The 55,419-nt window shown below is 71.3% G+C and carries 55 protein-coding genes (2 of these 55 cut by a window edge); 34 read left to right on the top strand and 21 right to left on the bottom strand.

Going from position 1 to position 55,419, the window contains the following annotated elements:
- From ACXNSR_RS26425 to ACXNSR_RS26475, 11 genes are all read left to right on the top strand, one after another.
- Nucleotides 1-543: the 3' end of an MraY family glycosyltransferase gene (locus tag ACXNSR_RS26425; RefSeq protein ID WP_458637916.1), read on the top strand. It extends 792 nt beyond the left edge of the window; only the last 543 of its 1,335 coding nucleotides appear in the window; the start codon falls outside the window, past its left edge; it ends in the stop codon at nt 541-543.
- Nucleotides 544-818: 275 nt separating this feature from the next.
- On the top strand, nt 819-1,265 hold the full coding sequence (locus tag ACXNSR_RS26430) for a hypothetical protein (protein WP_458637917.1): 447 nt from the start codon (nt 819-821) through the stop codon (nt 1,263-1,265).
- Between the two features lie 210 nt (nt 1,266-1,475).
- Entirely contained in the window at nt 1,476-2,312 is an 837-nt protein-coding gene (gene atpB, locus ACXNSR_RS26435) for a F0F1 ATP synthase subunit A (RefSeq protein WP_458643397.1), read from the top strand.
- Between the two features lie 74 nt (nt 2,313-2,386).
- Nucleotides 2,387-2,635: an ATP synthase subunit c family protein gene (locus tag ACXNSR_RS26440; RefSeq protein ID WP_030008695.1), complete on the top strand. Its 249-nt coding sequence runs from the start codon at nt 2,387-2,389 to the stop codon at nt 2,633-2,635.
- Between the two features lie 40 nt (nt 2,636-2,675).
- On the top strand, nt 2,676-3,221 hold the full coding sequence (locus ACXNSR_RS26445) for a F0F1 ATP synthase subunit B (RefSeq protein WP_030008696.1): 546 nt from the start codon (nt 2,676-2,678) through the stop codon (nt 3,219-3,221).
- A complete protein-coding gene (locus ACXNSR_RS26450; RefSeq protein WP_458637918.1) occupies nt 3,218-4,033 on the top strand; it encodes a F0F1 ATP synthase subunit delta in 816 nt (271 codons plus the stop codon). The genes ACXNSR_RS26445 and ACXNSR_RS26450 overlap by 4 nt, the downstream gene beginning before the upstream one ends.
- A gap of 130 nt (nt 4,034-4,163) precedes the next feature.
- Nucleotides 4,164-5,759 (top strand): F0F1 ATP synthase subunit alpha, encoded by a 1,596-nt coding sequence (gene atpA, locus ACXNSR_RS26455; RefSeq protein WP_458637919.1) that lies wholly within the window; start codon nt 4,164-4,166, stop codon nt 5,757-5,759.
- Nucleotides 5,760-5,779: 20 nt separating this feature from the next.
- On the top strand, nt 5,780-6,697 hold the full coding sequence (locus ACXNSR_RS26460; protein WP_458637920.1) for a F0F1 ATP synthase subunit gamma: 918 nt from the start codon (nt 5,780-5,782) through the stop codon (nt 6,695-6,697).
- Nucleotides 6,697-8,139: a F0F1 ATP synthase subunit beta gene (gene atpD, locus ACXNSR_RS26465; RefSeq protein ID WP_376112411.1), complete on the top strand. Its 1,443-nt coding sequence runs from the start codon at nt 6,697-6,699 to the stop codon at nt 8,137-8,139. Before ACXNSR_RS26460 ends, atpD begins: the two co-directional genes overlap by 1 nt.
- 140 nt (nt 8,140-8,279) lie before the next feature.
- On the top strand, nt 8,280-8,651 hold the full coding sequence (locus ACXNSR_RS26470) for a F0F1 ATP synthase subunit epsilon (RefSeq protein WP_030008701.1): 372 nt from the start codon (nt 8,280-8,282) through the stop codon (nt 8,649-8,651).
- Nucleotides 8,652-8,841: 190 nt separating this feature from the next.
- Nucleotides 8,842-9,288 (top strand): DUF2550 domain-containing protein, encoded by a 447-nt coding sequence (locus ACXNSR_RS26475; protein WP_030008702.1) that lies wholly within the window; start codon nt 8,842-8,844, stop codon nt 9,286-9,288.
- Between the two features lie 73 nt (nt 9,289-9,361).
- On the opposite strand, the gene ACXNSR_RS26480 is transcribed toward ACXNSR_RS26475, so the two are convergent.
- The 3 genes from ACXNSR_RS26480 to ACXNSR_RS26490 form a co-directional block, all read right to left on the bottom strand.
- Nucleotides 9,362-11,215 (bottom strand): glycosyl hydrolase family 18 protein, encoded by a 1,854-nt coding sequence (locus tag ACXNSR_RS26480; protein ID WP_458637921.1) that lies wholly within the window; start codon nt 11,213-11,215, stop codon nt 9,362-9,364.
- Nucleotides 11,216-11,387: 172 nt separating this feature from the next.
- Nucleotides 11,388-12,035: a response regulator gene (locus tag ACXNSR_RS26485; RefSeq protein ID WP_458637922.1), complete on the bottom strand. Its 648-nt coding sequence runs from the start codon at nt 12,033-12,035 to the stop codon at nt 11,388-11,390.
- Nucleotides 12,032-13,216, bottom strand: coding sequence for a sensor histidine kinase (locus ACXNSR_RS26490; protein ID WP_458637923.1), 1,185 nt, complete (start codon nt 13,214-13,216; stop codon nt 12,032-12,034). Before ACXNSR_RS26490 ends, ACXNSR_RS26485 begins: the two co-directional genes overlap by 4 nt.
- A 163-nt stretch (nt 13,217-13,379) precedes the next feature.
- On the opposite strand from ACXNSR_RS26490, the gene ACXNSR_RS26495 reads away from it, so the two are divergent.
- Entirely contained in the window at nt 13,380-13,928 is a 549-nt protein-coding gene (locus tag ACXNSR_RS26495; protein WP_458637924.1) for a hypothetical protein, read from the top strand.
- On the opposite strand, the gene ACXNSR_RS26500 is transcribed toward ACXNSR_RS26495, so the two are convergent.
- Nucleotides 13,925-14,497, bottom strand: a complete 573-nt coding sequence (locus tag ACXNSR_RS26500; protein WP_150259391.1) for a cob(I)yrinic acid a,c-diamide adenosyltransferase — start codon at nt 14,495-14,497, stop codon at nt 13,925-13,927. The genes ACXNSR_RS26495 and ACXNSR_RS26500 overlap by 4 nt on opposite strands.
- Nucleotides 14,498-14,603: 106 nt before the next feature.
- Here ACXNSR_RS26500 and ACXNSR_RS26505 point away from each other — a divergent pair, with 106 nt between their 5' ends.
- The 4 genes from ACXNSR_RS26505 (at nt 14,604) to ACXNSR_RS26520 (ending at nt 19,317) form a co-directional block, all read left to right on the top strand.
- On the top strand, nt 14,604-15,146 hold the full coding sequence (locus ACXNSR_RS26505; RefSeq protein ID WP_458637925.1) for a hypothetical protein: 543 nt from the start codon (nt 14,604-14,606) through the stop codon (nt 15,144-15,146).
- Between the two features lie 156 nt (nt 15,147-15,302).
- Nucleotides 15,303-16,151, top strand: coding sequence for a 3-hydroxyacyl-CoA dehydrogenase family protein (locus ACXNSR_RS26510; protein ID WP_458637926.1), 849 nt, complete (start codon nt 15,303-15,305; stop codon nt 16,149-16,151).
- A gap of 175 nt (nt 16,152-16,326) precedes the next feature.
- Nucleotides 16,327-16,650: an STAS domain-containing protein gene (locus ACXNSR_RS26515; protein ID WP_458637927.1), complete on the top strand. Its 324-nt coding sequence runs from the start codon at nt 16,327-16,329 to the stop codon at nt 16,648-16,650.
- A gap of 192 nt (nt 16,651-16,842) precedes the next feature.
- Complete coding sequence (locus tag ACXNSR_RS26520; protein WP_458637928.1) at nt 16,843-19,317, top strand: ATP-binding protein; 2,475 nt, start codon at nt 16,843-16,845, stop codon at nt 19,315-19,317.
- 55 nt (nt 19,318-19,372) lie between these two features.
- On the opposite strand, the gene nucS is transcribed toward ACXNSR_RS26520, so the two are convergent.
- On the bottom strand, nt 19,373-20,044 hold the full coding sequence (gene nucS, locus ACXNSR_RS26525; protein ID WP_458637929.1) for an endonuclease NucS: 672 nt from the start codon (nt 20,042-20,044) through the stop codon (nt 19,373-19,375).
- Between the two features lie 220 nt (nt 20,045-20,264).
- Here nucS and ACXNSR_RS26530 point away from each other — a divergent pair, with 220 nt between their 5' ends.
- On the top strand, nt 20,265-20,657 hold the full coding sequence (locus ACXNSR_RS26530; RefSeq protein ID WP_030009605.1) for an SCO5389 family protein: 393 nt from the start codon (nt 20,265-20,267) through the stop codon (nt 20,655-20,657).
- A 97-nt stretch (nt 20,658-20,754) separates the two neighbouring features.
- Here the strand turns inward: ACXNSR_RS26530 and ACXNSR_RS26535 are convergent, their stop codons facing one another.
- Nucleotides 20,755-21,786: an LLM class flavin-dependent oxidoreductase gene (locus ACXNSR_RS26535; RefSeq protein ID WP_458637930.1), complete on the bottom strand. Its 1,032-nt coding sequence runs from the start codon at nt 21,784-21,786 to the stop codon at nt 20,755-20,757.
- Nucleotides 21,787-22,015: 229 nt separating this feature from the next.
- Between ACXNSR_RS26535 and ACXNSR_RS26540 the strand changes: the two genes are divergently transcribed.
- The gene (locus tag ACXNSR_RS26540; protein WP_030009607.1) at nt 22,016-22,342 is read left to right on the top strand and encodes a hypothetical protein; all 327 of its coding nucleotides are present in this window, start codon (nt 22,016-22,018) and stop codon (nt 22,340-22,342) included.
- Nucleotides 22,343-22,345: 3 nt separating this feature from the next.
- Here ACXNSR_RS26540 and ACXNSR_RS26545 read toward each other — a convergent pair whose 3' ends face one another.
- The 7 genes from ACXNSR_RS26545 to mce all read right to left on the bottom strand — a co-directional run bounded on the left by ACXNSR_RS26545 (nt 22,346) and on the right by mce (nt 32,660).
- The gene (locus tag ACXNSR_RS26545; RefSeq protein WP_458637931.1) at nt 22,346-23,182 is read right to left on the bottom strand and encodes an ABC transporter permease; all 837 of its coding nucleotides are present in this window, start codon (nt 23,180-23,182) and stop codon (nt 22,346-22,348) included.
- On the bottom strand, nt 23,179-24,318 hold the full coding sequence (locus ACXNSR_RS26550; RefSeq protein ID WP_458637932.1) for an ABC transporter ATP-binding protein: 1,140 nt from the start codon (nt 24,316-24,318) through the stop codon (nt 23,179-23,181). Before ACXNSR_RS26550 ends, ACXNSR_RS26545 begins: the two co-directional genes overlap by 4 nt.
- 152 nt (nt 24,319-24,470) lie before the next feature.
- Nucleotides 24,471-25,247 carry an ABC transporter permease subunit gene (locus tag ACXNSR_RS26555; protein ID WP_458637933.1) on the bottom strand — a complete coding sequence of 259 codons (777 nt, stop codon included), beginning with the start codon at nt 25,245-25,247 and terminating at the stop codon, nt 24,471-24,473.
- A gap of 2 nt (nt 25,248-25,249) precedes the next feature.
- Nucleotides 25,250-26,245, bottom strand: a complete 996-nt coding sequence (locus ACXNSR_RS26560) for an ABC transporter ATP-binding protein (protein ID WP_266605027.1) — start codon at nt 26,243-26,245, stop codon at nt 25,250-25,252.
- Between the two features lie 102 nt (nt 26,246-26,347).
- Complete coding sequence (locus ACXNSR_RS26565; RefSeq protein WP_266605029.1) at nt 26,348-27,286, bottom strand: coiled-coil domain-containing protein; 939 nt, start codon at nt 27,284-27,286, stop codon at nt 26,348-26,350.
- A 196-nt stretch (nt 27,287-27,482) separates the two neighbouring features.
- Nucleotides 27,483-32,039, bottom strand: a complete 4,557-nt coding sequence (gene scy, locus ACXNSR_RS26570) for a polarized growth protein Scy (protein ID WP_458637934.1) — start codon at nt 32,037-32,039, stop codon at nt 27,483-27,485.
- Nucleotides 32,040-32,231: 192 nt separating this feature from the next.
- Nucleotides 32,232-32,660, bottom strand: a complete 429-nt coding sequence (gene mce, locus ACXNSR_RS26575) for a methylmalonyl-CoA epimerase (protein WP_008738238.1) — start codon at nt 32,658-32,660, stop codon at nt 32,232-32,234.
- 135 nt (nt 32,661-32,795) lie between these two features.
- On the opposite strand from mce, the gene ACXNSR_RS26580 reads away from it, so the two are divergent.
- Together ACXNSR_RS26580 and meaB are read left to right on the top strand one after the other, a co-directional pair.
- The gene (locus ACXNSR_RS26580) at nt 32,796-33,995 is read left to right on the top strand and encodes an acetyl-CoA C-acetyltransferase (RefSeq protein WP_458637935.1); all 1,200 of its coding nucleotides are present in this window, start codon (nt 32,796-32,798) and stop codon (nt 33,993-33,995) included.
- 77 nt (nt 33,996-34,072) lie between these two features.
- Nucleotides 34,073-35,035, top strand: coding sequence for a methylmalonyl Co-A mutase-associated GTPase MeaB (gene meaB, locus ACXNSR_RS26585; protein WP_458637936.1), 963 nt, complete (start codon nt 34,073-34,075; stop codon nt 35,033-35,035).
- A 60-nt stretch (nt 35,036-35,095) separates the two neighbouring features.
- Here the strand turns inward: meaB and ACXNSR_RS26590 are convergent, their stop codons facing one another.
- From ACXNSR_RS26590 to ACXNSR_RS26610, 5 genes are all read right to left on the bottom strand, one after another.
- Nucleotides 35,096-35,680 (bottom strand): PepSY domain-containing protein, encoded by a 585-nt coding sequence (locus tag ACXNSR_RS26590; protein ID WP_458637937.1) that lies wholly within the window; start codon nt 35,678-35,680, stop codon nt 35,096-35,098.
- Nucleotides 35,681-35,808: 128 nt separating this feature from the next.
- Nucleotides 35,809-36,312 carry a MarR family winged helix-turn-helix transcriptional regulator gene (locus ACXNSR_RS26595; RefSeq protein WP_458643398.1) on the bottom strand — a complete coding sequence of 168 codons (504 nt, stop codon included), beginning with the start codon at nt 36,310-36,312 and terminating at the stop codon, nt 35,809-35,811.
- A gap of 64 nt (nt 36,313-36,376) precedes the next feature.
- Nucleotides 36,377-37,180 (bottom strand): AIM24 family protein, encoded by an 804-nt coding sequence (locus tag ACXNSR_RS26600; protein ID WP_458643399.1) that lies wholly within the window; start codon nt 37,178-37,180, stop codon nt 36,377-36,379.
- 11 nt (nt 37,181-37,191) lie between these two features.
- Entirely contained in the window at nt 37,192-37,842 is a 651-nt protein-coding gene (locus tag ACXNSR_RS26605; RefSeq protein WP_030009699.1) for an AIM24 family protein, read from the bottom strand.
- Nucleotides 37,842-38,480 (bottom strand): AIM24 family protein, encoded by a 639-nt coding sequence (locus ACXNSR_RS26610; protein WP_030009698.1) that lies wholly within the window; start codon nt 38,478-38,480, stop codon nt 37,842-37,844. Before ACXNSR_RS26610 ends, ACXNSR_RS26605 begins: the two co-directional genes overlap by 1 nt.
- Before the next feature lie 199 nt (nt 38,481-38,679).
- Between ACXNSR_RS26610 and ACXNSR_RS26615 the strand changes: the two genes are divergently transcribed.
- The 7 genes from ACXNSR_RS26615 to glxA all read left to right on the top strand — a co-directional run bounded on the left by ACXNSR_RS26615 (nt 38,680) and on the right by glxA (nt 45,393).
- Nucleotides 38,680-39,024: a DUF3817 domain-containing protein gene (locus ACXNSR_RS26615; protein ID WP_458637938.1), complete on the top strand. Its 345-nt coding sequence runs from the start codon at nt 38,680-38,682 to the stop codon at nt 39,022-39,024.
- A complete protein-coding gene (locus ACXNSR_RS26620; RefSeq protein WP_451662857.1) occupies nt 39,021-39,317 on the top strand; it encodes an MTH1187 family thiamine-binding protein in 297 nt (98 codons plus the stop codon). Before ACXNSR_RS26615 ends, ACXNSR_RS26620 begins: the two co-directional genes overlap by 4 nt.
- Before the next feature lie 176 nt (nt 39,318-39,493).
- Nucleotides 39,494-40,192 carry a hypothetical protein gene (locus tag ACXNSR_RS26625; RefSeq protein ID WP_458637939.1) on the top strand — a complete coding sequence of 233 codons (699 nt, stop codon included), beginning with the start codon at nt 39,494-39,496 and terminating at the stop codon, nt 40,190-40,192.
- Nucleotides 40,189-40,878 carry a DUF4166 domain-containing protein gene (locus tag ACXNSR_RS26630; protein WP_458637940.1) on the top strand — a complete coding sequence of 230 codons (690 nt, stop codon included), beginning with the start codon at nt 40,189-40,191 and terminating at the stop codon, nt 40,876-40,878. Before ACXNSR_RS26625 ends, ACXNSR_RS26630 begins: the two co-directional genes overlap by 4 nt.
- The gene (locus tag ACXNSR_RS26635) at nt 40,875-41,504 is read left to right on the top strand and encodes a TetR/AcrR family transcriptional regulator (protein ID WP_458637941.1); all 630 of its coding nucleotides are present in this window, start codon (nt 40,875-40,877) and stop codon (nt 41,502-41,504) included. The genes ACXNSR_RS26630 and ACXNSR_RS26635 overlap by 4 nt, the downstream gene beginning before the upstream one ends.
- 149 nt (nt 41,505-41,653) lie before the next feature.
- Nucleotides 41,654-43,414, top strand: a complete 1,761-nt coding sequence (locus ACXNSR_RS26640) for a glycosyltransferase family 2 protein (RefSeq protein WP_458637942.1) — start codon at nt 41,654-41,656, stop codon at nt 43,412-43,414.
- A 2-nt stretch (nt 43,415-43,416) separates the two neighbouring features.
- Complete coding sequence (gene glxA / locus ACXNSR_RS26645) at nt 43,417-45,393, top strand: radical copper oxidase GlxA (RefSeq protein ID WP_458637943.1); 1,977 nt, start codon at nt 43,417-43,419, stop codon at nt 45,391-45,393.
- 11 nt (nt 45,394-45,404) lie between these two features.
- On the opposite strand, the gene ACXNSR_RS26650 is transcribed toward glxA, so the two are convergent.
- Nucleotides 45,405-46,445 carry a glycoside hydrolase family 6 protein gene (locus ACXNSR_RS26650; RefSeq protein WP_458637944.1) on the bottom strand — a complete coding sequence of 347 codons (1,041 nt, stop codon included), beginning with the start codon at nt 46,443-46,445 and terminating at the stop codon, nt 45,405-45,407.
- A 157-nt stretch (nt 46,446-46,602) separates the two neighbouring features.
- Nucleotides 46,603-47,601 carry an ArsR/SmtB family transcription factor gene (locus ACXNSR_RS26655; RefSeq protein ID WP_458637945.1) on the bottom strand — a complete coding sequence of 333 codons (999 nt, stop codon included), beginning with the start codon at nt 47,599-47,601 and terminating at the stop codon, nt 46,603-46,605.
- Between the two features lie 114 nt (nt 47,602-47,715).
- On the opposite strand from ACXNSR_RS26655, the gene ACXNSR_RS26660 reads away from it, so the two are divergent.
- The 5 genes from ACXNSR_RS26660 to ACXNSR_RS26680 all read left to right on the top strand — a co-directional run bounded on the left by ACXNSR_RS26660 (nt 47,716) and on the right by ACXNSR_RS26680 (nt 52,247).
- Nucleotides 47,716-48,972: an MFS transporter gene (locus ACXNSR_RS26660; RefSeq protein WP_458637946.1), complete on the top strand. Its 1,257-nt coding sequence runs from the start codon at nt 47,716-47,718 to the stop codon at nt 48,970-48,972.
- 21 nt (nt 48,973-48,993) lie between these two features.
- The gene (locus tag ACXNSR_RS26665; RefSeq protein ID WP_030011146.1) at nt 48,994-49,500 is read left to right on the top strand and encodes a MarR family winged helix-turn-helix transcriptional regulator; all 507 of its coding nucleotides are present in this window, start codon (nt 48,994-48,996) and stop codon (nt 49,498-49,500) included.
- A 92-nt stretch (nt 49,501-49,592) separates the two neighbouring features.
- On the top strand, nt 49,593-49,922 hold the full coding sequence (locus ACXNSR_RS26670) for a DUF3817 domain-containing protein (protein WP_329098976.1): 330 nt from the start codon (nt 49,593-49,595) through the stop codon (nt 49,920-49,922).
- Between the two features lie 98 nt (nt 49,923-50,020).
- On the top strand, nt 50,021-51,721 hold the full coding sequence (locus ACXNSR_RS26675) for an acyl-CoA mutase large subunit family protein (protein ID WP_458637947.1): 1,701 nt from the start codon (nt 50,021-50,023) through the stop codon (nt 51,719-51,721).
- A 55-nt stretch (nt 51,722-51,776) separates the two neighbouring features.
- Nucleotides 51,777-52,247 carry a hypothetical protein gene (locus tag ACXNSR_RS26680; protein WP_458637948.1) on the top strand — a complete coding sequence of 157 codons (471 nt, stop codon included), beginning with the start codon at nt 51,777-51,779 and terminating at the stop codon, nt 52,245-52,247.
- A gap of 72 nt (nt 52,248-52,319) precedes the next feature.
- Here the strand turns inward: ACXNSR_RS26680 and ACXNSR_RS26685 are convergent, their stop codons facing one another.
- On the bottom strand, nt 52,320-52,940 hold the full coding sequence (locus ACXNSR_RS26685) for a TetR/AcrR family transcriptional regulator (protein ID WP_030014167.1): 621 nt from the start codon (nt 52,938-52,940) through the stop codon (nt 52,320-52,322).
- Between the two features lie 249 nt (nt 52,941-53,189).
- On the opposite strand from ACXNSR_RS26685, the gene ACXNSR_RS26690 reads away from it, so the two are divergent.
- A complete protein-coding gene (locus ACXNSR_RS26690) occupies nt 53,190-54,194 on the top strand; it encodes a tetratricopeptide repeat protein (RefSeq protein WP_458637949.1) in 1,005 nt (334 codons plus the stop codon).
- A 628-nt stretch (nt 54,195-54,822) separates the two neighbouring features.
- Nucleotides 54,823-55,419, top strand: partial view of a DUF6230 family protein gene (locus tag ACXNSR_RS26695; RefSeq protein ID WP_458637950.1) — the 5' portion only. It continues 45 nt past the right edge of the window; 597 of the gene's 642 nt are visible here — the first part of the coding sequence; it begins with the start codon at nt 54,823-54,825; its stop codon lies beyond the right edge, outside the window.

Raw genomic sequence — 55,419 nt, forward strand, 5'->3', positions numbered from 1 at the left:
GCGATGCTCCCCGCCTACATCCCGCTGATCCTGCCGCTGACGGTCATCGCGATCCCGATGGCGGACCTGGTCCTGGCAATCGTCCGGCGTACGTGGAAGGGCCAGTCGCCCTTCGCCGCCGACCGCGGGCACCTCCACCACCGGCTGCTGGAACTCGGGCACTCGCACAGCCGTGCGGTCATGATCATGTACTTCTGGTCGGGACTGATCGCCTTCGGCACGGTGGCCTATTCCGTGCATTCCTCCACGATGTGGATCGTGCTGGCGATCGTCGTGCTGAGCGCGGTCGGCCTGATCCTGCTGCTCCTGCCGCGCTTCACCCCGCGCGCCCCGCGCTGGGCGGAGGGTCTGGTTCCGCCGCGCTACCGCCATGCCGAACGTGCGGCCGAAGCTGCCGCGGAGGCGGCCGCGCGGGATGCCTCGGGCGCGGAGCCGGAACCGGCGCGGCCGATCGCCGCCGGTGTCTCCGGCGTCAACGGAGCGACTGCCGTGGGCCCCCGTTCGCGCTTTCCCGACCGGCGTAAGGCTGAATCCGCCCGCTGACGGCTGATTCGCATGTCGGACATGGATGGCCTTTACCAGACAAGCCGTCCCCCTGTCGCGCACACACGGGCAGGGTCACTCTCATGTGTGACAGTCGGCACACCCGACAGGTAAAGCTCTCATCAAATAGTTTGTGATACCGTTCACTAAACCCGGCGACAGAGCCGAAGGACCGTAGTGCGACGGTCCCTTGGCCCGAGGTCCTCTCTCGGACCGGGCTTACGCTCGTCCCGTACGAGTCCCGTTACCCCCACCATCACGCGGAGCCATGCGCCATGCTGTCCGATGACGCCCGAACCCTTCTGCACACCGCCGTACCCACCGCTGCCGTCGGCGTCGTCGCCGCCGTCATCTGCGGCGTGGTCGCGGGCGGTAAGGGAGCGATCGGGGCGCTCGCGGCCACGGTCGTCGTGATTCTGTTCATGGGTATCGGATTCGTCATCCTGCAGCGCACGGCACGATCGCTGCCGCATCTGTTCCAGATGATGGGTCTGGCGCTCTACACGACCCAGATCCTGCTGCTCTTCGTCTTCGTCGCCGTGTTCAAGAACACGACGCTGTTCAATCCCAGGGCATTCGCGATCACCATCGTCGCGGCGACCCTTGCTTGGATCGCCGCGCAGACGCGCGCGCACATGAAGGCCAAGATCCTTTACGTCGAGCCCGAGTCCACCAAGCGTGGCAAGGGTGAGAAGCCTGAAAACACGGGGCCCTCGTCGTGAACGGTAGGGGCGGAATAAGTGCTCGTTCGAGATGCTGCTATCGTCCGGTGCCATATGCGGCATCGCGGGCGCAGGCATCTGAGCTGACGCCTGCTCAATCGCGAGGCTCACTGCCTGCAAGCCGCCCCCACATCCGTAAGACCAGTCCCGTGCCGAACCGCGGCTGTGCGCCGCGCCGACACAACGAGGTTGCCGTACCTATGCGCCACGCTGAAGGAGCCCGCGGTGAGTGCTGACCCGACGCAGGTGCTCGCCTTCGAGACCGATTGCCACATCTTCGACGGCTGTGGTTTCCCGGCTCCTGGCCTGCACTCGTTCCTGTTCGAGCCGATCTTCGGCGACATGGACGGAGCCGTCTACTTCAACAAGACGATGCTCCTGGCCCTGCTCGGGTCCATCATCATCGTCGGATTCTTCTGGGCCGCCTTCGCCAAGCCGAAGCTGGTTCCGGGGAAGCTCCAGATGGTTGCCGAAGCCGGCTACGACTTCGTCCGCCGCGGGATCGTCTACGAGACGATGGGCAAGAAGGAGGGCGAGAAGTACGTCCCCTTCATGGTCGCGACGTTCTTCTTCGTCTGGATCCTGAACCTCTGGTCGATCATTCCGGTCGCCCAGTTCCCGGTGACCGCGGTCATCGCGTACCCGGCCGGTATGGCCCTGGTCATCTACTTCATGTGGATGTCGGTCACCTTCAAGCGCCACGGTTTCGTCGGCGGCCTGAAGAACCTCACGGGCTACGACAAGTCGCTCGGTGGCATCCTGCCGCTGGTCATGCTGATCGAGTTCTTCTCGAATGTGATCGTCCGCCCCTTCACCCACGCGGTCCGTCTCTTCGCGAACATGTTCGCCGGTCACACCCTGCTGCTGCTCTTCACGATCGCCAGCTGGTACCTGCTGAACGGCATCGGCATCGCCTACGCGGGCGTGTCCTTCGTGATGGTCATCGTGATGACCGCGTTCGAGCTCTTCATCCAGGCTGTCCAGGCCTACGTCTTCGTGCTGCTGGCCTGCAGCTTCCTCCAGGGCGCCGTCGCCGAGCACCACTGACCGCCCCACCCCCAAACCACCAGTCGTCCGGTGGCCAACCCCCACCGGTCCATGAAAGAGAAGGAAGAACCGGCATGTCCGCTCTCCAGACCCTCGCTGCTGGCGTCGAAATCAAGGGCAACCTCGGCTCCATCGGTTACGGCCTCGCGGCCATCGGCCCCGGCGTCGGCGTCGGCATCATCTTCGGTAACGGCACCCAGGCCCTGGCCCGCCAGCCCGAGGCCGCCGGCCTGATCCGCGCCAACCAGATCCTCGGCTTCGCCTTCTGTGAGGCGCTCGCCCTCATCGGTCTGGTCATGCCGTTCGTCTACCCGACCTCCTGATCCCGGTAGCGAACAGACCCTTTAGTCGGAAGGCACTGATGTGAACCCTCTGGTTCAGCTCGCGGCCGAAGAGGCGGAAAACCCCCTCATCCCGCCGATCCCCGAGCTCGTCATCGGTCTGATCGCCTTCGTCATCGTCTTCGGTTTCCTCGCGAAGAAGCTCCTCCCGAACATCAACAAGGTTCTGGACGAGCGTCGCGAGGCCATCGAAGGCGGTATCGAGAAGGCTGAGGCCGCTCAGACCGAGGCCCAGAGCGTGCTGGAGCAGTACAAGGCCCAGCTCGCCGAAGCCCGGCACGAGGCCGCGCGCCTGCGCCAGGAAGCGCTGGAGCAGGGCACTGCGCTCAAGGAAGAACTGCGCGCAGAGGGCCAGCGGCAGCGTGAGGAGATCATCGCTGCCGGCCACGCCCAGATCGCGGCGGACCGTAAGGCCGCCTCTCAGGCGCTGCGTCAGGACGTTGGCAAGCTCGCCACCGACCTGGCCGGAAAGCTCGTCGGCGAGTCCCTCGAGGACCACGCCCGGCAGAGCCGCACCATCGACCGCTTCCTCAGCGAGCTTGAGGAGAAGGCCGAGGCGGCCCGATGAACGGAGCGAGCCGCGAGGCGCTGGCCTCCGCGCGTGAGCGTCTCGACGCGCTGACGGACAACACGTCCGTCGACGCGGCGAAGCTCGCCGGTGAGCTGGCTGCCGTCACCGCGCTGCTCGACCGTGAGGTCTCGCTGCGTCGGGTCGTCACGGACCCGGCGCAGTCCGGCGAGGCCAAGGCCGAGCTGGCCGGTCGCCTGCTCGGCGGCCAGGTCGGCGGGGAAACCCTCGACCTGGTGTCCGGCATGGTCCGGTCCCGCTGGTCGCAGTCCCGCGACCTGGTGGACGCGCTGGAGGAGCTGGCGGCCACCGCCGACCTCACGGCCGCCCAGCGGGCGGGCGCGCTCGACAACGTCGAGGACGAGATCTTCCGCTTCGGCCGGATCGTCTCCTCGAGCACCGAGCTGCGTGCCGCGCTGACCGACCGGGCGGCGACCGCCTCCGCCAAGAGCGAGCTGCTGCGCAGCCTGCTCGGCGGCAAGGCGAACGCCGTCACCGAGCGCCTGGTGATCCGTCTTGTCACGCACCCGCGTGGACGTAGCCTGGAAGCGGGACTGGAGTCCCTTTCCAAGCTCGCCGCCGAGCGCCGTGACCGCATGGTCGCCACCGTGACCAGCGCGGTTCCGCTCAGCGACGTGCAGAAGACGCGCCTCGGCGCGGTGCTGGCCAAGCTGTACGGCCGACAGATGCACCTGAACCTCGACGTGGACCCCGAGGTCCTCGGCGGGATCTCGGTGCGAGTCGGCGACGAGGTCATCGACGGCACCATCGCGGACCGCCTCTCCGAGGCGTCGCGCCGCATGGCCGGCTGACCAGCCACCAATAGAACAGAAGCATTCCTAGCGGCCCGGTTGGGCCGTGCAGAACTTGCAGAAGATTCCTGGGGGTCGCCCCCAGACCCCTAAGAAGCTTCAGGCCCAACAAGGAGAGCAGGGAACCCAGATGGCGGAGCTCACGATCCGGCCGGAGGAGATCCGGGACGCACTGGAGAACTTTGTCCAGTCGTACCAGCCGGACGCGGCCTCGCGCGAGGAGGTCGGAACGGTCAGCGTTGCCGGCGACGGCATCGCGAAGGTGGAGGGCCTGCCCTCCGCCATGGCGAACGAGCTGCTGAAGTTCGAGGACGGCACCCTCGGTCTCGCCCTCAACCTCGAGGAGCGCGAGATCGGTGCGGTCGTCCTCGGCGAGTTCAGCGGTATCGAGGAGGGCCAGCCGGTGCAGCGCACCGGTGAGGTGCTCTCGGTCGGCGTCGGCGAGGGCTACCTCGGCCGCGTCGTCGACCCGCTCGGCAACCCGATCGACGGTCTCGGCGAGATCGCGACCGAAGGCCGTCGCGCCCTGGAGCTCCAGGCTCCTGGCGTCATGGTCCGCAAGTCCGTCCACGAGCCGATGCAGACCGGCTACAAGGCCATCGACGCGATGGTGCCGGTCGGTCGCGGTCAGCGTCAGCTGATCATCGGTGACCGTCAGACGGGTAAGACCGCTCTGGCCGTCGACACGATCATCAACCAGCGCGACAACTGGCGCTCGGGCGACGTGAACAAGCAGGTTCGCTGCATCTACGTCGCCATCGGCCAGAAGGGCTCGACCATCGCGTCCGTTCGCGGCGCCCTGGAAGACGCCGGCGCGCTCGAGTACACGACGATCGTCGCCGCCCCGGCGTCCGACCCGGCCGGCTTCAAGTACCTGGCGCCGTACACCGGTTCCGCCATCGGCCAGCACTGGATGTACGCCGGCAAGCACGTCCTGATCATCTTCGACGACCTGTCGAAGCAGGCCGACGCCTACCGCGCCGTGTCGCTGCTGCTGCGCCGCCCGCCGGGCCGCGAGGCCTACCCGGGTGACGTCTTCTACCTGCACTCCCGTCTGCTGGAGCGCTGCGCGAAGCTGTCCGACGACATGGGTGCCGGTTCGATGACCGGTCTGCCGATCGTCGAGACCAAGGCGAACGACGTGTCGGCGTTCATCCCGACCAACGTCATCTCCATCACCGACGGCCAGTGCTTCCTGGAGTCCGACCTGTTCAACGCGGGCCAGCGCCCGGCGCTGAACGTCGGTATCTCGGTCTCCCGCGTCGGTGGCTCCGCCCAGCACAAGGCCATGAAGCAGGTTTCCGGCCGTCTGCGCCTCGACCTGGCCCAGTACCGCGAGCTGGAGGCGTTCGCCGCCTTCGGTTCCGACCTGGACGCCGCGTCGAAGGCCGCGCTGGAGCGCGGCAAGCGCCTGGTCGAGCTGCTGAAGCAGGGCCAGTACCAGCCGATGCCCGTCGAGGAGCAGGTCGTCTCCGTCTGGGCCGGTACCACCGGCAAGATGGACGACGTCCCGGTCGCCGACATCCGTCGCTTCGAGTCGGAGCTGCTGGAGCACCTGCGCCGCGAGCGCAAGGACCTCCTCACCTCCATCGCCGACGGCGGCAAGATGTCGGACGACACCCTGGGCTCGATCGCTGACGCCATCGCTTCCTTCAAGCGCCAGTTCGAGACCTCGGACGGCAAGCTCCTGGGCGAGGACGCACCGGCCGTCAACGTCTCCAAGTGACGACGGAAGGGACCTGACTCATGGGAGCGCAGCTCCGGGTCTACAAGCGTCGCATCCGTGCCATCACGGCGACCAAGAAGATCACCAAGGCGATGGAGATGATCGCCGCCTCGCGCATCGTCAAGGCGCAGCGCAAGGTGGCGGCGTCGATGCCGTACGCGACCGAGCTCACCCGTGCGGTGACCGCGGTGGCGACCGGCTCCAACACCAAGCACGCCCTGACGACCGAGGTCGAGGCGCCGACCCGCGCCGCGATCGTGCTCATCACGAGCGACCGCGGTCTGGCCGGCGGCTACTCCTCGAACGCCATCAAGCAGGCGGAGCGGCTCACCGAGCGGCTGCGCGGCGAGGGCAAGGAGGTCGACACCTACATCGTCGGCCGTAAGGGGCTGGCCTACTACGGCTTCCGCGAGCGCAAGGTCGCGGATTCGTGGACCGGCTTCACCGACAGCCCGGCCTACGCCGACGCCAAGCGCGTCGCGGGGCCGCTGATCGAGGCCATCCAGCTGGAAACGGCCGAGGGTGGCGTCGACGAGCTGCACATCGTCTACACGGAATTCGTGTCGATGATGACGCAGAACCCGGTCGACGGCCGGATGCTGCCGCTCAGCCTCGAGAAGGCTCCGGAGGAGACCGGTACGAAGGGCGAGATCCTTCCGCTGTTCGACTTCGAGCCGTCGGCGGAGGACGTCCTCGACGCCCTTCTGCCGCGCTACGTCGAGAGCCGCATCTACAACGCACTGCTGCAGTCGGCCGCTTCCGAGCACGCCGCCCGCCGCCGCGCGATGAAGGCGGCGACCGACAACGCCGGAGACCTCATCAAGAGCCTCTCCCGGCTTGCCAACGCGGCCCGCCAGGCCGAAATCACCCAGGAAATCAGCGAGATCGTCGGTGGCGCGAGCGCCATGGCTGACGCGACCGCGGGGAGTGACAAGTAATGACGACCACTGTTGAGACGGCCGCCGCCACGGGCCGCGTCGCCCGGGTCATCGGCCCGGTCGTCGACGTGGAGTTCCCCGTCGACGCCATGCCCGACATCTACAACGCGCTCAAGGTCCAGGTCGCCGACCCGGCCGAGGACGGCGCGCTGAAGACCCTGACCCTCGAGGTCGCGCAGCACCTGGGTGACGGCCTCGTCCGTACCATCTCGATGCAGCCGACCGACGGTCTGGTCCGCCAGGCCCCGGTGACCGACACGGGCGAGGGCATCACCGTCCCCGTCGGTGACTTCACCAAGGGCAAGGTGTTCAACACCCTCGGTGAGGTGCTGAACTACCCGGAGGAGAACGCCAACGTCACCGAGCGCTGGCCGATCCACCGCAAGGCGCCCCGCTTCGACGAGCTCGAGTCGAAGACCGAGATGTTCGAGACCGGCGTCAAGGTCATCGACCTTCTCACCCCGTACGTCAAGGGTGGAAAGATCGGTCTGTTCGGTGGTGCCGGTGTCGGCAAGACCGTTCTGATCCAGGAAATGATCTACCGCGTCGCCAACAACCACGACGGTGTGTCGGTGTTCGCGGGCGTCGGTGAGCGTACCCGTGAGGGCAACGACCTCATCGAGGAAATGGCCGACTCCGGCGTCATCGACAAGACGGCGCTTGTCTTCGGCCAGATGGACGAGCCCCCGGGCACCCGTCTGCGCGTCGCGCTCGCCGGTCTGACCATGGCGGAGTACTTCCGCGATGTGCAGAAGCAGGACGTGCTGTTCTTCATCGACAACATCTTCCGGTACACCCAGGCGGGTTCCGAGGTGTCGACCCTGCTCGGCCGCATGCCCTCCGCGGTGGGTTACCAGCCGAACCTGGCCGACGAGATGGGTCTCCTCCAGGAGCGCATCACCTCGACCCGTGGTCACTCGATCACCTCGATGCAGGCGATCTACGTCCCCGCGGACGACCTGACCGACCCGGCGCCGGCGACCACCTTCGCCCACCTCGACGCGACGACGGTTCTCTCCCGTCCGATCTCCGAGAAGGGCATCTACCCGGCCGTGGACCCGCTGGACTCGACGTCCCGCATCCTCGACCCGCGGTACATCGCGGCGGACCACTACGCCACGGCGATGCGCGTCAAGGGGATCCTGCAGAAGTACAAGGACCTCCAGGACATCATCGCGATCCTCGGTATCGACGAGCTGGGCGAGGAGGACAAGCTCGTTGTCCACCGTGCCCGTCGCGTCGAGCGCTTCCTGTCGCAGAACACCCACGTGGCGAAGCAGTTCACCGGCGTGGACGGTTCGGACGTTCCGCTCGACGAGTCGATCACCGCGTTCAACGCGATCTGCGACGGTGACTACGACCACTTCCCCGAGCAGGCGTTCTTCCTGTGCGGTGGCATCGAGGACCTGAAGGCCAACGCCAAGGAGCTGGGCGTCTCCTGATCCGGCGCGCTCCGCGAGGGGCGCATCCGGTTCGTACGTTCTGAGGAGAGGGGCGGGTGTGTCCCGTCCCTCTCCCCACGCCCATTAGAATTTGACCCAACACCCGGCCGACCCGCCGGGTGGTGACCCGAGGAGCCACCTTGGCTGCTGAGCTGCACGTCGAGCTGGTCGCGGCGGACCGCAATGTCTGGTCCGGCGAGGCCACCCTTGTTGTCGCCCGCACCACGTCCGGCGACATCGGCGTCATGCCCGGTCACCAGCCGCTTCTCGGTGTGCTGGAATCGGGCCCGGTGACCATCCGTACCAGCGACGGCAACACCGTCGTCGCCGCGGTGCACGGCGGTTTCATCTCGTTCGCGGACAACAAGCTGTCCCTGCTGGCCGAGATCGCCGAGCTCGCGGACGAGATTGACGTCCAGCGTGCGGAGCGGGCACTGGAGCGCGCGAAGGCGGAGGCCGACGCGGCCGCCGAGCGTCGCGCTGATGTCCGGCTGCGCGCCGTAACGGGCTGAACGCCCGTCGGAGTTTGATCGTTCGAGTGCCGGGGGCGTGCCCTCCGGGACTCGGCAGACCTCAGCCGCGGTCCGTGCTGGAATTTTCCAGACCGGGTCGCGGCTGAGGCGATGCAGGTCCTCCCCGGACTCCGTCTGGGAGGGGCCCCCGTTTCTCATGTGTATTCGATGAGCGAGGAGGTCGGTGAAGATGCTCCTCGCTCTGCTTGTGAGCGGCCTGGTCGTAATCCTGGTGGTGATCGGGCTGTTTGTCTTCGGGCTGCGCCGCAGACTCATCCAGCGGTCCGGCGGCACCTTCGACTGCAGCATGCGCTGGGGCGTGTCCGAGGAGCCCGACATCTCCGGCAAGGGCTGGGTGTACGGGGTCGCGCGCTACAGCGGTGACCGGATCGAGTGGTTCCGGGTGTTCTCGTACTCCCCGCGGCCGCGCCGGCTGCTGGAGCGGTCCTCCATCGAGGTCGTCGCCCGCCGCGCCCCGGAGGGCGAGGAGGAGCTGGCCCTGCTCTCCGACGCCGTCGTGCTCGGCTGTCTCCACCGGGGGACGCGCCTGGAGCTGGCGATGAGCGAGGACGCGCTGACCGGTTTCCTCGCGTGGCTGGAGGCGGCGCCTCCCGGCCAGCGGGTGAACGTGGCCTAGCCCGTACGCCGAGAAGCCGAGAAGCCGAGAAGCCGGGGAGACGGGGGCGGACCCGTCTCCCCGGCTTCGGTCTTTACTGCAGCCCGGTGTGGACCGCGTTCGCGAGCTCACCGTTGGTGGTGTCGCCGCTGAACTCCCAGTAGAAGGCTCCCCTGAGGCCCTGCTGCTTGGCCCAGGTCATCTTCCCGGCGATCGTGGCCGGGGTGTCGTAGCTCCACCAGTTGCTGCCGCACTTGGCGTAGGCCGTGCCGGCGATCGTGCCGGTGGCCGGGCAGCTGGTCTTGAGCACCTTGTAGTCCTCGATGCCCTGCTCGTACGTGCCCGGGGCCGGTCCGGTGGCGGTGCCGCCGGGGGTCGCCTGGGTGACGCCGGTCCAGCCGCGGCCGTAGAAGCCGATGCCGAGGTTGAGCTTCGAGCCGGGCACGCCCTTGGCCTTGAGCTTGGCGATGGCGTCGGCCGAGTTGAAGCCGGCCTGCGGGATGCCCGCGTAGGAGGTGAGCGGGGAGTGCGGGGCCGTCGGGCCCTGGGCCGCCCAGGCCCCGAAGAAGTCGTACGTCATGACGTTGTAGAAGTCGGTGTACTGCGCGGCGCCCGCGTAGTCGGCCTTGTCGATCTTGCCGCCGTCCGAGGCGTCGGCGGTGATGGCCGCGGTGACCAGGTTGTTCGCGCCGAACCGGGTCTTCACGGCCTGCATCAGGTTCTTGAAGGCGGCCGGGCCGCTGGTGTCGCAGGACAGGCCGCAGGCGTTCGGGTACTCCCAGTCCAGGTCGATGCCGTCGAAGACGTCGGCCCAGCGCGGGTCCTCGACCAGGTTGTAGCAGGACTGGGCGAAGGCGGCCGGGTTCGCGGCGGCCTGCGGGAAGCCGCCGGACCAGGTCCAGCCGCCGAAGGACCACAGGATCTTGATGTTCGGATAGGCCTTCTTCAGCTTGCGCAGCTGGTTGAAGCTGCCGCGCAGCGGCTGGTCCCAGGTGTCGGCGACGCCGTCGACGCTCTGGTCGGCGGTGTAGGCCTTGTCGTAGTCGGCGTAGGCGTCACCGATGGTGCACTGGCCGTTCTGGACGTTGCCGAAGGCGTAGTTGATGTGCGTGATCTTGCCGGCGGTGCCGGAGGTGACCAGGTTCTTCACGTGGTAGTTGCGGCCGTAGACGCCCCAGTTGGTGAAGTAGCCGAGCTTGACCTTGCCGCCCGGGTCCGGGGGGATGACCCCGCCGGTCGTGGTGACCGTGGTGGAGCCGGAGGAGGGGCCGGTCTGGTCGATGGTGTCGCGGGCGGTGACGCTGTACGTGTACGTCGTGCCCTTGGTCAGGCCGGAGTCGGCGTAGCTGGTCCCGGTGACCGTGGCGACCTTGGCGGAGCCGCGGTAGACGTCGTAGTTCTTGACGCCCTTGTCGTCGGTGGCCGGGGTCCAGGTCAGGGTGAGCGAGGTGTCGGCGACGTTGCTCGCGGTGGGGGCGCCGGGAGCCGTGGGGGGAGTGTCGCCGGGCGGGGTGGTGCCGTCGCAGGAGGCGCCGTTGACCTTGCAGCCGCTCGGGGCGCCGCCGCCGGCGCCGTTGAAGCCGAAGCTGGCGCTCGCGCCGGGGGCGAGGGTGCCGTTCCAGCCGAGGTTCTTGGCGGTCCAGTGGGTGCCCGAGCTCGTGACGGTGGCGTCCCACGCGGAGGTGACCGAGGTGCCCGCCGGATAGTCCCACTCCACGGTCCAGCTGCTGAGGGTGGTGGTGCCGGTGTTCTTCACCACCCACTTGCCCTCGAAGCCGGAGCCCCAGTCGGAGACCTTGGTGTACGCCGCCGTCGCGGAGGCGGCCGCCTGGGCCGGGCCGGCCAGCGCGACGAGGCCGGTGACGGGCAGGGCGAGCGCGGCCACGATCGCCGCGACGCGGTGGAAGAGCCGGGTACGCCTGGTGCGGGGTGGGGATGCTGTGCTCAAGGGTGATCCTCCGTAGGTCCGTCGCGGTCGTGGGGCCGACTACGACATGGGGGTGGGACCTGCGCCGCCCGTGAGCACGCTTTGTCATGGCACGCTCACCACAGTGTTGCGGCGAGCGTAGAAAGGTCTGGACCAACCGTCAAGAGGTCCAGACCGGTGCGCGCCCGCGTGCCTATATCCCCAACTCCTGTGCCAGGACCGCCGCTTGAAGCCTGCTGCGCAGCTCCAGCTTGCCCAGCAGCCTGCTGACGTGCGTCTTGGCCGTCGCCTCCGCCATCTCCAGGCGTACCGCGATCTCCGCGTTCGACAGGCCCTCGCCCAGCGCGCTCAGCACCTCCCGCTCCCGCGGGGTCAGGGAGTCGACCGCCGCCGCCCGCTCCGGCGCGGGCCGCGCCGGGCGGGGCGCCGCGAACTCCGCGATCAGCCGCCTGGTCACCGCCGGAGAGATCAGCCCCTCCCCGCGCGCGACGGTCCGTACCGCCCCGATCAGCTCCGCGGCGTCCGCGTTCTTCAGCAGGAAGCCCGCGGCCCCCGCCCGCAGCGCCCCGAAGACGTATTCGTCGAGGTCGAAGGTGGTCAGCACCAGGACGTCGGCCAGGCCTTCCGAGACCACCTGACGGGTCGCCGACACCCCGTCGAGCCGGGGCATCTGCACGTCCATGAGGACGAGATCCGGCCGCAGCTCCCGGGCCAGGCGCACCGCCTCCTCGCCGTCGCCCGCCTCGCCCACCACCTCCACGTCGCCCGCGCTGCGCAGGATGAGCACCAGCCCGGCCCGGACCGCGCCCTGATCCTCCGCCACCACCACCCGAATGGTCATGCCTCCACCGCCTTCTCCTCCGCGGGCAGTGTCGCCCGGACCTGCCACACCGCACCGGACCGCCCCGCCGTGAACTCCCCGCCCAGTAGCTCCGTCCGCTCCCGCATGCCGATCAGCCCGGCCCCCGAGCCCGGGGCGCGGGGCCCGGGCCGGTCCCCGAAGGGCGAGTCCACCCCCACTGTCAGCAGCCCGCCGGTATGCGCCACGCGGACCGTGACGGTGCCCGGGGCGGCGTGCTTGAGGGCATTGGTCAGCGACTCCTGGACGATCCGGTACGCCGCCAGCTCCACCGGCGCCGCCGCCGGCTCCCCGGAGGGCCGCTCGTCGTGCAGTACGAAGGTCAGCCCGCTCGCCGAGCCGTTGGTCCTGGCCTGCCCGAGCAGGGCCTCCAGGCCGTCCAGCGAGGGCACCGCGACCGCCTCCTTGTCGCCGCCGGCGTCCCGCAGCAGCCCGATCAGGCGGCGCATTTCGGCCAGCCCCTGCACGCTGTTCTCGCGGATCACCCCGAGCGCGTCCCGGCTCGTCGCGGCCGTGTCGATGGAGAGCGCGGCGGTGGAGTGGATGGCGATGGCGGACAGGTGGTTGGCCACCATGTCGTGCAGCTCCCGGGCCATCCGGGCGCGCTCGGCGGCCACGGCCTGGCTGCGGTCCATCTCGGCCAGCAGCGCGGTCTGCTCGGCGCGCAGCCGGGCCGCTTCGGCGGCCTCGCGGTGGTTGCGCAGGGTGGCGCCGGTCAGGGCCGGGCCGAAGGTCACGATGCCGGTGACCGCGCCGAGCAGCAGGGCCTGCGGGGTGCGCAGCCAGGCCAGCGAGGCGATGGTGACGACGATGGTGATCAGACCGGTGCTGACCGGGAGCCGCCGGGCCATGGTCGGTGTTCCGTACACGACGGCGGCGTACATCAGGTCGGTGAAGATCACGATGGTGGCGAGGCTGCCGACCGTGAACTGGTCGGCGATCATCCCGACGGTGCCGACGGCCAGGGCCAGGTGCGGCTTGGTGCGGCGCAGCAGCTCCATCGCGCCGAGGACCACGAGCGGGACCAGGGCCGCCCAGGCGGGCAGGAAACCCCGGCCGGGGCTGCTGTAGACGCCGAGCGACCAGAAGGCCAGGCCCGCGGCCGTGCTGACCACCGCCAGGAAGACGTCGTCTCGGTGGGGGCGCAGGCTCTTCTCGGTCACGTTCCCATCCAACAGGGTGCACGGGCCCCGCACCTCGGCGGAGAGGCCGACGTGCGGGTACATCGAACGATGCAGGCCCACATGGTCAATGGAGACGACGTGCGGGGCCCGGCCGGACGGGAGCCTGGAAGGGAACGAAGAACCCGAGCGGACGGAGAGTCCCATGATCGTCGCGCTGATCATCGCCTGCGAGGTCGGTTTCTGGGTGCTGCTGGCAGCCGGTCTGGCCCTGCGCTACCTCGCGAGGATGCCCAGGCTGGGGGCGGCGGTCCTGCTGTGCGAGCCCCTGATGGAGCTCGTCCTGCTGGTGGTCACCACGCTCGACCTCAAGAACGGCGCCGAGCCGGACTGGAAGCACGGACTGGCCGCCCTGTACATCGGCTACACCGTGGCCTACGGCCACTACACGATCACGTGGCTCGACGGGCACGCCGCGCACCGGCTGGCGGGGGCACCGAAGCCGGCGGGCCCCGGGTACGGGAAGGCGAGGGCCCGGCACGAGTGGAAGCTCTGGGTCCGTACGGTGATCGCCGCCGCCGTCGCCCTGGCGCTGCTGCAGGTGGCGATCTGGTACGTGGGCGACGCGGGCGATGTCAGCTCGCTCCGGGGCTGGCAGTCCGGCGCCCTGCGGGTGGTCGCGATCCACGCCCTGGTCGCCGCGGCATACACGATCTGGCCGAGCAGGGCCCCGGCCGTCCGGGACGCTCCCTAGCGCTCGCCGCCCGGCACCCACAGCACGTCCCCGACCTCCTTGTTGGCCACCCGGGCCAGGATGAACAGGAGGTCGGAGAGCCGGTTGAGGTAGGTGGCGGTCAGCGGGTTCATCACCTCGCCGTGCACCTCCAGCGCCGCCCACGTCGAGCGCTCGGCGCGCCGGACGACCGTGCAGGCCTGGTGCAGCAGGGCCGCGCCCGGGGTGCCGCCGGGGAGGATGAAGCTGCGCAGCTTCTCCACCTGCTCCAGGAAGCGGTCGCAGTCCGCCTCCAGCTTGTCCACGTAGAACTGCTCCACGCGCAGCGGCGGGTACTCCGGGTTCTCGACCACCGGGGTGCACAGGTCCGCGCCGACGTCGAACAGGTCGTTCTGCACGCGGACCAGGACCTTCACCACGTCCGCCGACAGCCCGCCGAGCGCGATCGCCGTCCCGATGGCCGCGTTGGCCTCGTTGGCGTCGGCGTACGCCGAGATCCGCAGATCGGTCTTGGCGGTGCGGCTCATGTCGCCCAGGGCGGTCGTGCCCTTGTCGCCGGTACGGGTGTAGATGCGCGTGAGGTTCACCATGCGGCCAGGGTAGACGGCCCCGCCGGGGAAATTCCGGGCGCGGTCGGCGCCGCCCGCGTACGGTCCGGGAGGGGCGCGGGAGCCCCGGGAACGGGGGAGTGGCCGCGTGGCCGACGCGTACTACATCTGGCGGCTCGCCGAGGCCGCCCAGCAGATCGACCTCCTGGCGGGTTTCCTGGCGACCCGGCACGCACCCGGCCCGGACCACCACCTCGCCGAACCGGCCGAGTGCGCCCGGGCCGGGCGCGCGGCCGTTGCCGCCGGGCGGCTGGGGGAGGCCCTCGACCGCGTCGACGACCTGCGCGAGCACGCCGCCCGCTGGGCGGAGCATCCGCACCATCCGGGCGAACCGGGCGCCGCCGAACACGACGCGCGGGTCTGGGACTACGCGAAGGACATGCTGCGCGCGGAGCACGCGCCCGCGCGGGCGTACCTCCCCGCGGCCCGCGACATCCTCGTGCGGCTCCGCTTCCTGCAACGGGAGATCTGTGCCTGCCCGCAGGCGGACGCGCAGGCCAGGGCCGACGCGCACTACCTCGCGGGCCGGGGCGCCATGGCCGTCGAAATCGGGCGCCTCGGGGCCGCGCGCAAGGAGCTGCGGCGACTGCGCGCACTGGCCGAGAAGTGCCCCGGGGCCCACGGCGCCTGAACTGGACGGCCGGGCAGGGCTGCTGGGCCGTACCGGTGTGATGTCCGTCATCTGAGACGTGACGCGTGTTACTTCACGGTCACACCGCACCGCCCGGGCGCTAGTCTCCGCCGGAGTGACTACGTGACTGTGCCGTAGGGAAACGAGGGGTGTGTAGTGGCTGGGAAGCTCGCCGTCATCGGTGCCGGACTCATGGGTTCGGGAATCGCGCAGGTCTCCGCTCAGGCGGGTTGGGACGTCGTGCTCCGTGACGTCACCGAGGCCGCGCTCACCCGTGGCACGGACGGAATCAAGGCCTCCTACGACAAGTTCGTCTCCAAGGGGAAGCTGACGGCCGAGGACGCCGAGGCGGCGCTCGCCCGCATCACCACCACCACGGACCTCGACGCGGTCGCCGACGTCGACATCGTGGTGGAGGCGGCCTTCGAGAAGATCGAGATCAAGCACGAGATCTTCCGCGCCCTGGACAAGATCGTCCGCGAGGACGCGATCCTCGCCTCCAACACCTCCGCCATCCCGATCACGAAGATCGCGGCCGTGACGGAGCGTCCGGAGCGGGTCGTCGGCGCCCACTTCTTCTCGCCCGTCCCGATGATGCAGCTGTGCGAGCTCGTGCGCGGCTACAAGACGAGCGACGAAACCCTCGCCGCCACCCGCGCGTTCGCCGAGTCCGTCGGCAAGACCTGCATCGTCGTCAACCGCGACGTCGCCGGTTTCGTGACGACCCGTCTGATCTCCGCGCTGATCGTCGAGGCCGCCAAGCTGTACGAGTCGGGCGTCGCCTCCGCCGAGGACATCGACATCGCCTGCAAGCTCGGTTTCGGGCACGCGATGGGCCCGCTGGCCACCGCCGACCTCACCGGCGTCGACATCCTCATGCACGCCACCAGCAACATCTACACCGAGTCCCAGGACGAGAAGTTCGCCCCGCCGGAGCTCATGCGCCGGATGGTGGACGCCGGGGACATCGGCCGCAAGAGCGGCCAGGGCTTCTACAAGCACTGAGGCCTGGCCCTGCCACGGAGCAGCACCGTTCGAATGCCTTCACCCCTCAGGGTGAATTAGGTATCGGTTCGCTCACGGTCGGCAACTTCCCCGCCCGAGCGGCAGTCAGTTGCAGTGAGAGTTGCCGACCACGGACCAGTCGGACCATACGTACGCAGTACCGCCGGGAGTACACATGCACATCAGGGGCGACCACGCCGAACTCGCTGTCGGGGGCCGCCTCGACGTGCGCAGCGCGGCGGACGCCCGTACGGCCCTCCACTCCGCCCTCGACGACGGCCAGGGCGATCTCGTGCTCGATCTCACCGGGCTCGACTCCTGGGACGCGACCGGCCTCGGCGTGATCATGGGAGCGCACCGCCGGGCCGGCCGGTCCGGCCGGCGCCTGGTCCTGCGCGGCGTGCCGCCGCAGATGCAGCGGCTGCTCGTCGCGACCCGGCTGCACCGGATCCTCGCGATCGAGGGCGGCCTGGAAGCGGAGTCCCTGCCCCGCGTCTGACCGGCGTGCCGCTGACCTCCGCATTCCCTGCGGAAACGTAACGGTCCGGTGGTGATCGCACCCCTGCGGTTTCCCGCACGACCGGCCACGGTCTAGGGTTCGGGCGGAAACCGGACCGGTGGCGACAGCGGGTGCGCGAAGGCCGGGCGGTACGACGGCGAGGCGCGCGGCCCGCGATCGGGGGACTGGGTCATGGACCGTACACAGGGGCAGACCGGACAGCACGAGCAGCCCGAAGGCGGCTCCTCGCCCGCGGCGCCCACCGCGGCCGCCGCACCCGGGGCGGCCGGGCCCGCACGGGTCGTCAGCCTGACCGCGGGCGAGTTCGCCCTCACCGTCAACCCGGTCGACGGCAGCGAGATCGAACCGCTGCGCCCCGGCACCGGGCCGGGCCGGCCCGCCAAGCGCGCCGCGGCCGCCCGCGCGGCCCGCGCCGCCGCCGCACGTCCGCCCGTACTGCCGGGCCCCGCCGCCCCCGCCCGCCCCCTGCTGGCGCGCGAGGAGGCGCGGGAGCGACTGGTGCGCCTGCTGGGCCGGGGCCGTTCCGTACGGCTGACCGGGCCCTCGGGATCCGGCCGCACCGCACTGCTCGACGCGGTCGCCGACCGGTGCGCGGGCCTGGCGCCCGACGGCGTCGTACGGCTCAGCGGATACGGGCACCAGCAGCCCGGGGAACTGCTCCACACCCTCTACGCGACCGTGTACGAGGCCGAGCGGCAGCGACCCGCACGGGCCGAGCTCCTGGCCCGCGTACGGGAGATAGGCGCCGTCGTCCTGCTGGACGACCTGGAGATGGGCGGGACCGCCCTCGACGAGCTGATGCGCGCCACCCCCGAATGCGCCTACCTGCTGGCCGCGACCCCCGACACGAGGGCCCCCTCCGACGACTCGCACATCGAGGAGGTCTTCCTCGGCGGACTGGGCCGGGACGAGTGCCTGGAACTGCTGGAGGCGGGCGTGGGACGGCCGCTGACGGACGAGGAGACCGCCTGGGCGGGGGACCTGCGCTTCGCCTCCGAGGGACTGCCCCTGCGCTTCGTCCAGGCCGCCGCCCTGCTGCGGCAGCGCGACGAGCTCAACCACAGCGACGAGGACGACGAGGAGGAGGAGCCCGGCGTCTTCGAGGAGCGCCCGCGCGACGCCGTGCACGTGCCGCTGCCGACCCTCGCCGAGGGCGCCGCTCCGGCGGAGCTGCTGGCCTCGCGGGTCAGCGAGTCGGCACGCGCGGCCCTGCGGATCGCGTGCGCGCTGGGCGGCGAGCTGCCGCACCACGCGCACCTGCCCGCGCTGGTGGGGGACACCCACGCCGACACGGCGGTGGCGGAGCTGCTGGCCTGCGGGCTGCTGACGCCCGTCGGGACGCGGTACCGGCTCGCATCGGGAGTCGCGCGGCAGCTGGAGGAGGTCGGGTACGGGGACACCGCGCCGGAGGAGGCCCGTACGGCCGCCCGGCACTACGCCTGGTGGACCGGGCACGCCTCGGTGGTCCCGGAGCGGGTCGCGGCGGAGGCGGACGCGGTGCTCGCGGCGCTGGCCGGCGCGGACGTGGTCGCGGCGGTGCTGCTGGCGCGCACGGCGGCCGCGGCCTTCGCGGCCTCGCTGCACTGGGAGGCCTGGGAGCGGGTGCTGCGCTCGGGAGCGGAGGCCGCGCGCAAGGCCGGAGAGGTCGCCGAGCAGGCGTACTTCCACCACGAGCTCGGGGTGCTGGCCCTGTGCGAGGAGCGGCTGGACCGGGCGCGGGCCGAGCTGGAGACCTCGATCGGGCTCAGGGGCGCCCTGGCGGACAAGCGGGGCACGGTCGCGGGGCGGCGGGCGCTGGCGCTCGTCGTCGACCGGGAGACGGCGGGGGCGGCCGCGTCACCCCCGCTGCGACTGGAGGCACCGGCCGCCGCGGCGGCCGCTCCGGAGGCCGTGACGGTGGCCACCCCGGCCGCTGCGGCGCCCAAGGCGCCCAAGGCCGCCCCCCTGGCCGGGGCGGCTCCGGCGGCCTCCGAGGCGCCCACGACCAAGGTGCCCCCGGTGGCTCCCGGGGCCCGGGTCGCCCCCGTGGTCCCGGTGTCCGCCGAGGCGGTGACCCGGATGACCCCGGTCGTGCCCGTGACCGGCCGCTCCGAGGCACCCACGACGCTGTCCGAGGTCTTCGAGGACGCCTTCCCGCTGCAGCCGAAGCCCGCCCTGCCGACCGCGCCCCGGCCCGCCGCCGCACCCGCCCCGGCCCCCGGCCGTCGCCGGCTCGTGCTGCTGGCCGGCGCGGGCGCACTGGCGGTGGTGACGCTCGGGACGGCCGTGAGCCTCGCGCTGAGCTCCTCGGACACCGCGCCCCCGGAGCAGGCACCGACGGTGTCCGCCACCCCCGCGGCCACGGAGTCCACCACGACCGCCGTGACCAGCGGGAACGATCCTGCGCCGGAGCCGCCCGTCTCGGCCCCGCCGGCGGAGACCTCCGGGCCCGGGCAGAGCGCCGCTCCGGCCCCGGGCCGCAGCCCCTCCCGGACGCCGTCGCGCCGCCCGTCCCCGACGCCGCCCAAGTCCCGCCCGACGACGCCCGTTTCGCCCGCGCCGACCAGCGCGGAGCCCACGCCCACCTCGACGGGGACCGGCGAGCCCACGCCGACGGCCACCACCACCCAGACGGGCACGGCCGTCTCACCGGTCACGGAGCAGTGAACGACAACGGCTCCGTCCCGAGGGACGGAGCCGTTGTGCGGAGCGCGGCGGAGGATCAGAACAGGCGGAGCTTGTCGTCCTCGATACCGCGCAGCGCGTCGTAGTCCAGGACCACGCAGTCCATGCCGCGGTCCGTCGCCAGGACCTTCGCCTGCGGCTTGATCTCCTGGGCCGCGAAGACGCCCCGGACCGGGGCCAGGTGCGGGTCGCGGTTGAGGAGTTCGAGGTAGCGCGTCAGCTGCTCGACACCGTCGATCTCGCCGCGGCGCTTGATCTCCACGGCCACCGTCGCGCCCGAGGCGTCCCGGCACAGGATGTCCACCGGGCCGATCGCCGTCATGTATTCGCGCCGGATCAGGGTGTAGCCCTCGCCCAGCGTTTCGATGCGGTCCGCGAGGAGTTCCTGGAGGTGTGCCTCGACGCCGTCCTTGATGAGCCCCGGGTCGGTGCCGAGCTCGTGGGAGGAGTCGTGGAGGACTTCCTCCATGGTGATGATGAGCTTCTCGCCCGCCTTGTTGATGACCGTCCAGATGTTGGCCTCATCGCCGCTCCCCTCCTTGAGGGTGCACGGCGGCGACATCCAGTTGAGCGGTTTGTACGCTCGGTCGTCCGCGTGGATCGAGACACTGCCGTCGGCCTTCACGAGGATCAGACGGGGTGCCGAGGGCAGATGGGCGGTGAGCCGGCCCGCGTAGTCGACGGAGCAGCGGGCAATGACGAGACGCATGGTCGGCAACGCTACTCGACGAGCGGGCCTTCACGCGATTCGCCCCTGAAAGCCCCGTTCGCCGATGGCGCGTTGTATGCGCATTCTCCTGGTGCGTCACCGATGGGACGCCTACCGTGGTGAGCGGGAGGTTGCCGAGCGTGCACTCTGCGTCGCGATCTCCTTCCCTGCCCGTAAGGCTCCGGCAACCCAAACAGCCGGGGTCGCGAGAGGAGAACCCATGTCGCTCGACGTCTCACCGGCCCTACTCGAACAGGCCGAGCGAGGCGAGGTCGACGAAGCCGCTTTCGTCGACTGCGTCCGGACCTCCCTGCCCTTCGCCTGGGAGATGATCAGCTCGCTGGTGGCTCAGCTGAAGGTGGACGGCGGAGAGTTCGCCGACAACCAGACGCCGCCGCCGGACGAGCAGGCGCGGGGGCAGCTGCTGCGCGCCCTCGCGAGTGACGCGATACGCGGTGCGCTGCAGCGGCACTTCGGAGTGCGCCTGGCATTCCAGAACTGCCACCGGGTGGCGGTGTTCCCGCTGGATCCCTCGGTGGACGACCGGCTGGCCAAGTTCACTTCGATCCGCGGCCAGCTGCTCAACCAGTCGCCCGAGCTGCGGGACTGCTAGACACTGCCGGCCGTGTCCCGGCCGCCTCTTTCGGATCATGCCGCCCGGGCGTGATCCGGAAGAAACGGCCCAGGTGTCCAGGTGGGGCCGGTAGGTCTCAGCCGAGACGGGGAAGGACTTCGGCGCCGAGCCGGCGTACGTTCTCCTCCGTCGCGGCAAGATCGCCCGAGCCCTCCGTCATGAGCGCGAAGCGCGTGATGCCCGTCCGTGCCGACGTGGCCGCCAGCCGGTCCGCCGCCACCTGCGGGGTGCCCACCGGGTGCAGGTCGCACAGGAGTTCCGTATAGGCGACCGGATCCCGCATCGCGCGCGCCCGACCGTCCACCGTCACATGCGCGTCGAGGCCCTGCTTGAGCCAGCCCGGCATCGCCTTCAGCAGGGTCTCGCGTGCACCCGCCGTACGGTCCGCGATCTGGCACACCCCGGCGGAGACGTGCCCCGCGTCCGCCACGTGCTCGCGCGAGTGGCCCGCCGCCAGCGCCGTGCTGCGCCACAGCGCGACCATCTCTGCCTTGGTGTCGTCCCCGCAGTGCATCCCGAGGAGCATCGGCAGCCCGCGCTCCGCGGCCATCCGCACCGATGCCGGCGAGGTGCAGGCCACGATGACCTCGGGCCCCGCCGCGTCCCCGTCCAGGGCCTCCGCGGGCCGCGGTACGACGGCCACCTCGCGGAACGCGTACCGCTCGCCGGCGGCTCCCACCCGCGCCCGGGTCAGCCACCGCCGCAGCAGGTCCAGGGCCTCCGGGAAGCCGTTCTCGTAGCTGTCCAGGCCGCCCCCGAACACCTCCAGGTCGACCCACGGCCCGCCGCGGCCCACCCCGAGGGTGAACCGGCCGCCCGAGGTCATGTGCAGCAGGGCCGCCTGCTCCCCGAGCGCCACCGGATGCGTGCTCGGCAGCACGCTCACCGCCGTGCCCACCCGCAGCCGCCGGGTCCGGCCCAGCAGCAGGGCCGCCAGGGTCACCGCCGACGGGCAGACCCCGTACGGGACGAAATGGTGTTCGGCGAGCCAGACCGAGTCGAGCCCGGCCTCCTCGGCCACCTCGGCGGTCCGCACCGCCCGGTGCAGTGCCTCGCCCTGTCCCTGGCCCGGGAACTGGGCCGCCAGTACAAACGCTCCTACGCGCATCGCCTATAGCCTCCTCGCGGCTGACGCGGCCTCCCCCAGGTGGACCGGTTCTTCCTATGGCAACAACGTCTGACACGTGCCAAAGGCACGGGCTGACACGAAAGTTATTGGGATTGTCGGGCCGCCCCGCTCCGCGCTGCCGCCTTCCCCGGCAACCCTGCGGGTAGCCGGCCTCGCTGCGCGTAGTCTGGGAGAAAGTCACTGCCGTCCGCCCATCCGTGAGGTATACGTGTCACCGCGCAACAACCGCCCCAGGGGCGGCGAGACCCCGGACGAACGCCCCAGCACCGGCCTCGACCGCTACGGGCTGGAGCGCACGGAGGAGTACCAGGGCGAGGACTGGAAGGTCCGGCACGTGGCCGGCGCGAGCGCGGCGGGCAAGCGCTACCGCTGCCCCGGCTGCGACCAGGAGATCCCCTCCGGCACCCCGCACCTGGTGGCCTGGCCCGAGTACGGCGGCGTGGACGACCGCCGGCACTGGCACAAGGCCTGCTGGAACGCGAAGGACCGCCGCACCTCGAAGGTGCAGCGGTCCCGCAACGCGCCGCGCTACTAGCTCTCAGACGTCCCGGCGGCCGACGATCACGTACGAGGCGGCCACCGCGGTGCCGGTGACCAGCACGATGAGCGTCACGTGCGAGAGGCTGCTGGGATCCGGTCCCAGGTCGCCGCCCCCCGGCAGGCCGAACAGCGTCATCAGCGCCACCGGCACGTTGTGCTGCAGGATCGTCCGGCCGGCGGACGCGACGGCCTCCCAGGCGATGAGCATGGCCCCTATCACCGGCGGCAGCGTGACCAGGCCCAGCATGACGGCGATCGCCCCGGCGGAGTGCCGCACGAGCGAGCCGATCGCGAGCGAGAGCACGCCGAGCAGGGTGACGTAGCCGCAGCCGAGCAGCGCCCCGAACCACTCGCCGGCCGCGTGCGGGCCGGACGCGGTGCCGCCGCGCACGACCGCCGCGGTGATCCCGACCAGGAAGACCGACAGCGCGGTGGTGGCGAAGGCCGCCATGCTGAAGACGAGGTACTTCGCGGTGAGCACCCGGTACCGGTCGGGGGCGGCCGTGAACGTGGTCCGCACCAGCCCGGTGCCGTGCTCCGAGCTGATGGTCAGCACCCCGAGGACGATCACCGCGAGCTGGCCGACCAGCAGGCCGAAGAGGGCGGGCGTGGTGAAGTTGATCTGCGTGTAGTCCCCGTCCGCGGTCTGCGCGACGACGGTCAGGCCGACGCCGACCACCATCAGCACGAGGGAGCCCAGCGTCCACAGGGTGGAGCGGAGCGAGACCAGCTTGGTCCACTCCGAGGCCATGGCGTGCCCCAGGTGCGGCCGCGGCGTGGCGAGGGGCGAGCTGTAGCTCCCGGGCTGCTCCGCCGTCGTGGTCGTCGCCGTCATCGGGTGTCCTCGGGGGTCTGCGGGGTGGTGTTCCTGGTGGTGCTCGCGAGCTCGCCCGGCTTGCCGGGCATCAGGAAGGGCCGACCGCCCGCCCCGGGCGGTGGGGGAGCGAAGAAGCCGCTCTGCGGGACCTCGGGGGCCGCCGCGTCCGCCGCCTCGTCCTCCTCCCAGGCCGGGAGGGAGAGCGGCTCGGGCTCCCACAGCTCGGCCCGCGGGTCGTCGGTGGAGGTGTACTCGACGGTGGACTGGGTCATCCGCATGTACGCCTCCTCCAGCGAGGCCCGGTGCGGCGACAGCTCCCACAGCCGTACGCCGGCCTCGTGCGCGAGGTCGGAGATGCGCGGCAGCTCCAGGCCGGTCACCCGCAGTGCTCCGTCGGGCTCCTGGAGGACCCGGCCGCCCGCCTTGGTGAGGGCCTTGCGCAGCGTGTCCCAGCCATCAGGATCGGTGTCGGCCGTGCGCACCCGAGCGAATCCGGCCGAATTGTGTGCGATGAACTCCTGGGTGCCCATGTCGGCCAGCAGCCGCCCCCGGCCGATCACGATCAGGTGGTCGGCGGTCAGCGCCATTTCGCTCATCAGGTGGGAGGAGACGAAGACGGTGCGGCCCTCGGAGGCGAGACGGCGCATGAGGTTGCGGACCCAGAGGATGCCCTCGGGGTCGAGCCCGTTGACCGGCTCGTCGAACAGGAGCACCTGCGGGTCGCCGAGCAGGGCGGTGGCGATGCCGAGCCGCTGGCCCATGCCGAGCGAGAAGCCCTTCGTACGCTGCCTGGCGGCGTCCTGCAGGCCGACCACGGCCAGCACCTCGTCCACCCGCTTCTCCGGGATCCCGGAGAGCTGGGCGATGGACAGCAGGTGGGTGCGGGCCCGGCGGCCGCCGTGCACGGCCTTGGCGTCGAGTAGGGCCCCGACGTGCCGCTGGGCGTTCGGCAGCTCCCGGAAGGGCCGGCCGTTGATGGTGACATGACCGGACGTGGGCCGGTCCAGGCCGAGGATCATGCGCATGGTGGTGGACTTCCCGGAGCCGTTGGGCCCCAGGAATCCGGTGACGTGTCCCGGCTTGACCTGGAAGGACAGCTGGTCGACGGCGGTCTTGGCGCCGAAGCGCTTGGTCAGGCCGACTGCCTCGATCATCTTGCTGCCCCTTACCAGGCCGGGACGACTTTCGCCCGCGTAAGGGTTAAGAGGATAACGAGGTTCCTGCGGTTCCGTCCCGGGCCGATCCCTGAGCTGCCCCTGAGACCGACCCGGGCATCACCCGTAGTACTTCGGCGGGAGGCCGGCCGTCAGGCGTCCCTCTTCCTGAGGAGGAGGTAGCCCCCGAGTACCGCGGCGGCCACCCACAGGAGCATGATCCCGAGCCCGCCCCACGGCCCGTACGGGGCTTCCGCGCTGCCCATGGCGTTCGGTACGACCTGCATGATCTTCGATCCGGCCGCGGTGGGCAGGTACTGGCCGTACTCGCGGGTCGCCTCGAAGGCGTTGAGGAGGTTCGTGACGATCAGGAAGAACGGGATCAGGATGCTGATCGAGGCGACCGAGCTGCGCAGCATGGCGGCGACGCCCATGGAGAACAGGGCGAGGAGCGCCATGTACACGCCGGCACCGACGACCGCGCGCAGGACGTTCTCCCCGTCGAGGCCGGTGCCGTGGTCGCCCAGGATGGCCTGGCTGAGGAAGAACGACATGAAGCTGGTCAGCAGCCCGACCAGCAGGGCCAGCGCCGTGGCCACGGTGAGCTTGCCGAACAGGAAGCCGCCGCGGGCGGGCACGGCCGCCAGCGAGGTGCGGATCATGCCCGTGCTGTATTCGGTGCTGACCACGAGCACGCCGAAGACGATCATCGCCAGCTGGCCGAACTGCATGCCGGCGAAGCTCACCAGGGTGGGGTCGAAGGTGGCCCGCTCGATCTGGCTCATGTCGTCGAAGGCCGACGCGACCGCGGTCGAGATCAGACCGCCGAAGCCGACGGTGACGATCAGGGCCAGCGCGAGCGTCCAGCTGGTGGAGGCGACCGTGCGGATCTTGGTCCACTCGGACTGGAGGACGGCGGTGAAGGCCATGCTCACTCACCGGCCTTGCGCGTCGCCTGGAAGCCGGCGCCCCAGGCGGGGACGTCGGCCGGCCGGGCCGGGTTGTCGGCGGCCATGCCCGGTGCGTGGGCGTGGTACTCGACGGAGTCCGCCGTCATGCGCATGAACGCTTCCTCCAGTGAAGCCCGTTGCGGGCTGAGTTCGTGGAGCACGATCTGGTGCTGGGCGGCCAGCTCGCCGAGCTGCTCCGCACTCGCGCCGTCGATCTCCAGGGTGCCGGTGGCGGGAACGCTGACGGCGTTGATCCCGGCCTCGTGCAGGACGTCCTTCAGCCGCTCCTGCTGCGGTGTGCGCAGCCGGACGTAGCTGCGCGAGTTCTGCTGGATGAAATCGGCCATCGGCAGGTCTGCCAGCAGCTTTCCCTGTCCGATGACGACCAAATGGTCTGCGGTCAGCGCCATTTCGCTCATCAGATGGGAGGAGACGAAGATCGTCCTCCCCTCCGCCGCCAGGCCCTTCATCAGATTGCGGATCCAGAGAATTCCCTCGGGATCCAGGCCGTTGACCGGCTCGTCGAACATCAGGATTTCCGGGTCGCCCAGCAATGCGGAGGCGATTCCCAGCCGTTGGCTCATTCCGAGCGAAAATCCTTTGGACTTCTTCTTCGCCACGGCCGTCAGGCCGACCAGATCCAGCACCTCGTCGACCCGCTGTCGCGGGATGCGGTTCGACTGGGCCAGGCAGAGAAGGTTGTTGTATGCACTTCGGCCACCGTGCATGGCCTTCGCGTCCAGCAGCGCGCCGACGTGCTTCAGCGGCTCCGACAGGTCGCGGTAGTGCTTCCCGTAGACCCGGACCGTCCCGCTGGTCGGGTTGTCGAGGTCCAGCATCATGCGCATGGTCGTGGACTTGCCCGCGCCGTTGGGCCCCAGGAAGCCGGTCACCACCCCCGGTCGGATCTGGAAGCTGAGGTGGTCCACGGCGGTCGTCGTGCCGAATCGTTTGGTAAGGCCCTCAAGCTCGATCATGCGGCCACGCTAGAACGCCCGAGGGCCCTACGCCACCTCAAAAGGGTGACATAGGGCCCTCGATCGGGCGCACGACGGGTGCCGTGTGCTACCCGCCGGTAATCAGCGGCTCTGCTGGGCCGGCACGCCGCGGGTGACGGGCTCGTCGTCCACGATCGGGTTGGCCGCCGCGACGGCCGCACCGGTGAGCGTCGCCAGCATCTCGCGGACGTTGGTCAGCTGCGCGTTGATGGAGTCGCGGCGGTTGGTGAGCGCAGCCAGCTCGCGCTCGGACTCGCTGCGGATGCGGTCCGCCTTGGCGTTGGCGTCGGCCACGATGTCCTCGGCCTGGCGCTGCGCGGTCTCCACGGTCTGGCGGGCCCGGCGCTCGGCGTCCGTACGCAGCTTCTCGGCCTCCAGGCGCAGCTGCTCGGCCCGGTGCTCGATCTCCGCGAGGCGCTTCTCGGCCTTGGCCTGGCGGGAGGCCAGGTCGCGCTCGGACTGCTCACGGCGCTTGGCCAGGTTGGTCTCGAAGTCCGCGGCGGCCTGGGCGGCCTTGGCGCGGGTCTCCTCGAAGAGCGCGTCGGCCTCCTCGCGCTTGGAGGCCGCGTCCTTCTGGGCCTCGGCGCGCAGGGTCGCCGCGTCGCCCTTGGCCTTCTCGACGATGCGGACGCCCTCGTCCTCCGCCTTCGACTTGCGGTCGGCGGCGAACGACTCGGCGTCGTTGCGCACCTGCTGGGCAGCCGACTCGGCGAGCTCACGGTGCTGCTCGGCCGCGCGACGGGCCTCCTCGCGCAGGTCCTTCGCCTCCTCCTCGGCCAGCCGCAGGATCTTCTCGACCCGGGCACCGAGACCGGCGTACGACGGCTCGGCGTCGGTCACCTGGGCCTGGGCGTTCTGCGTCTCGAGGTGCAACTCCTCGATCCGCTTTTCCAGAGAGTTGATACGTCCAAGGGCGCTGTCGCGGTCGGAGACCAGCTTGGTAATGCGGTCGTCCACCTGACCACGGTCGTAACCACGCCGCACGAGCTCGAAGCCGAAGGGGGAGGAAGTGTCGCTCATGGGGTTCCTGTCGAATGAGACCGATGAGGTGCTACGTGAGGTGTTAGGAGGAATCCTAGGCGCCCAGACGGCGTGTCATCGAGTCAATCCGCGTTTGATCTGGACAATGACACCCCTTTTGAGTGGCAAGACAGCGGAATGCTTGTCACTCGTTCGCCTGAACGTTCATCAGGTGCACACACTCCCGAGCGTTTGGCTACCCCTCCGACGCCTTGCCACCCGAACGAGTGGATCCCGCAGTCACTCCGGCCTTCACGCCCCCCGCACCCTGGCCGCCGACCGTCGACTTTCCGCCACCCGAAGGTGCCTCGAATGATTCCAACGCCTCAAGAACGTCCTGGACACGGGAGATCTCCGCCTGAATGTCCTCGCGACGGCGCACCAGGACCTCCAGCTCGCGCCGGCCCTCCTCGACGAGCTGCTCCGCCTCGGCCTTGGCCTCCGCCAGCGCCTTCTCGGCCTGCCGCGCCAGCTCCGCCTTCTTCTGCTCGGCCTCCTTCAGGAGGGCCTCGGCCTTGCGGACCGCCGCGATGCGCACCTTGCTCGCCTCGCTGCTCGCGTCCGACACCAGCTCCTTGGCCTTCGCCTCGGCCTCGACGCTCTGCTCCGTCGCCGCGCGCACCAGCTTGTCCACGCGCTCGCCGGCCGACTTCATCTGCTCCGCGGACTCCCGGCGGGCACGCTCGTGCAGCTCCTCGACCTCGCCCTCGACGCGGCCGCGCAGCTCCTCCGCCCGCTCCCTTATGGCGGCCGCGTCCGTGCGCGCGCCGACCAGCAGCTCGTTCGCGTCCGTACGGGCCTTCTCCACCAGGGAGTTGCCCTCGACGGTCGCCTCGGAGGTGATCCGTACGGCCTCCTTGCGGGCCGCGTCGACCATCGCATCGGCCTGCTCCTCGGCCGCCGTGGTGGCGGCGAGGGCCTGCTTCTGCGCATCGGCCGTGAGCTTCTCGGCTTCCGCCGCGGCCTCCGTGATGAGCCGGTCGACCTGCTCCGCGGCCTCGGTGCGGCGCTTGTTGGCCGCCTCGCGCGCCTCGTCGAGCAGCCGCTCCGACTCGGTACGGGCCTCGCTCCGGGTGCGCTCCGCCTCGGCCGCCGCCCGGGCCTTGACCCGCTCGGCCTCCGACCGGGTGCGGGCCGCGTGCTCCTGGGCCGAGGACAGCGCCTCCGACGCGTCCGCGCGCAGCCGCTCGGCCTCGCCCGCCGCCTCGCCGACCGTGCGCTCGTTGTCCTTGCGGGTCTGCTCGGTGAGCTTCTCCGTTTCGGAGATCGCCTCGGTGACGAGCCGGTCCGCCTGCTCGGCCGCCTCGGTACGCAGCCGGTTCGCCTCGGCGCGCGCCTCGTCCAGCGTCTGCTCGGCATCGCGCTCGGCACCCGCCAGGGTCTCGTTCGCCGCGGTCGTGACCCGCTCCGCCTCCGCGGTGGCCTCGCCGACGATGCGGCCGCCCTCCGCGCGGGCCTCGTCGAGCACCTGGGCCGCCTCGGCGCGCACCCGGTCGGCCTCCGCCGCGGCCTCGCCGACCGTGGCCTCGTTGGCCACACGGGTCTCGTCGATCAGCCGGTCGCCCTCGGCGCGCGAGTCGACCATGATCCGCGCGGCGTCGCGCTCGGCGCTCGCCAGGGTCTCGGCCGCCTGCGCCTTGAGCCGGTTCGCCGCGGTGGTGAGCCGCTCGGCCTCCAGCGTCGCCTCGCCCACGGTGGCCGCGTTCGCGGCGCGCGTCTCGTCGGTGAGCCGGTCGGCCTCGGCCGCGGCCTCGGTGATGAGCCGGTCCACCTGCTCCGCGGCCTCGGTACGCAGCCGGTTGCCCTCGGCCCGTGCCTCGTCCAGTGCGTTCGCGGCCTCGGTGCGGGTGGCCTCGGCGGCCTCGGCCGCCTCGGCGGTGATCCGCTCGGCCCGCGCCTCGGCGTCGCCGACGGTGGCCGCGTTCGCGGCGCGGGTCTCCTCGGTGAGCCGCTCGGCCTCCGCCGTCGCCTCGGCCGTGATCCGGCCGCCCTCGGCACGGGCGGACTCCAGGGACTCCGCCGCCTCGCCGCGGATGCGGTTCGCGTCCTCCCGGGCATCGGCCCGGGTCCGGGCCGCGTCCCGCTCCGAGGAGGCCAGCGCGTCCGTGGCCTCCGTACGCACCCGCTGCGCGTATTCGGCGGTGTCGCTGCGCAGCTGCTCCGCCTCGGCGATGGCCTCGGCGACCGTGCGCTCCGCCAGCGCCTTCGCCGCGTCCGTCTCGGCCCGCGCCTCGCTGCGGACCCGGTTGGCGTCCTCGGTGGCCCGCTCCCGCTCCGCGTAGGCGTCGCCGCGGACCCGGCCGGCCTCTTCCTCGGCCTCGGTCCTCGTACGCTCCGCCGCGTGCTCGGCGGCGTTGCGCAGCCCGGCGATCTCCTCCTCGGCCTGCTCGTGCAGCCCGGCCACGGAGTCCCGCACCTGCTGGGCGGTGGCCTCCGCCGCCGACACGACCTCCGACGCGCGCCGCTCGGCCTCCTCGGTCAGCCAGACCGCCTCGGCCTGCGCCTCCTCGGAGCGCTTGCGGGCCTGCGCCAGCAGTTCCTCGCTCTGCTCGCGGGCCTGGGCCCGCTCGCTGTCCGCGTCGGTCCGCGCCGACGCCAGGGTCTCCTCCGACTCGCGGCGGCGCCGGGCGGCCTCCTCCTGCGCGGCGGCCAGCGCCTCGGCGGCCTCCTCGGCGACCCGCTCGGCGGCGGCCTTCGCCTCCGCGCGCAGCCGGTCCGCGGTCTCCTGGGCCTCGGAGCGCACCCGCTCCGCCTCGGCCTCGGCCTCACCGCGCAGCCGCACGGCGGACTGCTCGGCCTCGGCGCGCACCCGGCCGGCGTCCTGCGCCGCCTCCGTGCGCAGCTGGTCGGCCTCGGCCTCCGACTGCGTCTGCAGGGTGCGGATCCGCTCCGCCGCCTCGGCGCGCAGCCGGTCGTTCTCCTCCGTGGTCTCCCGGCGGATGCTCTCCGCGGCACCACGGGCGTCACGCAGCGTCTGCTCGGCCGTCGTCAGCCGGGTTTCGGCCTCCGTGTGCAGCCGGACGAGCTCCTCGTCGGCCTCCGCCCGCTTGGCGGCCAGCGCCTGCTCGGTCTCCTGGCGCCGGGCGGCGGCCGCAGCGTCCGCCTCGGCCCGTACGCCCTCGGCCTGCTCCTCGGCCTCGGCGCGCAGCCGTTCGGCCTCGGCGCGGGTGCGCTCCAGGGTCTCCTCGGCCTGCTTGCGCAGCGTGCCGGCCCGTTCCACGGCCTCGGCGCGCACCCGCTCGCTCTCGGCGGTCGCCCCGCCGCGCAGCTCGTCGGCGTCCGCCTTGGCCTTGCCGAGCAGCTCCTCGGCGGTCCGGGCCGCCTCCTCGATCTGCTGGACGGCCTCGCGGCGGGCCTCGCCGCGGATCCGCTCGCCCTCGGCGACGGCCTCGGCGCGCAGCTGCTCGGCCTCGCCGCGCAGCCGCCGGGCCTCCGACTGGAGCTCGACCGTGCGGGCCCGGTACTCCTCGGTGTCGTCCTTCGCCGCGCCCTTGAGCTCGTCGGCCGTGGCCGCCGCCTGCAGGCGCAGCCGGTCGGCCTCGGTCTCGGCCTCGCGGCGGATCCGTTCGGCCTCCTCGGACGCGGCCCGGGTGGTCGCCCGGGCGTCCTCGGAAGCCTTGTTCAGTACGTCCTCGGCGGTGCGGGCCGCCTTCGCCAGCTGCGCGGCCATGTCCTCGGCCGCGGCCGTACGGGCCTGCTCGCCGGCCTCGGTGCGCTGCCGCTCGGCGTCCGCGCGGGCGTCTGCCAGGACCTGCTCGGCCTCCGCCTTGAGGGCCTCGGCCTCCTTGGTGGCCTCGCCGACCAGCCGGGCGACCTGCTCCTTGGCGGTGCGGGTGCGCTGCTCGTTGACGGATTCCGCCGACGTCAGCTGCCGGGTGGCGCTCTCCTTCGCCTCCGCGAGGAGCTTCTCCGCCTCCGCACGGGCCCCGCGCAGCGCGGAATCGGCTTCCTGCACGCGGGATTCGGCCAGCCGGCCCAGGTCCAGGGTCTGCTGGCGGGTGTGCTCGGCCTCGGCGCTGGTGGTGGAGCGCAGCCGCTCCGCGTGCTCGCTGGCCTCCTGGGCCTGCGCGGAGGCGGCGGTCAGCAGCCGCTCCGCCTCCTTGCGGGCGCGCAGCAGGGTGGCCTCGGCCTCCGCGCGGGCGGTCTCGGCGTCCGCTGCCATCCGGCGCCGGGTCTCCTCGGCGACCCGGGCGGCTTCGGCGCGGGCGGCGTTCAGGGACTGCTCGGCCTCGGCGCGGGACTCCTCCATGAGCCGGCGCGCCTGGGACTCCGTACGGGCGCGCAGCTGCTCGGCCCAGGCCACGTTCTCGTTGACGTGGGCCTCGACGGTCTGCCGGCGCTCGCCCAGCTCCTGGTCCAGGCGCTGGCGGCGGTTGACGGCCTCGGCGTGCAGCTCGGCCTGCAGGCGCGCCTGGTGCTCGGCGTGCTCCTGGAGGATGCGCTGGGTCTGCGCCCGGGCCTCACGGAGCTCGCGCTCCGCGTCGGAACGCATCTGGTCGGCCTGGATCTGGGCATTACGGAGCAACTGCTCCGCCTGGTACCCCATGTCCGCGCCGTCATAGGCGGGCCGGGACGCGAGAGCGCGTCGTACCTCGTGAAGCTTGGCGCGCAGCACCTCGACCTGGTACCCCAGGTCCTCGGCGTGCTGGACGGCCTTCCCGCGCTCCTTCTTCAGCCGCTCCATCTCGGCCTCGAAGCGCGAGAGATGGTCGGCCTCGGCCTGATGGCTCTCCTGGCTTTCGTAGCCCCGCACAGCGCGGTCCCATCCGTCCCCTGGTCGCAAGCTCATTTCCAATGAGCATCGCTCGCCCGCTGAACGACGCCCCCGGGGGAATGGTGTCAGAAACCGGGGCAGGGTTCACAGGCCCCGACCCCGTCTCCGCACCGAACCCCGGCCGAGCCATGGCCACTCTACCGGCCGGGGAATCGGGCCATCAGTGGTCCGTCAGTGCTCGGGGTTCGAGGTGACCAGTTCGGTGAGAACTCCGTGGCAGTCCTTGGGGTGCAGGAAGGTGATGGAGGAGCCCATGGAACCGGTGCGGGGCTGGTCGTACAGTACCCGGACACCCTTGCCGCGGATGGCCTCGGAGTCCCCCTGGACGTCCTCGGTGCCGAAGGCGATGTGGTGCACGCCCTCGCCGTTCTTGGCCAGCCATTTACCGACGGCGGAGTCCTCGCGGGTGGGCTCCAGCAGCTGGAGGTACGAGGCGCCGCCGTCGGACGTCTCGTTGATCTTCAACATGGCCTCGCGGACACCCTGCTCCTCGTTGACCTCGGAGTGGAACACCTCGAAGCCGTACGTGGCACGGTAGAACTCGACAGTCTTGTCCAGGTCGAAGCAGGCGATCCCGATGTGGTCGATTCTTGTCAGCATGGTGACAGTGCACCGCCGAAGGGGGCCGTCACGCAACGTGCGCGCGATCACACCGGCAGGCCGGTGACCGCTGCGGTACCGCCCAGTACATTCACGTAAACCCTCGTTCACTCCTCATCCAAGGGGCTGTGCCTCATGTCCGGATCGAACAACACCACTTCTGTGATCGTCGCCGGGGCCCGCACGCCCATGGGACGGCTGCTCGGCTCGCTGAAGTCCTTCTCGGGTGCCGACCTCGGCGGCTTCGCCATCAAGTCCGCGCTGGACCGGGCCGGGATCTCCGGCGACCAGGTGCAGTACGTGATCATGGGCCAGGTGCTGCAGGCCGGTGCGGGCCAGATCCCGGCCCGCCAGGCGGCGGTCAAGGCCGGCATCCCGATGAACGTGCCCGCGCTCACGATCAACAAGGTGTGTCTCTCGGGCCTGGACGCGATCGCGCTGGCCGACCAGCTGATCCGCGCCGGGGAGTTCGACATCGTGGTCGCGGGCGGTCAGGAGTCCATGACCAACGCCCCGCACCTGCTGCCCAAGACCCGCGAGGGCTACAAGTACGGCGCCGTCGAGATGCTGGACGCGATGGCCTACGACGGCCTGACCGACGCCTTCGAGAACATCGCGATGGGCGAGTCCACCGAGAAGCACAACACCCGCCTGGGCATCGAGCGCGCCCCGCAGGACGAGTTCGCCGCCGCCTCGCACCAGCGGGCCGCGGCCGCGCAGAAGAACGGCGTCTTCGAGGCCGAGATCGTCCCCGTGGAGATCCCGCAGCGCAAGGGCGACCCGGTGATCTTCTCCGCGGACGAGGGCATCCGCCCCGAGACCACGGTGGAGTCCCTCGGCAAGCTGCGTCCGGCCTTCGCCAAGGACGGCACGATCACCGCCGGCACCTCCTCCCAGATCAGCGACGGCGCCGCCGCCGTGGTCGTGATGAGCAAGGCGAAGGCCGAGGAGCTCGGCCTGGAGTGGATCGCCGAGATCGGCGCCCACGGCAATGTGGCCGGTCCCGACAACTCGCTCCAGTCGCAGCCGTCGAACGCGATCCTGCACGCCCTGGAGAAGGAGGGCCTCCAGGTCTCCGACCTGGACCTCATCGAGATCAACGAGGCCTTCGCGGCGGTCGCCGTGCAGTCAATGAAGGACCTTGGCGTGACCCCGGAAAAGGTGAACGTCAACGGTGGTGCCATTGCCCTGGGGCACCCGATCGGCATGTCCGGCGCCCGTGTGGTGCTGCACCTGGCGCTGGAGCTGAAGCGCCGTGGCGGCGGCGTCGGCGCGGCCGCCCTGTGCGGCGGTGGCGGCCAGGGCGACGCGCTGATCGTCCGCGTCGCGAAGTAGGCGGACCGGCCGCCGGGCGCGCATCCGGCCCGGCGGCCCTCCGGTATCCCGTACGAGAACCGAGGAGCGCAGCACGTATGACGGCGGTGGACGTCCCCCAGCTGGTGGCGCAGGCCCGGGAGGGCCGGCCGAGAGCGGTGGCCCGGCTGATCTCGCTGGTCGAGGGGGCGTCCCCGCAGCTGCGCGAGGTGATGGCCGCGCTGGCCCCGCTGACGGGCGGGGCGTACGTGGTGGGTCTGACGGGATCGCCCGGCGTCGGCAAGTCGACGTCGACCTCGGCGCTCGTGTCGGCGTACCGCAAGGCCGGCAAGCGGGTCGGCGTCCTCGCCGTCGACCCGTCCTCGCCCTTCTCGGGCGGGGCGCTGCTCGGCGACCGGGTGCGGATGTCGGACCACGCCTCGGACCCGGGGGTCTACATCCGCTCGATGGCCACCCGCGGCCACCTGGGGGGGCTCGCCTGGGCCGCCCCGCAGGCGATCCGGGTGCTGGACGCGGCCGGCTGCGAGGTGATCCTGGTCGAGACGGTCGGGGTCGGGCAGTCGGAGGTGGAGATCGCCTCGCAGGCCGACACCTCGGTGGTGCTGCTGGCCCCCGGGATGGGGGACGGGATCCAGGCCGCCAAGGCGGGCATCCTGGAGATCGGCGACGTCTACGTGGTCAACAAGGCGGACCGGGACGGCGCCGACGCCACCGCCCGGGAACTGAACCACATGCTGGGTCTGGGCGAGGCCCGGGGCCGGGACGACTGGCGGCCGCCGATCGTGAAGACGGTCGCGGCCCGCGGCCAGGGCATCGACGAGCTGGTCGAGGCGCTGGAGAAGCACCGGGCGTGGATGGACGAGCACGGCGTGCTGGCGCAGCGCAGGGCGGCCCGGGCGGCCCGGGAGATCGAGACGATCGCCGTGACGGCGCTGCGGGAGCGGATGGCCGACGTGCACGGCGACGCGCACCTCGACGCGCTGGCCGCCAAGGTGGCCGTGGGCGAGCTGGACCCGTACGCGGCCGCGGACGCCCTGCTGACGACGCTGACGGAGGCGTAGGCACGGCCCGGACCCCGGCACGGCGCGTGCGGCGCCGCTGCCGGGGTCCGGCCGGGTACGTCAGGAGTTCTCGTCCGAGTCGGAGTCCGAGTCGGAGTCGGAGTCGGAGTCGGACTGCGCGGTGACCTTGCCGGTCGTGGGGTCCACGGAGCCGTTCCACGTCTTGCCGTCGGAGCCCTTGACCTCGACGTGCCAGTACGGGGCCTGGCCGTCGTCTCCGGAGTCCCATTCGACGGTCCACGTCGTGCCCGGGTGGGCCGCCACGGCGGCCTTGGCGGCCTGCGCCGCGGTGATCTTGGCCGCGAGCAGCCCCTTGTGCTCGCCGGGGTTCTCGTCGGTGTCCACGTTCTGCCGGGAGACCTTGCCCGTGGCGGCGTCGACCTCCAGCTCGGCGTGGCCCTTTCCGTCCTTGGTGATCACGTCGACGTGCCAGATGTTGCCGTCGCGGTCGAGGGACTCGACCACGCCCGGGTAGTTCTTCAGAGCGGCGGCGAGGGCCTGCTCGGCCGTGACGTCGGCCTTGGCGGCGGCGGCCGCGGGGGCGGTTCCCGCCAGGTCTGCGGAGACCGCGGCGGCGGTCGACACGGGGCCTGCGACCAGCAGGGCCACGGACGCGGCCGCTGAGACGAACACGTTGCGCTTCATAGGCTGGACCTCCTCAGGCCGGCCCGCGGACACCGGGCCGGCAGCGAGCGTTCCCAGCCATTGTCGGGCCGATGGCCGTCCGGGGCGCGGCGAGCCGTGAGGCCCGCACCGTCCGGACGGCCCGGGCCTCAGACCCTGCCGCGGTTGTCGCGCAGGTGCTCCGCGACCGGGGTCAGCGAGGCGCGCAGCGCCGCCAGGGCCTCCGGCGGCAGCAGGTCGATGAAGTGCCGGCGAACGGACGCCACGTGGTGCGGGGCGACGCGTCGCATCGTTTCCATGCCCTCGTCCGTGAGCACCGCGTACAGGCCGCGGCGGTCGGACTCGCAGTTCACCCGGCGGACCAGGCCGGCCGTCTCCATGCGCGTGATCTGGTGCGACAGCCGGCTCTTGGACTGCAGCGTGGCGGTCGCGAGATCGCTCATCCGCATCCGGTGGTCCTGCGACTCCGAGAGGTTCACGAGGATCTCGTAGTCGTTGTTGGTGAGTCCGAAGGGCTGGAGATCCTTTTCCAGCTGGTGCATCAGCAGCCTGCTGACGTCCAGGTGGGTGCGCCAGGCGCACTGCTCGGCGTCGGTCAGCCAGTTGGTCCCCCCGGACGGAGTCTGGGGGAGGGGGGCCGTCTCGGTCTCCATGGTCTCCATGAATGAACTCTACCTAAAAAGTTGAATTGCGTACAAAAATCTCAGGTCAGGCGGATCACAGTCCGAGGCGGCGCTGGAGATCGCCCAGCTGCCCCGGCATCCGCGGCACGCCCAGCTGTCCCATCGGACCCTGACCGGCCCCCGGAACGCCCTGCGCGTTGCCCGTGGCCGCCCCGGCGCCGACCGCGCCGATCGCCTGCTCGGCCATCAGCATCTCCGACGACTGGAGCAGCACCGTCCCCGCACCGACGAACTCGAACTGGTGCTCCTCGCCCGAGCTCCCGCCTATGCCGGTCAGCGAGCGCAGTCCGCCCATCACGCCCGTCATGTAGCCGTGGTCGTAGTGGTGGCACGGCGAGGGGCAGTCCGCCCAGCCCACCAGGGCCTGCGGGTCCACGCGCAGCGGCGGTTCCATGAACACCACCGGTCCGTTGGACGCCGCCACGAACTTCCCGGTTCCGATCAGCGTCAGGAAGCCCGGAACGATCGACTGCTTCAGGGCGAGCGAGGGCTGGTACGCGAGCAGGTTGCCCGACCGGATCGTCAGGTTGCCGTCGTCCAGGTCGTACGAGTTCACGTCGAAGGCCCGGTCGGCCAGCAGCATCTTGCCCGAGCCCTCGGCCACCACCCAGTCACTGGCGTGCAGCGGCGAGTGGAAGCTGGTGCGCAGCAGGCGGTCGAAGCGGCCGTTGCCGATGCCGTTGAACTCGATGTGCCCGTAGTACGAGATCATCTTGCCCTTCTGCAGGAACCACTGGCTCCCCTTGAGCTCCACGCAGAAGGTGTACGCGTTCACGTTGTCGTCGGAGGGCAGCGTGTACGGGTCGTGGACGGTCGGACCGCCCGGTCCGCCGGTCACAGGGCCAAAGTTCACAGCTTCTCCTCGGAGGCCTGTACGTACACCGCGCCCTGGCCGGACAGCTCCAGCTGGAACGCCTCGCCGGAGCCGCGCCCCACCATGTCCCGCCAGCCGAGCGCGGTGGAGAGCTTGTTGCGCACGTCACCGTGGTGGGCGACGTACGCCTGCGGGTCCACGTGGATCGGGCGCTGCGGGGTGATCGGCAGCTCTATGACGCCGCCGTGGGCCATCACGGCGACGGAGCCGTGGCCCTTGAGGGTGGTGGTGAAGAGGCCCTGGCCGGTCACCTGGCCGCGGACCATGCCCATGACCCCGCCCTGGGAGCCCATGAACATCGTGCCCTGCTGGAGGGTGCCGTCGAAGGCGAGCAGCCGGTCGGCCTCGACGTAGAGGGTCTCGCCGGTCAGGTTGATGACCTGGATGTGGTGGCCGCCGTGGCCGAACATCACGGTGCCGCTGCCCTCGACCGCCATCAGCGGGGTCTGCTCGTTCGCCACCCGGCGCCCGATCATGCCCATGACCCCGCCCTGGCCGCCCGTCAGGCTCGGGGTGAAGGAGACCTCGCCGCGGTACGCGAGCATGGCGCCGCGCTGGCTGTACATCTTCTGACCCGGGATCACCTGGGCCTCGACCATCTTCGAGTTGATCTCGCGGAACGGCATCAGATGTCGCCCCCGACGGTGTTGCGCTCGCTGGGCTGCACGTAGACCAGGCCTTCGCCCTCGAAGCGGATCTGGAACGCCTCGCCGGAGCCCTCGCCTATGAGTGTGCGGAAGTTCACACCGGACTGGAAGGACTGCTGGAGGTTGCCCGTGTGCGCGATGTACGCGCCGGGGTCGACGGACAGCGGGTACTGGGCGCTCACGCGCAGCACCACGGCCGGGCCGTCGGACATGATCGCGGCCTGGCCCGAGCCCTCGACGGTCGTGGTGAACAGGCCGTTGCCCGTCGTCGCGCCGCGCAGGCCGGTGAAGGTGGTGCCGGTGCGCAGACCGGCGTCGGTGCACAGCAGGTTGCTGGACTCGACGTAGAGCTTCTCGCCCCGCAGGTTGACCAGGTTGATCTCGCTCGCACGGTCGGCGAAGAAGCAGGTGCCGTGCCCCTGCACTTCCATCACTGTCATCTGTTCGCCGGTCAGCCGGCGGGTCACCATGCCGCGGAGGCCTTCGCCGCCGCCGGTCATCTTCTTGAAGGCCATCTGCCCGTCGTACGCGACCATGGAGCCGTTCTTCGCTTTCACGGCGTCCCCGGTCAGGTCGACGGCCAGCACCTTGCTGCCTTGGAGTCGGAACTGAGCCACGGGGAGACGTTATCGGCACCGGGCGAACGCGAACAGGGCCTCGTGGCTGATATATGCCACACCCTGGCGATATCGGTGCGTCCGTTCGGGGGCCCCGGACCTTTCGCGCAGGCCGCGGCGGGGGGAGGGGTCGGGTCAAGATCCCGTAAAGCGGCTGAGACACTGGGAGGGACCCTGGCCTCCACCCCGAAGGTTCCACGTGGACATCAAGACCGCCTCCGCCCTGCACCGCCTGCGCCTGGTCTCCGTTCCGGAGGCGCTGTCGTTCCCGGCCCTGCTGATCTTCGGCTCGCTGCTGAGCCGGATCTCGGACATCGACTACCTGATGATGCCGCTCGGCGCCATCCACGGGATCCTGTTCGTCCTGTACGCGGTCTTCCTGCTGGACGTCTGGAACAAGGCGAAGTGGCCCTTCAAGAAGGCCCTCCTCTTCTTCGTGCTCGCGCTGGTGCCCTTCGGCGGGCTGTACGGCGACAAGCTCCTCAAGCGAGACGAGGCCGACAGCGTCGTCGCGGCCCGCGCGCGCGAGGCGGCCGACGCGTGATCGTCGCGTTCTCCGTGACCCCGCTGGGGGTCGGCGAAGAGGTCGGCGAGTACGTCGCCGACGCGGTCCGGGTGGTCCGCGAGTCCGGGCTGCCGAACCGGACCGACGCGATGTTCACCACCGTGGAAGGTGAGTGGAACGAGGTCATGGACGTGGTCCGGCGCGCGGTGGCGGCCGTCGAGGAGCGGGCGCCGCGCGTCTCCTTCATCCTGAAGGCCGACATCCGCCCCGGGGTCCACGACGGGATCACCTCCAAGGTCGAGACGGTGGAGCGGCACCTGGCCGAGGGCTGAGCCGCCCTCACCGGCCCCACTGCCGCCGATACTTCCGAAAGCGCCCCCGGCCCACAGCGGGCCGGGGGCGCTTCGGCATGCCCCGGGAAGTTGGGCGGATACGGCTTGAGCGATCGCTCAACCTCCCTTAGGGTGCCGGTTGAGCGATCGCTCAATTCGCGGCACGGGGGGTGGCGATGGGCCTGTACGTCGAGACGCGGATCCGGGTCGGCATGGACGAGCTGTGGGAGCGCAGCCAGGACCCGGCGCAGCACCAGCGGTGGGACCTGCGCTTCACCTCCATCGGCCACCTTCCGAGCGCCGAGGGCGAACCCCAGCGGTTCCGGTACGCGACCCGCGTGCTGCCCTTCCTCTCCGTCGACGGGACCGGGATCTCCGCCGGGGAACGCCACCGGTCCGACGGCACCCGGGTGTCGGCCCTGCGGTTCGCCTCGGAACACCCGCTGTCGTTGCTCGCCGAGGGCAGCGGGTACTGGCGCTACGTCCCGGGTGCCGACGGGATCCGCTTCCTCACCGGCTACGACTACCGGCCGCGCTGGGGCCGCTCCGGCGCCTTCGCCGACCGGCTCGTGTTCCGCCCGCTCATGGGCTGGGCCACCGCCTGGTCCTTCGACCGGCTGCGGCTGTGGTGCGAGCGCGGGACCACCCCGGGCCTCGCCCTCGCCCGTGCGATCGGCGAGGGCGTGCTGCGCGTCCTGCTGTCCGCGGCCGCCCTGCTGTACGCGCCGCTGCCGGTCGCCCTGCTCGTCCTGGCCGCCGCCCTGCTGCTGCCGCCGCTGCCCGGCACCCCGGCTGCCCGCCGCTGCCTGCGCACCCCGCCCGGCCGCACCCCCGCCCGCGCACCCCGCCTGCTCAGCACCCTGGAGCCGTCGTGACCTCCATCTTCCGGGCCCACATGGGTGCCGCGTTCGACCGTCTGCACCCGCAGATCCAGCGCCGCTTCTCGGTGGGCCTCGCGAGCGGCGAGGGCTGCATCGGCCGCGGCACCATGGAGCGGATCTGGCACGGCCCCGCTTTCGTGAAGCCCTTCCTCCGGCTCGGCGGCGTACGGAACATCCTGGTGCCGCACGAGGGACGGAACGTCCCCTTCGTCATCGAGAACCTCCCCTACCTCGACTCCTTCGGGCGCGAGACCGTCACCTTCGTACGGACCTTCCAGCTGCCCGGCGGAGCCCGCCGCTTCGACGCCACGATGGTCCACAGCCCCGAACGCGACTGCGTCCTCGACTACCTGGGCACCCACCAGCACCTCGCCAGCGACCTCCACATGAGCGCCGAGCCCGACGGCTCGCTGCTCATCCGCTCCGGCGAACACCGCTTCCGCGAGGGCCGCCTCGACGTCCGCGTCCCCGACCTCATCGGCGGCGAGGCCGAGGTCCGCGAGTCCTTCGACGAGACCACCGGCCGGTTCCGGATCCGGGTACGGGTGGTCAACCGCCGCTTCGGACCGCTCTTCGGCTACGAGGGCACCTTCACCGCGCAGTACGTCGACGCCCGCGACCGGTGGGCGAGCGGGCTCTGCGGCGACCTGCGCCCGGTCCGCGAGGAGGTCCGGGCATGAGCGCCGCCACCAAGGAGAAGCTGCTCGAAGGGGCCCTGCGCACCGTGGCCGAGCAGGGCATCGCCAAGGCCTCCGCCCGCACCGTCGCGGCCACCGCCGGGGTGGGACAGGGCCTGATCTTCTACCACTTCGGCTCTGTGGACGAGCTGCTCGCCGCGGCCTGCCGGTACGGCGCCGAGCAGCGGGTGGCCCGCTACCGCGACCGGCTCGCCGCCCTGGGCAGCCTCGCCGAACTGCTGGAGTTCGCCCGCGCCATGCACGAGGAGGAGCGGGCCGCCGGGAACGTCGCCCTGCTCGGGCAGCTGCTGGCCGCCGGGCAGACCTCGCCCGTCCTGGCCGCCGCCACCGCCGACGGACTCGGGCTGTGGATCGAGGAGCTGGAGGAGGTCCTCACCCGACTGCTGTCGGCGACCCCGCTGGAGGGGTACGCCGACCCGGCCGGGCTGGCCCGGGCCACGGCCGCCTCGTTCATCGGCATCGAGCTGTACGAAGGGGTGGACCCGGGGGGAGCCGGCAGCGCGTTCGCCGCGCTGGAACAGCTCGCCGGGCTGGCCGCCGTGCTGGAGGGCCTCGGCTCCCTGAGCCAGCGCGTGGTGCGGCACGGCCTGCGGCGCGGCACCCGCTGACCCGCCGCCGGCCGCGCGCGTCACCCGTACGGCCCTGTGGTCACGGGCCCGGCCAAGGACCGCCCGGTCGGCCGATCCCCGTTCGACACGAACCAGTACGTCACCTTTCGTGTGTGTATAGGCCTCGGGATCGAGCACCGGGAGGGACCGTGGCGCCGGAAGGCTTCGACTACGAGACGCACAGCCGCCTCGCCGGTCCGTTCGCGCAGCCGGCTCCCGGCCCCGACGGCGTCCACCGGGTGCAGTACCGCTCCCTCCTCTCGCGCGAGGAGGTCCGCACCCGAATACGGGCCATCGCCCTCATGACGCTCGCCCCGGTGGCCGCGGCCGGACTGCTGCTCTACCTGATCTGGCCCACCCACTGGACCGTCCGGGAGGGCGCCGCCCGCTGGCTGATCGTCTGCGATGCCGTGATGCTCTGCTCCGTCGCGCTGATCATGCTGTTCACGCTGGTCAACGTGGTGTCGATCGCCCACGCCACGATGGCCGCCCGCGACCCCGTCCCCGTACCGCCCGTGCCCGGTACCCGCGTCGCGTTCCTGACGACCTACGTCCCCGGCAAGGAACCCCTCGCCATGGTGCGGGCCACCCTGCGGGGCGCCCGGCGCGTGCGCCACGACGGACCGCTGGACGTATGGCTGCTCGACGAGGGCGACGACCCCGCGGCCCGGGCACTCTGCGCGAAGCTCGGCGTACGGCACTTCACCCGCAAGGGCGTGCCCGAGTGGAACACGACGAAGGGCCACCACCGGGCGAAGACCAAGCACGGCAACTACAACGCCTGGCTGGAGCGGCACGGCGACGACTACGAGTTCTTCGCCTCCGTCGACACCGACCACGTCCCGCTCGCGAACTACCTGGAGCGGATGCTCGGATTCTTCCGCGACCCGGACGTCGCCTTCGTCGTCGGCCCGCAGGTCTACGGCAACTACACCGGGGTCGTCACCAAGGCGGCCGAGTCCCAGCAGTACCTCTTCCACGCGCTGATCCAGCGCGCCGGCAACCGCTACGGCGCCCCCATGTTCGTCGGCACCAACAACACCGTACGGATCAGCGCCCTGCGGCAGATCGGCGGGCTCTACGACTCCATCACCGAGGACATGGCCACCGGCTTCGAGCTGCACCGCCGCAGGAACCCGGCCACCGGGCGGTTCTGGCGTTCCGTCTACACCCCCGACGTGCTGGCCGTCGGCGAGGGCCCCGCCTCCTGGACCGACCTCTTCACCCAGCAGCTGCGCTGGTCGCGGGGCACCTACGAGACCCTGTTCAAGCAGTACCGCAAGGGCCTCCTCACGATGCCGGCCGGGCGCCGGCTCAACTACACGCTGATGCTCGTCTACTACCCGATGACCGCGGTGAACTGGCTGCTCGGCATCCTCAGCTGCGCCCTCTTCCTGTGGTTCGGCGCCTCCGGCACCCAGGTCTCCTCCAAGGTCTGGCTGATGCTCTACGCCGACGCGGCCGCCCTCCAGGTGGGCCTCTACCTGTGGAACCGCCGCCACAACGTCTCGCCCCACGAACCGGCCGGCTCCGGCGGTGTCGCGGGCATGGCCCTGTCCGCCGTCTGCGCGCCCGTCTACCTCAGGTCACTCGGCTCGGCGGTGCTGCGCACCGAGGGCCGTTTCGTCGTCACCCCCAAGGGCGGTGACGCCAGCCCCGACCGGCTGATGACCTTCCGCATCCACCTCTTCTGGGCCGCCGTCCTGGTCGTCTCGCTGCTGGCGTCCGTCCGCTTCGACCACACGCACGTCGCCATGCGCGTCTGGGCGGTGCTGGCCCTGGCCATCGCCCTCGCCCCGGTCGCCGTGTGGTGCGCCACGCGAGGCCGGCCGGGACCCGGGGACGGGGCGGACGGGGGCTCCGAGCCGGGTGAGGAGCCGGCGTACGTCCGGGCGACAGGAGGGAACTGAGCATGGACTACCGGCCGTCGAAGAAGTTCAAGAAGACCGCCCTGGGCGCCGCCGCCGTGCTGGTGCTGGTCGCGCTCAACGCTCCCGCCGCGATCTCCTTCGCCGAGGACAAGTACCACGCCTACAAGATCGGGCAGACCAGCTACCGGATCCAGTACGGGTCGTGGGGACTGATCGGGCTCCCCGAGGAACACCGGATCAACGCCATGCACGCGGCCCTGCTGCACACGGGCAAGGTGCTGCTCATCGCAGGCAGCGGCAACAACCAGAAGAACTTCGACAAGGGCACCTTCGACACCGTCCTGTGGGATCCGAAGGACGACAGCTTCAAGAAGATCCCGACGCCGGAGGACTTCTTCTGCGCCGGCCACAGCCAGCTGCCCGACGGGCGGCTCCTGGTGGCCGGCGGCACCGCCCGGTACGAGGTCCTCCACGGCAAGGTCACCCGGGCCGGCGGCCGGATGCGGGTCAAGAACGAGAACCCCGACAAGACCGTCAAGCTGCGCAAGGGCACCCGCTTCCGCTCTCCGTCCGGGGTGGAGTACGAGGCGAAGTTCGACGTGGTCGTGCCGAAGGCCAGGAAGAAGTTCGAGATCACCTACGGGCGGGGCGGGAAGGTCATGCCGTGGCGGACCACCGTGGTCGCCGCCGAGTCGCGGGTCTTCGTGGAGGCGGTGAAGCCCGGCGCCGAGGGACTGACGACCGAGGCCGCGCAGTACGAGGTGGTCGGGCTGACGGGCAAGGACGCCGACAACGTCTACGGGCTCGCGGAACGGCTGAGCGCCGACAAGCAGGACTTCCAGGGCATCAAGTCGGCGTACGAGTTCGACCCGGTGGCGGAGAAGTACCTGCGCGTCGACCCGATGAGCGACGCCCGCTGGTACCCGACCCTCGTCACCCTGGAGGACGGGCGGGTGCTCGCGGTCTCCGGGCTCAACGACGTCGGCGACGTGGTGCCCGGCGACAACGAGTACTACGACCCGCAGACGAAGAAGTGGTCGAAGGCGCCCTTCCGCTACTTCCCGACCTATCCCGCGCTCTTCCTCATGCAGGGCGGCAAGCTCCTCTACACCGGATCCAACGCGGGCTACGGCCCGAAGACCAAGGGGCGCGAGCCGGGTGTGTGGGACCTCGCGACCAACGAGTTCAAGAAGGTGGGCGGGCTCGCGGAGCCGGAGCGGCTGGAGACCTCCTCCTCGCTCCTGCTGCCGCCCGCCCAGGACCAGAAGGTGATGGTCCTCGGCGGCGGCGGGGTCGGCGAGTCCAGGCTCTCGTCCAGCCGGACCGCGATCGTGGACCTGAAGGAGGAGAACCCGGTCTTCCGGTCCTCGGCGCGGCTGCCGCGCGCCACCCGCTACCTGAGCAGCGTGCTGATGCCGGACGACTCGGTCTTCACCACGGGCGGCTCCGCCGACTACCGCGGCCGCAGCGCCAGCGACATCCACAAGGCGCAGTTCTACTACCCGCGCACCGACTCCTTCGCGGCCGCCGCCGACCCGACCGTGGGCCGCAACTACCATTCCGAGGCGCTGCTGCTGCCCGACGGGCGGGTGGCGACCTTCGGCTCGGACCCGCTCTTCGCCGACAAGGACAACACCCGTCTCGGCAAGTTCGAGCACCGGCTGGAGGTGTACTCGCCCCCGTACCTCTTCCGGGGCGAGGACCGGCGGCCCGTCCTCGGCGAGGGGCCCGAGGAGCCCGGCGCGGACGGGCGGGCCACCTTCGCCGCCGCGCACCCGGAGCGGATCGAGCGGGCCCGGCTGATGCGGCCGAGCGCGGTCACGCACACCACGGACGTGGAGCAGCGCTCGATCGAACTGGGGCTGACCAGGACGGACCACTCGGTCACCGTCCAGGTGCCGCAGGATCCGACCCTGGTGCCGCCGGGCTGGTACATGCTGTTCGTGACCGCCGCCGACGGGACGCCCTCGGTGGCGAAGTGGCTCCGGATCGGGGCCCCGCAGCCGGCGGCCCCGTAGGGGCGTCCGGCTCATTGCCTGGCGCGGCGGGCCAGCCCCAGGGCGTAGTCCGGCCACCAGGTGCCGGCCGACGGGCCGCCGCGGCAGGTGCCGTCGGACTCGCCGGGCCGCTTGACCCAGAGGTACGCGTCGACGAGCGGGTCGCCCGTCCTGTCGGTCGGCGGGGCCCCGAGGGCCCGGCCCGGCGGATTGCACCAGGCCTGGGCGCGGTCGCCGGGCAGCGGTCCGTCGCCGTTGCGGCTGGTGTCGATGACGAAGTGCTTGCCGCTGGTGCCCTTGGAGATCCTGGCGCCGTAGGCCCGGGCGGCCGCGTCGGGCTGGAAGTTGGAGACGTTCAGGGCGAAGCCGTCGGCGCGGGCGAGGCCCGCCTTGAAGAGCGGGTCGACCAGGTCCATCGGGTTGGGGATCCAGGCCGGGTTGCCGGCGTCCAGATAGACCTTGGTGTTGGGGTTCTTCTTCAGCCGGTCGACGGCCTCGGAGAGCAGCTGGTAGCGCTCGGCGTGGTGCTCGGGCCGGGTGCAGCCGTCGATGATGTGTGCGATGGCGTCCGGCTCCAGGACGACGACGGCCCGGGTGTCCTCGATGTTGTCGGCGAAGGCGCCGATCCAGCTGCGGTAGGCCCGGGCGTCCGGTGCGCCGCCGGCCGAGTGCTGACCGCAGTCCCGGTACGGGATGTTGTACGCGGCGAGCAGCAGCGTCCGGCCGGTGGCCCGGGCTCCCGCCCTGGCCCGGCGGATCTCGGGGCCGGGGTCGCCGCCGGGTCCCCACAGGGTGAGCGGGCGGTCCGCGATCCTGCGCAGCACCTGGGCGTCGCTGTTGCGGCCCGCCGCCTCCCAGGCCGCGACCTGCCGGGCGGCGTCGCTGTGCGGGTCCACCCAGAACGGGGACTCCTCGGCCGCGACGATGGCGGATGGGGCCGCGGGCGTGGCGGCGGGAGTACCGGGCTCGGGCGCGGGCTCGCCGCCGCAGGCGGGGGCCGCGGCGAGGAGGGCGAGGAGGCCGAGGACGGGGGCGGTGGTGCGAAAACGCGGCCTGCGAGCGGCGGGGGGCATCCGGCTTCCTCGGGACGAAGGGTCGGGCAGCGGAGCGAGATACCGGGATATGTTGACATGTCGGGCAGGTGGCATGGCTGTGCGACACCGGGCGGCGGGGCCGGTGGGCCGTGCCCGGCGGGACGTGCCCGGTGGGCCGTGCCCGGGGCCGCGGGGCTCAGAGGGCGGTGTCGCCGGTGGTGAGCGCGATCGCCAGCGGGGTGCGCTCGTAGCGGACCTGGTGGCCGTGGCGCGCGGAGATGAGCAGCCCGGCCGCCCGCAGGACCCCCAGGTGGGCCGAGACCGTGGACGGGGCCAGCCCGAGCCGGTGGGCCAGCGCCGTGGTGGAGGCCGGTTCCTCCAGCGCGCACAGCACCTCGGCCCGCGCCCGGCCCAGCAGCCGGGCGAGCGCGTCCGGGACGTTCTCCCGGGCCGGGGTCCACAGGGCGCCGATGCCGCGGGCCGGGTAGACGATGGTCGGCTGCCAGGGCGGGTCGAAGCCGCCCGCGATCCCCGGCCAGATGAAGGCGCTCGGCATCAGGAGCAGCCCCTGGCCGCCCAGGACGCGCTCGTGGTGACTGGTGGGCCGGTCGATGGTCAGGGTGAGGGAGGCGGCGTCCCAGGAGAGGCTCGGGTGCAGACCGTCGAAGAGGGCCTGGAGACCGCCGGCGGCGAGGCGGCGCGAGTGGAAGAGGACGTCCGCCTCCAGCAGGGCCCGCAGCCGCGGCCAGTGCGGCTCGATCAGCACGCTCCAGGCCCGTTCCATCAGGTCGGCCAGGTCCCGCACGGCCCGGGCCGGATCGGCCAGCAGGGCCCGGCCCAGATCGCTGTCGAGGGCTCCGGGCGTACAGGCCAGCGACTTGCGGATGTCCTCGCGGGCCACGGCCGGATCCGCGCCGCGGATCAGCGCGATCTCCTCCTCGAAGGAGACCCCGGGGCCGCTCGGCGGCGGGCCGATGAAGTCCGCGCTGTGCCCGCGGTGCGGCATCAGCAGCCACAGCGGCCGCAGGTCCAGCCCGTCGGCGGCGGCGCGGATCCGCCGCAGCCAGGGCAGGTGGTAGCCCTGCCGGTCCGGGCGGTTCAGGGTGCGGACCGCCTCCTGCGTCTCCCACGCGGGCGACAGCGCGAACCGGCACCGCAGCAGGTCCTCGTGCCCGAAGTGGTGGTGCAGTCCCATTCCGGCGCTCCCTGCCCTTCTTCGAGACGGCCGACGACGTGAAGGACTCTGCCGCAACATTCGGCCACAGCCGAATCCCTGGGGCGCCGGACCCGGTCCCGGGACGCTGGGGCCATGCCAGCCGACACCCAGGCGCCCGGGCGGACCGCACCGCCACCGGGCTACCGCTCCGTGTTCCGGGTCCGAGAGTTCCGGACCGTCTTCGCCGCCCACCTGCTGTCCGTGTTCGGCGTGGTCGTCGCCGAGATCTCGCTGTCCGTCCTCGTCTACCGCACCACCGGCTCGCCCCTGATGAGCGCGCTCACCTTCGCCCTCGGCTTCCTCCCGTACGCCCTCGGCGGCACCCTGCTCGCCCCGATCGCGGACCGCCACCGGGCCCGTCGGGTGCTCGTCGTCTGCGACCTCGTCTGCGCGCTCTGCGCGGCCGCCATGGTGGCGCCGGGCACGCCCGTCGCCGTGCTCCTCGTACTGCGCTGTGCGATGGCCTTCGTGGCGCCGCTGTTCCAGGGCACGCGCAACGCCTCCCTCTCCGACATCCTCGGCACCGGCGACGCCTTCGTCCTGGGCCGCTCGCTGCTGCGCATGGTGGCCCAGAGCGCCCAGCTCGTCGGCTTCGGTCTCGGCGGGCTCCTGCTCACCGTGCTCGCACCGCGCGCGGCCATCGCCCTCACGGCCGCGGGCTTCCTCGGCTCCGCGCTGCTGCTGCGGCTGGGCACCCGCAGCCGTCCCGCCCGCGGCAGCGCCCGTACCTCGCCGCTCGCCGGAGTGCGCGCCGTCCTCGGCCGGCGCCGGCTGCGTGCGCTGATGCTGCTGTTCTGGCTGCCGCCCGTCTTCCTCGTCGTTCCCGAAGCGCTGCTCGCCCCGTACGCGGACGGCATCGGCGCCGGTACCGCCGCCCTCGGCCTGATGATGTGCGCCCTGCCCGTCGGCACCATCGCGGGGGAGCTCTGGGCCGGCTCGGCCCTCACCGCCCGGACGCGCTCGCGGATCGTGGTGCCGCTCGCCGCCGCCGGGCTGCTGCCGCTCCTGCTCTTCGCCGTCCGGCCGGGCCTGACCGCGGTCCTCGCCGCCCTGCTGCTCGCCGGGATGGCCCACGCCTACACCCTCGGGCTGGACCAGTGGTACGTAGCAGCCGTTCCCGACGAGCTGCGCGGGCGCGCGATGACGCTGCTCAGCACCGGGCTGATGACCCTCCAGGGGGTCGGCATGGCCCTGGCCGGCCTCGCCGCCGAATTCCGGCCCGTGCACGAGGTCGTCACCGGCGCCGGGGTCCTCGGTACGGGGGTCGTCGTGCTGCTCCTGGCCGAACTCCGGGCGGCCGCCCGGCAGGAGGAACGACTGAGGGATGAGACGACCCCCGCGGCGAAGTGACCTCCCGGTAGGGTCGGACGCGTGCCCAAGCCGCTCAGCCTTCCCTTCGACCCCATCGCCCGCGCCGACGAGCTCTGGCAGCAGCGCTGGGGGCCCGTGCCCTCGATGGCCGCGATCACCTCGATCATGCGCGCGCACCAGATCCTGCTCGGTGAGGTCGACGCGGTCGTCAAGCCGTACGGGCTGACCTTCGCCCGGTACGAGGCGCTGGTGCTGCTCACCTTCTCCAAGGCCGGCGAACTGCCGATGTCCAAGATCGGCGAGAGGCTGATGGTCCACCCGACGTCGGTGACCAACACCGTCGACCGGCTGGTGAAGTCCGGACTGGTCGCCAAGCGGCCCAACCCGAACGACGGCCGCGGCACCCTCGCCTCCATCACGGAGAAGGGCCGCGAGGTCGTCGAGGCCGCCACGAAGGACCTGATGGCCGTCGACTTCGGCCTGGGCGCGTACGACGCCGAGGAGTGCGGGGAGATCTTCGCTCTGCTGCGCCCCCTGCGGGTGGCCGCGGCGGACTTCCAGGAGTAGCGGGGCCGGGTGCCGGGCCCGGGGCCGGACCCCGGGCCCGGACCCCGGGGCCGCGTCAAGATCGAGCAAAACGGACGGCTAGGCTCGTCGGCATGAAACGAAGCGTGCTGACCCGCTACCGCGTCATGGCCTACGTGACCGCGGTCATGCTCCTGATCCTCTGTGCCTGCATGGTGGCGAAGTACGGCTTCGACACCGGCGCCGACCTGACCTTCGTGGTCTCGCAGGCCCACGGTGTGCTCTTCATGATCTATCTGGTCTTCGCCTTCGACCTGAGCTCCAAGGCCAGGTGGCCCTTCGGCAAGATGCTCTGGGTCATGCTCAGCGGAACGATTCCGGTGGCCGCCTTCTTCGTCGAGCGCAAGATCCGCGCCGAGGTCGAGCCGCTGGTCAGCGACTCGCTCGCGACCGCCAAGGCCTGATCGCCGCCGCGTACGAGGCAAGCGTCACCCACCCCCGGGGCGAGTCCCCGGGGGTTTGCCATCGACATTTACTAGGACGTCCTAGTAAATTCGTGGGTATGGACGCTGACGCCATCGAGGAAGGCCGCCGTCGCTGGCAGGCCCGTTATGACAAGGCCCGCAAGCGCGAGGCAGACTTCACCACGCTCTCCGGCGACGAGGTCGAACCGGTCTACGGGCCCCGGCCCGGCGACGCGTACGAGGGCTTCGAGCGCATCGGGTGGCCGGGCGAGTACCCGTACACCCGCGGGCTCCACGCCACCGGTTACCGCGGGCGGACCTGGACCATCCGGCAGTTCGCCGGGTTCGGGAACGCCGAGCAGACCAACGAGCGCTACAAGATGATCCTGGCCGCCGGCGGCGGCGGGCTCTCCGTCGCCTTCGACATGCCGACCCTCATGGGGCGCGACTCCGACGACCCCCGCTCCCTCGGCGAGGTGGGGCACTGCGGGGTCGCCATCGACTCCGCCGCCGACATGGAGGTCCTGTTCAAGGACATCCCGCTCGGTGACGTCACGACCTCCATGACGATCTCGGGCCCGGCCGTCCCCGCCTTCTGCATGTACCTGGTCGCCGCCGAGCGGCAGGGAGTGGACCCCGCCGTCCTCAACGGCACGCTCCAGACCGACATCTTCAAGGAGTACATCGCCCAGAAGGAGTGGCTCTTCGAACCCGAGCCGCACCTGCGCCTCATCGGCGACCTCATGGAGTACTGCACGAAGGGCATCCCGGCCTACAAGCCGCTGTCCGTCTCCGGCTACCACATCCGCGAGGCCGGGGCCACGGCCGCGCAGGAGCTCGCGTACACCCTCGCCGACGGCTTCGGTTACGTGGAGCTGGGCCTCTCGCGCGGGATGGACGTCGACGCCTTCGCGCCCGGCCTCTCCTTCTTCTTCGACGCGCACCTCGACTTCTTCGAGGAGATCGCCAAGTTCCGTGCCGCACGCCGGATCTGGGCCCGCTGGATGAAGGAGGTCTACGGGGCGAAGAGCGACAAGTCCATGTGGCTGCGCTTCCACACCCAGACCGCCGGCGTCTCCCTGACCGCGCAGCAGCCGTACAACAACGTCGTGCGCACCGCCGTGGAGGCCCTCGCGGCCGTGCTCGGCGGCACGAACTCGCTGCACACCAACGCCCTCGACGAGACCCTCGCCCTGCCGAGCGAGCAGGCGGCCGAGATCGCGCTGCGCACGCAGCAGGTGCTGATGGAGGAGACCGGCGTCGCCAACGTGGCGGACCCGCTGGGCGGCTCCTGGTTCGTGGAGCAGCTCACCGACCGCATCGAGGCCGAGGCCGAGAAGATCTTCGAGCAGATCAAGGAGCGCGGCCTGCGCGCCCACCCCGACGGGCAGCACCCGATCGGACCGATCACCTCGGGCATCCTGCGCGGCATCGAGGACGGGTGGTTCACCGGGGAGATCGCCGAGTCGGCCTTCCAGTACCAGCGGTCGCTGGAGAAGGGTGACAAGCGCGTCGTCGGCGTCAACGTGCACCACGGGTCGGTCACCGGGGACCTGGAGATCCTCCGGGTCAGCCACGAGGTGGAGCGCGAGCAGGTCCGCATGCTCGCCGACCGCAAGGCCCGCCGCGACGACGCCAAGGTCGCCGCGTCCCTCAAGGCCATGCTGGACGCCGCCCGCGACGGCTCGAACATGATCCCCGCCATGCTGGACGCGGTGCGGGCCGAGGCCACGATGGGCGAGATCTGCAACACCCTGCGCGACGAGTGGGGCACCTACACGGAGCCGCCGGGCTTCTAGCCCCGGGCCCGCCTGTGTGGGAGACGGCCGGTCATGGTGCCCGTACGGTGGCGCCATGACCGGCCTTCCTGTGCCCGTACGGGGTGTGAGCGCGCGCGTGGTGATGAACAAGGGCGGCTGCGGCGGCCACTACGCCTACGTCGTCGCCGACTTCGAGCCGCCGGGGCCAGCCGGGACGGAGATCGTGAACCTGGCGCGGGAGGACCGGCTGCCCGCCGAGTTCCTCGCGGCGGTGCGGGACGGGATCGAGCTGGGGCTGGACGGGGTCGAGGCCGCGGTCCTGATCACCGACGGCGGTGTGTACTGGCCGGACGCACGCGACATCGGCTACCGCACGGCCGGGGCCCAGGTGGCCCGGGGCGCGCTCGTCGCGGCCGGTCTGCGGCCCGAGGCGGAGGCCGACGCGCTGCGCTGGGCGAGCTGGCCGGGCCGTCGGCGGCCCTGGCCGGGGGAGAACCCGCGGGCCGCGGCGCTGGCGGAGCAGGTTCTGGAATCCCGGCGCCGTGCCGGGGAGTGGACCTTCTGAGACCTTCTGGGACCTTGTGACGGCGCGGCGGCGGCAGGGGACGGCAGCGGGCGGCCGGGCGGCCCGGTGGGTTCAGGCCGCCGCCGGGCCGCGCAGGCCGTGCATCAGGAGGGCGGTGAAGGTGGCCACCCAGAGCTCGTCCACCGGTTCGGAGCTCACCAGGGCGCGGTGCACCACCGTGCCCGCGATCACGTCGAAGATCAGGTCCGTGGTGCGGCCCGCGAGGGACTCGTCCTCCTCGTACGGGAGTTCCCCGCGGGCCTGGGCCCGTTCGCGGCCCAGCACGACGAGACGTTTCTGCCGGTCCACGATCGCCGACCGGATCCGGTCGCGCAGGGCCTCGTCCCGGGTGGACTCGGCGACGACCGCCATCAGAGCGGTACGGGCCTCCGGGCGCCGCAGCAGCTCCGCGAACTGCAGCACCACGTTCTCGATGTCCGCTTCCAGGGAGCCCCGGTCCGGGAGTTCGAGCGCGTCGAAGAGCTCCGCGACCGCGTCCACGACCAGCTCGTTCTTGCCCGCCCAGCGCCGGTAGAGGGTGGTCTTGGCAACGCCCGCGCGGGCGGACACGTCCCCCATCGTCAGCTTCGACCAGCCCAGCTCGACGAGCGCGTCCCGGGTCGCGGCGAGGATCGCGGCGTCCGCGGCGGCGCTGCGGGGACGACCGGTGCGGCCGGGGCTGGGGTTGCGCATGGCCGAGACCATACCCGTCGGTAGCCAGAACGGCCGCTGTGGTTCAGATCACGGGGCCGGAAGGGGCGCGGGGGGCCGCCGGGGGAGTTACGCTACGGCTCGTAGCGTAAGAGCGACAACCACGCGAAGAGCTACAGGCGCCAGGTGGGGACCCGGCGCCGTTCAACATCACGATCGCGACGGTACGGCGGCACGGCCAATTCACGCGATCTTTTTCGTCGGCGCGCGCACACGGGGGAGGATGTACGCATGCAGCCCAGAAACATGTCCATGAGCGGCGTCGTCGACCTCGCCGCGGTGAAGGCGGCCGGTGAGGCCAAGGCCAAGGCCGAGCAGGCGCGCGCCGAAGCGGCCGCCCGGGCCGGCGAGTCCGGCGGGGCGGGTCCGTCCGCCGGTGCCGTGCCGCCGTCGGCGCTCGTCATCGACGTAGACGAGGCCGGTTTTGAACGCGATGTGCTCCAGCTCTCCGCAGAGGTCCCGGTCGTCCTGGACTTCTGGGCCGAGTGGTGCCAGCCGTGCAAGCAGCTCAGCCCGCTGCTGGAGCGCCTGATCACCGAGGCCAACGGCCGCCTCGTGCTCGCCAAGATCGACGTCGACGCCAACCAGATGCTCATGCAGCAGTTCCAGATCCAGGGCATCCCGGCCGTCTTCGCCGTGGTCGCCGGTCAGGTGCTGCCGCTGTTCCAGGGCGTGGTCCCGGAGCAGCAGATCCGCGAGACCTTCGCCCAGCTCGTCCAGGTCGCCGAGGACCGCTTCGGGATCATCGGCATCGAGGTGGACCCGGACGCGGAGGGGGCCGCTCCGGCCGCCTCGGCCGCGGACGAGATCCCGGCGGGCCCGCACGACGCCCTGCTGGAGGCGGCCGTCGTCGCGCTCGACGCCGGCGACCTGGGCGGCGCGGTCCAGGCGTACAAGAACGTGCTCGCGGACGACCCGGCCAACACCGAGGCCAAGCTGGGCCTGGCCCAGGCCGAGCTCCTCGCCCGGGTCCAGCACATGAACCCGCAGGCGGTGCGGACCGCGGCGGCCGAGAACCCGCGCGACCCGGCGGCACAGATCGCCGCGGCCGACCTCGACCTGGTCGGCGGCCACGTGGAGGACGCCTTCGGGCGCCTGGTGGACACGGTGCGGGTCACGTTCGGTGAGGACCGGGACACCGTGCGGCTGCGGCTGCTGGAGCTGTTCGAGGTCATCGGCGCGGACGACCCGCGGGTCTCCGCGGCGCGTACGGCGCTCGCGCGGGTGCTCTTCTAGGCCGCGTCCGGACCGGCTTCGCGGCCGCTCCGGGGCCGCCGCCGGGCGCTGCCCGTACATCGCCGGGACACCGGCGATTTGTTGACACGTAGATAAACAGCGGCCGCGCTTTGCCAAAACTTGGCAATCGCGGCCGCTGTTACTCGCAGTAAATCGAACCCCGTGAACTGTCCGGTGTGTTCGTCATTCGCCTGTTCTGTCGTGGCCCTGGGTGACACCCTGTGTTGCTGCCCGACGGCGGCGGGTCGTGCCCAGGTTATCTGGCCGTTACCCGCCAGTAACGAACCCCCTTGTGCCCCGGCCTGGAATGGACCACGATCGGCGACGCTCGGTCCTTCCCGCAGAGCCGCTCACTCGGAGCCGCGGTGAAGGGTCCCCACCGAGTCGGTCTGTGGCAGTGGCACCGGCCGTTGGACAGGGGGGTCTCTGCCACACCGGCGGGGCCTGTCCTCCAGGTTGCGCGAACGCGTGGCCCAGTGGTTGTCGCTCGGGGGTGATCGCCGGTGCATCGGACGTGGCACAGCCGCGGCCGGGCCGCCTGCGCTCCTTCCCGAGGACGTAGCACTTCTCCCATCCCAGGACGGGTACGGCCCGGACCGGAGATGTACGTCCGAGAAGGAGGAACGAAATGAGTTCTCAGGTTCGTGGCGGGACCAGATGGAAGCGCTTCGCGCTCGTCATGGTGCCGAGCATCGCGGCCACGGCTGCGGTCGGTGTGGGTCTGGCGCAGGGTGCCCTCGCGGCGTCCTTCAGCGTCTCCGGCCAGGACTTCAAGGTCTCGGCCGACGAGCTCGTGGGTGAGAACCTCATCCAGTACGGCGGTATCGCCGAGGGTCACGACCTCAAGGGCAACGCCCAGCACCACCCGGTCACCATCTCCGGGTTTAGCAACGCCAAGATCACCAACATGTGCCAGTCCCTGGTCACCCCGACTCCGCTGGGCAACATCACGCTCCAGCTGAAGACCGGTCACAAGGGCACGGCTGCCGAGGCGACCAACATCTACCTGGATGTGGCCGAGCTCGACACCAACGCCGAGTTCACCAACCTGGACATCGGTGTGGCGGTCGGCGACCCGAGCCACAAGACCAAGCCGCAGGCCGGCACGGTCGCGAGCCCGTACGCCTTCTCGCAGCGCGCGGACAAGGCGGTCCTGCGGGACGTCAAGCAGAAGGCGTGGGCGACCACGGCGGGCACCTTCAAGCTGCCCAACCTGAAGCTGCGC

Source organism: Streptomyces sp. NC-S4, assembly GCF_054353315.1.

What these genes read in the sequence shown, in the direction of transcription:
- ACXNSR_RS26580 (WP_458637935.1), top strand. Translation starts at nt 32,796, where the DNA reads ATGTCCGGATCGAACAACACCACTTCTGTGATCGTCGCCGGGGCCCGC.
- ACXNSR_RS26670 (WP_329098976.1), top strand. Translation starts at nt 49,593, where the DNA reads ATGAAACGAAGCGTGCTGACCCGCTACCGCGTCATGGCCTACGTGACC.
- ACXNSR_RS26605 (WP_030009699.1), bottom strand. Translation starts at nt 37,842, where the DNA reads ATGCCGTTCCGCGAGATCAACTCGAAGATGGTCGAGGCCCAGGTGATC.
- atpD (WP_376112411.1), top strand. Translation starts at nt 6,697, where the DNA reads ATGACGACCACTGTTGAGACGGCCGCCGCCACGGGCCGCGTCGCCCGG.
- ACXNSR_RS26535 (WP_458637930.1), bottom strand. Translation starts at nt 21,786, where the DNA reads ATGCGCGTAGGAGCGTTTGTACTGGCGGCCCAGTTCCCGGGCCAGGGA.
- ACXNSR_RS26475 (WP_030008702.1), top strand. Translation starts at nt 8,842, where the DNA reads ATGCTCCTCGCTCTGCTTGTGAGCGGCCTGGTCGTAATCCTGGTGGTG.
- ACXNSR_RS26655 (WP_458637945.1), bottom strand. Translation starts at nt 47,601, where the DNA reads ATGGGACTGCACCACCACTTCGGGCACGAGGACCTGCTGCGGTGCCGG.
- ACXNSR_RS26500 (WP_150259391.1), bottom strand. Translation starts at nt 14,497, where the DNA reads ATGGTGAACCTCACGCGCATCTACACCCGTACCGGCGACAAGGGCACG.
- ACXNSR_RS26680 (WP_458637948.1), top strand. Translation starts at nt 51,777, where the DNA reads ATGACCGGCCTTCCTGTGCCCGTACGGGGTGTGAGCGCGCGCGTGGTG.
- ACXNSR_RS26485 (WP_458637922.1), bottom strand. Translation starts at nt 12,035, where the DNA reads ATGACCATTCGGGTGGTGGTGGCGGAGGATCAGGGCGCGGTCCGGGCC.
- ACXNSR_RS26555 (WP_458637933.1), bottom strand. Translation starts at nt 25,247, where the DNA reads ATGGCCTTCACCGCCGTCCTCCAGTCCGAGTGGACCAAGATCCGCACG.
- ACXNSR_RS26545 (WP_458637931.1), bottom strand. Translation starts at nt 23,182, where the DNA reads ATGACGGCGACGACCACGACGGCGGAGCAGCCCGGGAGCTACAGCTCG.
- ACXNSR_RS26520 (WP_458637928.1), top strand. Translation starts at nt 16,843, where the DNA reads ATGGACCGTACACAGGGGCAGACCGGACAGCACGAGCAGCCCGAAGGC.
- ACXNSR_RS26440 (WP_030008695.1), top strand. Translation starts at nt 2,387, where the DNA reads ATGTCCGCTCTCCAGACCCTCGCTGCTGGCGTCGAAATCAAGGGCAAC.
- ACXNSR_RS26430 (WP_458637917.1), top strand. Translation starts at nt 819, where the DNA reads ATGCTGTCCGATGACGCCCGAACCCTTCTGCACACCGCCGTACCCACC.
- ACXNSR_RS26650 (WP_458637944.1), bottom strand. Translation starts at nt 46,445, where the DNA reads ATGCCCCCCGCCGCTCGCAGGCCGCGTTTTCGCACCACCGCCCCCGTC.
- ACXNSR_RS26635 (WP_458637941.1), top strand. Translation starts at nt 40,875, where the DNA reads ATGAGCGCCGCCACCAAGGAGAAGCTGCTCGAAGGGGCCCTGCGCACC.
- ACXNSR_RS26530 (WP_030009605.1), top strand. Translation starts at nt 20,265, where the DNA reads ATGTCGCTCGACGTCTCACCGGCCCTACTCGAACAGGCCGAGCGAGGC.
- atpA (WP_458637919.1), top strand. Translation starts at nt 4,164, where the DNA reads ATGGCGGAGCTCACGATCCGGCCGGAGGAGATCCGGGACGCACTGGAG.
- ACXNSR_RS26560 (WP_266605027.1), bottom strand. Translation starts at nt 26,245, where the DNA reads ATGATCGAGCTTGAGGGCCTTACCAAACGATTCGGCACGACGACCGCC.
- meaB (WP_458637936.1), top strand. Translation starts at nt 34,073, where the DNA reads ATGACGGCGGTGGACGTCCCCCAGCTGGTGGCGCAGGCCCGGGAGGGC.
- ACXNSR_RS26590 (WP_458637937.1), bottom strand. Translation starts at nt 35,680, where the DNA reads ATGAAGCGCAACGTGTTCGTCTCAGCGGCCGCGTCCGTGGCCCTGCTG.
- nucS (WP_458637929.1), bottom strand. Translation starts at nt 20,044, where the DNA reads ATGCGTCTCGTCATTGCCCGCTGCTCCGTCGACTACGCGGGCCGGCTC.
- ACXNSR_RS26595 (WP_458643398.1), bottom strand. Translation starts at nt 36,312, where the DNA reads ATGGAGACCGAGACGGCCCCCCTCCCCCAGACTCCGTCCGGGGGGACC.
- ACXNSR_RS26660 (WP_458637946.1), top strand. Translation starts at nt 47,716, where the DNA reads ATGCCAGCCGACACCCAGGCGCCCGGGCGGACCGCACCGCCACCGGGC.
- ACXNSR_RS26515 (WP_458637927.1), top strand. Translation starts at nt 16,327, where the DNA reads ATGCACATCAGGGGCGACCACGCCGAACTCGCTGTCGGGGGCCGCCTC.
- ACXNSR_RS26550 (WP_458637932.1), bottom strand. Translation starts at nt 24,318, where the DNA reads ATGATCGAGGCAGTCGGCCTGACCAAGCGCTTCGGCGCCAAGACCGCC.
- glxA (WP_458637943.1), top strand. Translation starts at nt 43,417, where the DNA reads ATGGACTACCGGCCGTCGAAGAAGTTCAAGAAGACCGCCCTGGGCGCC.
- ACXNSR_RS26565 (WP_266605029.1), bottom strand. Translation starts at nt 27,286, where the DNA reads ATGAGCGACACTTCCTCCCCCTTCGGCTTCGAGCTCGTGCGGCGTGGT.
- mce (WP_008738238.1), bottom strand. Translation starts at nt 32,660, where the DNA reads ATGCTGACAAGAATCGACCACATCGGGATCGCCTGCTTCGACCTGGAC.
- ACXNSR_RS26685 (WP_030014167.1), bottom strand. Translation starts at nt 52,940, where the DNA reads ATGCGCAACCCCAGCCCCGGCCGCACCGGTCGTCCCCGCAGCGCCGCC.
- ACXNSR_RS26625 (WP_458637939.1), top strand. Translation starts at nt 39,494, where the DNA reads ATGGGCCTGTACGTCGAGACGCGGATCCGGGTCGGCATGGACGAGCTG.
- ACXNSR_RS26675 (WP_458637947.1), top strand. Translation starts at nt 50,021, where the DNA reads ATGGACGCTGACGCCATCGAGGAAGGCCGCCGTCGCTGGCAGGCCCGT.
- ACXNSR_RS26460 (WP_458637920.1), top strand. Translation starts at nt 5,780, where the DNA reads ATGGGAGCGCAGCTCCGGGTCTACAAGCGTCGCATCCGTGCCATCACG.
- ACXNSR_RS26495 (WP_458637924.1), top strand. Translation starts at nt 13,380, where the DNA reads ATGATCGTCGCGCTGATCATCGCCTGCGAGGTCGGTTTCTGGGTGCTG.
- ACXNSR_RS26690 (WP_458637949.1), top strand. Translation starts at nt 53,190, where the DNA reads ATGCAGCCCAGAAACATGTCCATGAGCGGCGTCGTCGACCTCGCCGCG.
- ACXNSR_RS26450 (WP_458637918.1), top strand. Translation starts at nt 3,218, where the DNA reads ATGAACGGAGCGAGCCGCGAGGCGCTGGCCTCCGCGCGTGAGCGTCTC.